Source organism: Hydrogeniiclostridium mannosilyticum, assembly GCF_003268275.1.
GTDB lineage: Bacteria > Bacillota > Clostridia > Oscillospirales > Acutalibacteraceae > Hydrogeniiclostridium > Hydrogeniiclostridium mannosilyticum.
In genome coordinates this window covers 115,343-169,604 of the sequence record NZ_QLYR01000002.1, presented here as the reverse complement: position 1 = coordinate 169,604, position 54,262 = coordinate 115,343, and the positions used below count along the sequence as shown (strand labels likewise).

Below are 54,262 nucleotides of genomic sequence, written 5' to 3'. Positions count from 1 at the left end.
TATCGGCCTGCAGTATGCCTATCAGTACGACGGTAAAAACAAACGGGTGCGGGTGATTCTCCGAGGCGAAGCCCAGGATCTGCTTACGCTTGTCACCCACGCGCTGGAAGCGGCGGAGGAGCCTGCCCACGCCGGCCCTGAGCCCTGAATCCTGTACCCAAACAGTAAAAAACAGCCGGGGAAGCCCCCCGGCTGTTTTAGTCCTATTAAATACGGTACGGTGCAGCTTTATTTTTCGATGCTGTTGAGCAGCCCGCCCTTTTCAATAATGTTCTGAATAAACGGCGGGAACGGCTGCGCCTGGTAGGTTTTCCCTGTGGTATGGTCGCTGATCCTGCCGGTATCAAAATCGACCTCCACCTCGTCGCCGTCCTGAATCTCACGGGCAGCCTCGTCGCACTCCAAAATTGCCAGGCCGATATTGATGGCGTTGCGGTAAAAAATACGCGCAAAGGTGCTGGCGATGACGCAGGAAATTCCACTGGCCTTAATGGCAATGGGCGCATGCTCACGGGAGGAGCCGCAGCCAAAGTTCTTTTCTGCAACCATAATGTCGCCAGGCTGGACCTTGCTCACAAAGCTCTTATCAATATCCTCCATGCAATGCGCCGCAAGCTCCGCATGAGAGGCGGTGTTCAGGTAACGGGCGGGAATAATAACGTCGGTGTCAACGTTGTCGCCGTATTTATGTACTCTTCCATGTGCGTTCATATCATGACCATCCTTTCTCGCTCAAAGCTTCGCCGGGTCGGTGATGTAGCCCGTCACGGCACTGGCTGCCGCCACCGCGGGGCTGGCCAGGTAGACCTCGCTCTCCACATGGCCCATGCGGCCTACAAAGTTGCGGTTCGTGGTCGAAACCGCCCGTTCGCCCTTGCCAAGCACGCCCATGTGACCGCCCAAACAGGGCCCGCAGGTTGGGGTGCTGAAAACCGCGCCCGCTTCAATAAAAATTTCCGCCAGCCCCTCGCGCACTGCCTGTAGGTAAATATCCTGCGTACCCGGAATGATGATGCAGCGCACATTCTGTGCCACCTGGCGGCCCTTGAGGATCTCCGCAGCCGTGCGCAGGTCCTCAATCCGCCCGTTAGTGCAGGAACCGATGACGCTCTGGTCAATTTTAATCTCGCCCACCTCGTCGATAACACGGGTATTCTCCGGCAGATGGGGGAAGGATACCGTCGGGCGCAGCTTATCGAGCTCAATAACCACTTTGCGTTCATACACCGCGTCGGGGTCGGCCTCATAGGCCACGGCCTCGCGCTGGAAGCGGCCCTCTCCATAGGCAAGGGTTACTTCGTCCACCGGGAATATCCCGTTTTTGGCGCCGGCCTCAATCGCCATATTTGCAATGCAGAGGCGGTCATCCATCGACAGGCTCCGCACGCCTTCGCCTGTAAATTCCAGCGACTGGTACAGCGCGCCGTCCACGCCGATTTCGCCAATCAGGTGCAAAATAACGTCCTTACCGCTGACCCAGCGGTTCAGCTTCCCCTTCAGCTCGACTTGAATGGCCGATGGTACCTTAAACCAGGTCTTGCCGGCGATCATGCCAGCCGCCATGTCCGTGGAACCCACACCCGTGGAAAACGCGCCCAGCGCGCCGTAAGTGCAGGTGTGTGAATCCGCGCCGATGATGCAGTCGCCCGGTACCACTATGCCCTTTTCCGGCAGCAGCGCGTGCTCAATGCCCATGCGCCCCACATCAAAAAAATTCTTAATGCCGTATTTTCCGGCGAAGCTGCGGACCTGCCGGCACTGCTCCGCCGCCTTAATGTCCTTATTCGGCGTAAAATGGTCCATCACCAGCGCAATCCGGGTGTTGTCAAACACCGAGGACGCCCCGCACTTTTCAAACTCATTAATTGCCACCGGCGAGGTGATGTCGTTGCCCAGCACAACGTCGAGCTTGGCCTCAATCAGCTGCCCCGGCTCCACCGAATCCAGCCCTGCATGGGCGGCCAAAATCTTTTGGGTCATTGTCATTCCCATAAATAAGGAACCTCCTGTCCAAACATTGTTTCAAAAATTATCCTTCGATGCGCTACAGCCCCCGGCTCCATTCTGAGCCAGGGAAGCTTTTTTATCTTAGCACAGCTCTTGCCCCAAGAATGTATCATATGATACAATAATAAAAACAAAGGGATTCCTATTATATTTTCCCCAGGGCTCATGCAGGGAAAGGAGAGTGGACTATGGAAACACCCTGGCGGATTTTTGAGGAAACACAGCCCATCAAGCTCTATGCCAAAAACCAGATGATCTACCTGCAAGAGGAAACCGCCATCCGGTTTTACTACTTGAAAAAAGGGCGAGTCAAAATCTTTCTCTCTTCGCCCGACGGCCTGGAAAAAACGCTCGCCGTGCTGCAGCCGGGCAGCCTATTTGGCGAAGCCTCTTTTTTTGACGGCAAGCCGCGCGTTTCCTCCGCCAAAACATTGGAAAAAAGCGAAATTCTCTCCATTGATCGGACCGGCCTGGAACACTGTTTCCGCCAGGACCCACAGCTGGCCTTTCACTTGCTGCGCCATCTCTCCGGCACCATCCGCATGCTCTCCGCCCAGGTAGACAGCATGGCCTTTCTGCAGGCGGATGCGCGGCTGGCCCAGCTGCTGCTCTCCCTTGCCGAAGATAACCGCGTACCGCTCACGCATGAGGAGCTCGCAGGCCTTGCGGCTGTATCGCGCATCACCGTCAGCCGTATTCTCAGCCGCTGGGCCCGGCAGGGCTGGATCGCCACCGGCTACCGGGAGGTTCTGCTCTATCATCCGCAAGCCCTGGCACGCATTGTTCCTCATCAGACGCTCTATTGAGCCGGATGGTTCCTAACTTTCCCGTCCCGTATGCCCCGCGGGCCCTTCCGGCCCTGCACCCCGTCGCTTGGCCCCTCTGAAAAAGACAATCAAGAAGGGCACGCACAGCACCGCGGTGAGAATATCCGCCACCGGCTGGACAAGCTGTACGCCCAGCAATCCCAGCATCCCCGGCAGAATCAAGATCAGCGGCAGAAAAAACAGGCCCTGCCTTGCCGACGATAAAACCGATGCCTGCCAGGGCCGCTCCACCGCCTGAAACAGCATGTTTGAGAGCACAATCAGCGGCTGCAGCGGAAACAGCACGCACTGTGCCCGCAGCGCAAAGGATCCGGTTTCTATGACGCCGGCATCATCCGCGCGGAACAGCGTCATCAGCTGCGGGGCAAAGAAAAAGCATACCGCGCCCAGCACGGCCAATAGGACGGTTCCCACTATCAGAGAGAACCAGAAAGCCTTGCGCACACGCCCGTACTGCTTGCCGCCGTAATTATAGCCGATTACCGGCTGAAACCCCTGGCCCAGGCCGATCATCAGCGAGATCACCAGCAGGGAAATGCGCCCTACCACCGACATGGCAGCCACAGCCGCATCGCCGTAAGCCCGCGCGCTGCCGTTGAGAAAGGCCGTGGACACACTGGCAAAGCCCTGGCGGCAAAAAGACGGCATACCCGCCTTGAGAACCGCTCCATATACTTTGCCGCGGCGGAATACCGCCTTTGGGTTGAGGTGCAGCATACTGCTGCGGCGAAAAAAGGGAAACAGAAGCACGGCAAAGCTGGCTGCCTGGCTAACCAGGGTCGCCAGCGCCGCGCCGGAAATACCCATTTTGAAGGTAAAAATAAACAGCGGATCCAGCGCGATATTGACCACACCGCCGAGGCAAAGGCCTACCATGGAAAGCACCGCCTTCCCCCCCGCGCGCAGCAGGCAGCCTAGCACAAAAGAGGCGCACATCAGAGGAGCGCTCCAAAAAATATAAACCGCATACTCCACCGCCAGGGGTAAAATCGTCTCCGTCGCACCCAGCAGCCGCATAATTTCCTCATTAAAAAGCAGCCCGGCAGCCGTGATAACAGCGCCTAAGAGCAAGGAGCTATAAAAGCCGGCTGCCGCAGTATGGCCGGCCTCCTCGCTCTTCTTCTCGCCAAGCAGGCGTGAAATCACACTCGCCGATCCCAGCCCCAGCGTGTAGCCAATGGCCTGAATAATCGCCAGCACCGCATACGCCACGCCAACCGCGCCGGTCGCGCTGGTGCCGAGCTGTGAAACAAAAAATGTATCCGTCAAATTATAGGCCGACGTCACCAGCATACTCAATACCGCCGGCGCCGCCAGACTCGCGACCAATTTAGGGATTGGCATTTCCATCATTTTATGGTATTGTTTCCTTGTCTCCTGCGGCTGCTCCAAAATCTACACGTTCCTTTCAACCCATAATCGTCCATCCTTCAGGGTCTGATTCATAGCGTTTCCGCATCGAAGGCAGGCTATGCGTATGACTCAAATAGTTCTCTGTTTGAGTCGTGGACAAATCACTCCAATGAACATGGGGCGTACGCCGCAGCGATTTCCCGCACTGTATTTTTTAATTTCATTAAGCGTTCACAACGTTGGTACGCGATCTTCCCGGCAGTGTTTTGTTGGGAGGGTATGGAAAAATTAATCGGAAACGCTGCTGATCAAGTTTTTAAATGTTTTTCCTGCCGGGCGCCGTCTTCATTTATAATCATTATTTTTGGGGAGGATTATCAATGAATCCAAGAGAAAACGTCATGGCGCTGTTGCGCCGTGAACCCTATGAATGGGTACCTGTCGACCTTCAGCTCTGCCCGTCGCTGGAAGAGGAATACCGCCGCCGGACGGGGGCCGCCGTCAGCTATCAGGACTATTTCCGGCTGCCCTGGGCCGGCATCGGCGACATTCCCATGTCCAAAAAGGACGAACAATATTTACCCTATCACCCGGGGCTGAAGGCGGGCAGCTATATCGACCTGTGGGGCGTGGCGCACGAACCCGGAAGCGCCGCCGCCAAGCATATGACCTACATGCGCTGCCCGCTCAAGGGTATTGACAGCTTGTCAGAGGTCCGGGCCTACCCCCTGCCCGATTATGCCGCCGGCGACACCGCCGAAAACGCCGCCAGCCAGCGGGCGCAGGCCGCTGCGCTGCATGCCAGAGGTCTGGCGGCCATGGGCTACCTGACCTGCACCATCTGGGAAACCTCCTGGTATATTCGCGGGATGGAGGACCTGATGATGGACATGATGAGCGGGGATCCTATTGCGGCCTACATTCTTGACGCCGTCACCGAACGGGCAGTCACCCGCGCCAGGGCCTATGCGCGCGCGGGAGTGGATATTCTCTACCTGGGCGACGACATCGGCATGCAGAAAGCGCCCATGATGAGCCTGGAGCTCTACTGCAAATGGCTTAAGCCCCGCCTCAAGCAGGTAATTGATGCTGCCCGCGCCGTCAGGCCCGGCATTCTGGTCAAATACCACAGCTGCGGCTATGCAACACCGTTTATTCCCCACCTGATTGAGGCCGGGGTAGATATTCTAAACCCCATTCAGCCTGAAAGCATGAATTTCCAGGAGATCTACCGGGAATTTGGCGGAAAAATCAGCTTTGACGGCACCATCGGCACACAAAGCGTCATGCCCTTCGGCACCCCGCAGCAGGTGCGCGAAACCGTATTCCGCCACCTCGACATTGCCCGGCCCCACGGCGGCCTGCTGCCGGCGCCCACCCATCTGCTGGAGCCCGAGGTTCCCTGGGAGAATATCATCGCCTATGTCGAGGCCTGCCGGGACTACAAGCCGGGAAAATAGCCCCCTGCCACGGCCGCTGTTTCACCAGGGCCCGGTAGCGAAAAAAGCCCTCATCCTTTGAAATAGAGGACGAGGGCTTTTTTCGCTGTAACACGTTTTATTTCACAAATAATACATTCTATTCCGCCAATACTAAATTAATGGTACTTGGGCAAATAATCCCCATGCGCCTCAATCAGCTCGTCAACCATGGCGGCAATATGGTCAATGTCCAGCTCCGCAGCCGTATGCGGTTCCAGCATAGCGGCGTTATAAATCAAATCGCGTTTCTTCGTCACAGCGGCCTCAATGGTCAACAGCTGGGCATTGATGTTGGTCATGTTCATAGCTGCAAGCTGCACCGGCAGGCGGCCCACATGGCAGGGATGCACCCCATCCCCGTCCACCAGGCACGGCACCTCCACGCAGGCATCCGCCGGGAGGTTGTCAATCAGGCCGGTATTCAGCACATTTCCGCCGATTTTATAAGGATCCCCCGTCACGATCGCCTCCAGAATATGCGAGGCATATTCCCTGGAACGCTCATGCGTCAGCTTACCGTCGTTCAGCAGACTGTCGCGTAGTTTATCCCACTCGGCAATCTGGTTCACACAGCGGCGCGGGTATTCATCCAGCGGAATATTATAGCGGTCAATCAGCTCAGGATATTTCTCCTTGATAAAGAAGGGGTTGTATTCGGCGTTGTGCTCGCTCGACTCGGTGCAGTAGTAACCCAAGCGGCGGATATATTCAAACCGTACCATATCGGCATGCTTCTCACCCGCATTTTTCTCCAGCGCACGGCGGCGAATCTCCGGGTAAAGGTCGTTGCCGTTACGGTCGCGGATCTCCAGCAGCCAGCCCATATGGTTGATCCCGGCAATCAGCTCCTTGCGGCCCTCCAGCCGGTCCTCCATTCCCAGCGCGTTCAGCAGCGTCTCTGAGCAGACCTGCACGCTGTGGCAAAGCCCGACGGTTTTCACCCCGGTGTAGCGCTGCATAAAGCCGGAGAGCATCGCCATTGGGTTGGTGTAATTCAGGAACCACGCATCCGGGCAGACCTCCTCCATATCGCGGGCAAAGTCCTCCATCACCGGGATGGTCCGCAGGGCGCGCATGATTCCTCCAATGCCGAGCGTGTCGCCAATGGTCTGGCGCAGGCCGTACTTTTTCGGCACCTCAAAGTCAATGATGGTGCAGGGGTCATAGCCGCCGACCTGAATGGCGTTAATGACAAAATCCGCGCCGCGCAGGGCCTCCTTGCGGTTTTCCACACCCAAATACTCGCGGATAACCGCACGGTTTTCATTGCAGTTGCGGTTAATGGCATTGAGCATCAGGCTGGACTCCTTCAGACGGCCGCCGTTGATATCATAAAGACAGATTTCGCTCTCCTGCAGCGCCGGGGTCAGCATACAGTCGCCCAGCACATTTTTGGCAAACACAGTGCTGCCCGCGCCCATAAAGGTTATTTTCATGTTCAAGCTCCACTCCTTATCCATTCTTTTTGTCCGCAGCCGCCGGTGACGGCGGGCGCGGCTCCTGTAACTCGCTTTAGGGACAGCCCAGCCCCGCACATGCCGGGTACCGGCCGCATTCAGCAGGGCCGTTCATTACCTTAAGCATACCAGCCCTGCTGCTGAAAAAAAATTGCTTAATGTAAGCCAAATATGTTATTATGTAACTATTCCATTGCCTTAACCCTTGTTAGGCGGAAGGGAGGAACTGCCCGTGGTACATGAAAAATCAATTCTCAATCAGGGATTTGGGGATATCAACCCCATCTCCTGCGGGCAGGAGGACTGCGTGCCGGGCCACTCCTACGGCTATGCCGTGCGGGAATATTACCTGCTGCACTGTATTGTCAGAGGCTGCGGCATGTTCGTCCGCGAAGGAGAGCCGCCCCATTTGCTGAAAAGGGGCGACCTGTTCCTGATTCGCCCCGGTGAATCTACGCTTTATGAGGCTGATCACCGGACTCCCTGGAGCTATATCTGGCTCGGCTTTGACGGCCCCGGCTGTGAACGGCACCTGGATACCACGCTGTTCTGCGGCGGAAAGGCTTGTCTTTCCGCGCCCTCTGCTCTTCGTGTTTTTGAGGAGGCCAGCGCCATCCCGGACCGTCAGCCCTCTACGGAGCTCCTTCTCTGTGCCAAGCTGTTCGAGCTGTTCGCGATTTTGCAAAAGGAGGCCCAAGCCTTCCGCTCCGCGCCGGAGGATTATACGATCCGGGCCATGGATTATATCCGTGCCAATTACGCCATGCCCGTCACGGTGGGAGGCATCGCGGAGCTGCTGGGAATAGACCGGCGCTACCTCTCCCGTATTTTTACCGAGCGGGCCGGCGTCACTCCCCGCGAGTTCCTTCAGCATGTGCGGCTCGGGCGGGCCGCAGAGCTGCTGAAAAACAGTAATTGCTCCATCTCGGAGGTCGCGCGCAACGCCGGCTATGAGGATGTTTTCAATTTTTCCAAGCTCTTTAAAAAGAAATACGGGCTTTCTCCCCTTTATTACCGTAAAGCCGCCCTTCACACGGGGAACCGCCGCCCGGAAGACGGCCCCTATGTGTGAGGGGCGCTGCGCCCGCTCCGGGCCGCGTAAAATCCCGCCAACACAGGAACAAGCGCCTGGCGCTTCTGCAATACACAAAATAAAAGCTGAGAGCCCTAAAACGCCCCTTTTGATGACTCGCTGCCAGGAATAGCTGTACACGCAAGGCCAAATTCCGGCGCCCAAAAGGCCGGGCTTCCCGGCCGATCCACATAGAAAGGAAAAGTCCAATGAAAAATCCATTCAATGTTCCCGACTATGCCGTCACCCACGGAGCCAAGTTCCATGCAGACGACGTATTTTCCGGCGCGCTGCTGCGCTATATGAACCCCAATATCCGCATCGATCGCGTTCTTCAGCCGCCGGAGCATTTCGACGGCCTAATCTTCGACATTGGACGCGGCGCCTATGACCACCATCAACAGGACGCCGAGGTCCGTGAAAACGGCGTGCCCTACGCTGCCTTTGGGCTGCTCTGGCGCGCCTACGGCGCCGGGGTGCTCCGCACCGGCTGCCCGGAGGAAAGCGTCAGCCGTGAGGCCGCTCACTTCGACGAAAAATTTGTCCAGCCCCTGGATCTGGACGACAACACCGGCTGCGGCACACCGCTTGCCGATGTGATCGCCTCCTTCAACCCCGCCTGGGATGCCGGGCAATCGCCCGACGCCTGCTACGAGGAGGCGGTGCAGTTCGCCCTCACCATCCTGACCAAAAAATTCTCACAGATTTTTGCCGCCTGCCGTGCGGAAAAACTGGTACGGGCAGCGTTGGCCCAGCAGAAAGACGGCATTGTGGAGCTGCCGGTCTACTGCCCCTGGAAGCTGGTTCTGCAGGATTCCCCCGCCGAGTTCGTGGTGTACCCCTCACAGCGGGGCGGCTACAGCGGGCAGACTGTCCCCTATGGGGACGGGAACCCGCGCAGGGGTGAAAACAAGTGTGACTTTCCGCTGCAATGGGCCGGAAAAGGCGCCGCCGAGCTGCAACGGCTGACCGGCCTTTCTACCCTGCGCTTCTGCCATAACAGCCGTTTTCTCATTGCCGCCGATACCCGGGAGGACGCCCTGGCCGCCTGCCGTTTGGCTCAACAGCTTCAGGATACAGACGGCAACGGCTAAGGCGGCCCGCGCCGCAGCGCGGCGCTTGGCTCCGCCACTAACAAAGAGTAAGGAGGCCCTGCCCGGTTTGCCCGGGCAGGGCTCCTTACTCTTTCATCGGGCAGCATAAAAACGCTGTTCCAGCTGGCGGAATACATGGGGCAGCGAATACCGTCTTAACCGTGCCTAGCGGTTCAGAGCCCGGCCTTTGGCCCGGTCTTGAGGCCGCTTGCCCGCTGCTTCGCAGGCTTACGCGGAAAAGAAAATCCTCTTTTCCCCATTTTCAACCACCTCAAATTTCTTTACCTGAAAAATTTCCTCGATCTTCCCAGACGCACAGCACTCCTCTACCGATCCATAATAACAAACCCGCCGTTCATGCAGTACCGCAACGTAATCTGCATAGCGCAGCGCCTGCGACAGGTTGTGCAGAACCACCATCAAGGTCTTCTTGCGCTTTTCCTTTAGGTCCTGCAATAGGCGAAAAAATCCGGCTTCAACCGCCACATCCATATAGGTCGTCGGTTCATCCAGCACCAAAATACGGGTGTCCTGCGCCAAGATCATGGCGAGGAACGCCTTTTGCCGCTCTCCGCCGGACAGCCTGTTGACCGGACGTCCCCGCATACCGTCCACACCGGCCTGCGCCATTGCCGCTTCCACTGCCTCCCGGTCCGCCTGTGTGAGACGCCGGCTGAAATCCAGATAAGGGTTGCGTCCAAAGGCCGTCAGCTCCTCTACCGTAACGCTCGGGGTTGTCAGCACCTGCGGCAGAATCGCAAGAAGCTTGGCACGCTCGCGCACCGCCATCAGGGCCAAGTTCTGCCCGGAGTAAAGAATTTCCCCGGTATAGGCCAGCTCCTGATTGAGACAGGAAACCAGCGTGGATTTTCCGCTCCCGTTTTTTCCGATAATTGCGGTAATTTTATGCGGAATCAACGGAAAACAAACATCCTCCAAAATTTTGTTTTTGCCATAGGAGGCTGATAAATGTTCAAAGGCCAGCATTGGACGCAGCCCTCCTTTTCATAAGCAGCACGAAGAAAAACGGCGCGCCCACCAGGGCCATCATTACGCCCACGGGCAGCTCCGACGGCGCAAACAGCATCCGCCCCAGCCAGTCCGCCAGCAGCACCAGTATGCTGCCGGCAAACGCAGAGGTAATCAAAAGCCAGCGCGTATTGTTGCCCGCGAGGCGCCGCGCGATATGAGGCACCACCAGGCCGACAAAGCCCAGCAGCCCTGCAAAGCTGACTACCGCGGCTGCACTGGCGCTGGCGCAGACCATACAAAGCAGCCGCAGCCGTTTTACCCGTACGCCAAGGGACACCGCCATGCTGTCCCCCAGGCAAAGCAGGTCGATCTGCCCGGAAAATGCCAGCGACACCAGCAGGCAGCAGCCGATAATCAACGCGGGCAGCATTAATTTATGCATATCCATGCTGGAAAAGCCGCCAACCGAAAAATAATTGTAGGACACCAGCACATCGCTGTCCAGCAGGGAGAGAAAGGATATGCCCGCGTTCAGCATAGCCGTGCAGGCAATCCCCGCCAAAATCACCGTCAGCTTCGCCGTACCCATTTTGCCCGCAATAGAAAGGATCAGCAGGGTCGTTAAAAACGCGCCCAAAAAGGCCGCAACCGGCAGCGCGAAAAATGCGGAGGGAAAAAAGCTGAGCACCAAAATTACCATAAAGCCTGCTCCGGAATTTACCCCAATAATATTGGGGCTTGCCAGGCTGTTCCCCGTTACGCTCTGCAGCAAAACGCCCGAGACCGACAGCCCCACCCCGGCGAGAACCCCTTCCAGCAGTCGGGGCATGCGAAGCACATAAAGAATAATCCGCTCGGTCTCATACCCCTCACGGCACAGCAGGGCCTGCCAGAACGCGTCCCAGCCAAACCCGGAGCTGCCATAGCGCAAAGAGAGCAGCAGCACCCCGCACAGCAGGGCCGCCATCACAAAAACAGAGGCCTTGCTCCTGCACAGGTAGGCCCTTTCACCGCTCCTGTCCGCCCTCATCCGTCAAGCCTCCGGATAGAGCAGGCCGGCCAAATACCGATAAGCCTCCGCCCACCGTGCATTCGGCTTAAACTGAAAAAGCTCTTTGGGCAGATAGGCATAATTCCCGCCTTGAACCGCCGTCAGCCCCTGCCAGGATTCTTCCGCCAGGACGCTGTCCATATAGGCCCTTGCGGCTTCTTCCTTTCCCATGGTGGAAATAAAAATGAAGTCGGGCTGCTCGCTGAGGACTTCCTCAAAACTCAGGCCGTCCAGCAGCGCCGGAGCATTTTCGGCAATATTATAGGTTCCCATCTCCTTGAGCATGGCGCAGGCAAAGTGGTCTTCCGCCGTCTTGGCCTTGGTGGCGCTGGATTTGGATCCGGCCCGAATAAACAGAATCTTTTTTTGGGGCTTGCCCGCCTGCTTTTCCGCCACGTCCGCTAAAATGGACTGAATTTCCGCCTGAACCGCAGTGCCATAGGTCTGGTAAGCCTCCGGGTTCTCACAGATATCCGTGCAGATCTTCAGCATATTCAGGTAATCCTCGAAGCTTTCCACATGGAAGGCGGCACACGGAATGCCGGCCTTATTCAGCAGCTCCGCTGTCTTTACCTGCTCGGACAGGTCCGCTGAACAGATGACAAAATCCGGCTCCTCAGCGACCAGCCGTTCGTTATCAATGGTTTTGCCCGCTCCGCCATCGACAAGCACGGCGCTCTCGTCCGCAAAGCCGCGCTCAACACTCTCACCAACGGTAACCGCTACCTCGCCGCCCGCACATTGCCACACGTCCGCATAAGAGGAAAATAGCACCGCTACTTTTTCGGGCTTTTCCTTCAGTACCACCGTGTTGCCCAAGCCGTCCTCAAATGTGTAATAGGCCGCGGAGTCAGCAGAAACCGTGCCCGGCTCCGTCACGCTCCCAGCAGACAAACCGGCGGACGCGCCGCCACCGGGGCCCGACTGGCAGCCTGCCAGTAAACCAGCCAGCAGCAGGGGCGCCATCAGCCCCGCCGTCAGTCTTTTTAGCAGCTTCATCTTTCTATACATCTTATTCCGCCTTTCATGCCGGATATTCCGCGGATAAACGGTTTTATTGCCGGTATATTCTGTTTTTTTACGCATTTATTGCTTAATTTCATTGAAGGTAGTGGCGCCTTCCAAGACAACCGTGTGCGTGTACCCATAGTAGCGCATTCTGTTCTGCAAAAAGTAGGCCCTTTTCCCACGTACACAGACAATGAGTATTTTTTCATCTTTACCGATGCCGCCGATTTCCCCGTTAACGGCAGTCAGGTTGACAAAGGTTGCGCCTGGAATCCTGGAGGTCGGCGCTACGTCGATAATCCGGTAGCCCTCCGCCTCCCCGGCGGCATATTCGGCAGGCGTCATGCTCGTCATATCGCCGTTCAGCTTGTTGAGCAGTACGTAAACCGCCTGTACAAATGGGTGGATAGCGGTGGAAAAGGGCGGTGCATAGGCAAAATCCGCATTTTCAAAATCCTCCAGCCGCGCGTTCATATTCAGGCCCATAACGGCAATGTCAACCATCTTATCCACAGCGCCCGGCCCCAGCACCTGTACCCCTAAAAGGCGGTGAGTTTGCCTGTCTGCAACGAGCTTGGTAATGAAAAACGCCGACCCGGGGTAATAATGGGCCTTGTCGTCCGTCACCGCCAACGCGGAAATCACCTCATAGCCCGCGGCCCGGGCCTGGGACTCAGTCAAGCCTGTCCGGCCGCCGTTCAGGCCGGGCAGCTTCACCACGCCCGTACCCAACACGCCGGGGTACTCCTTGTCCGCCCCGGCAATAATCTGCGCCAGGGTACGCCCCTCCAGGTTTGCCGAGGAGCCCATCGGCGACCACTGCGGTTCCCCTGTAATGCGGTTATACACCAGCGCGCAGTCCCCCACCGCATAAACGTCCGGCAGGTTCGTCTCCAGCCTTTTGCCGGTTACAATGGCGCCCTTCACCATCTCGATCCCGCTGTCCTGTAAAAATTCCGTATTCGGCCGAATGCCGGCGGATAATACCACCAGGTCCGCCGGCAGTTCGCCCGCAGAGGTTGTCACCGACGTGACGTGCTCCTCCCCGTTCAGCCGCTCTACCCGAGTGCCGGTCAGCACCCGAATCTTCTTTTTCTCCAGGTGGCGCTTCACATAACCGGCAATTTCCGCGTCAAATACGTTCGGCAAAACCTGCCCGGCAAAATCCACTACCGTTACGGCAACCCCCTGCGCCAGTAGGTTTTCCGCAATCTCCAGGCCAATAAAGCCGCCGCCGACAACCACGGCCCGCTGCACATTCCTGTTTTGCAGGTACGCGCGAGCCCGAATGGCATCCTCCGGCTTACGCATTGTAAACACGCCCTCCAGCTCCACACCTTCAACCGGCGGAATAATGGAGGACGCCCCCGTGGCGATTACCAGCTTGTCATAGGGATACTGCTCATTCAGGCCGCTCTGCAAATTTTGCGCCGTGACCACCTTGCCCTTGGGCTCCAGAGCAACTGCCTCACGGCCCACCAGCACTCGCACCCCGGTCAAAGCCTCGTATTGCTGCGGTGTGTTAACAACCAAGTCTGCCCTGTCCTCAATCGCGCCGCCGACGTAATAGGGCAGCCCGCAGCCCGCATAGGAAATCTCCTGGTCCTTCGTAAGAATCGTAACCTCCAGCCCGCGGTCCGCGCGCTTCAGCTTGGCGGCGGTCTTGGTTCCGGCGGCAACGCCGCCGATGATTAAAACCTTCATGGCTTCCACTCCTTGTTCTTTTATCATTTTTCGGCCCATTGGGCCTTATTTTTCTTCCCGGTGGCAGCAGTGCAGCGCGTCTCTGCACTCCGGCCGCGGCGCCCTGCAGACGCTCACATCCCCGCCTGCAATGACAATCCCCTTCCCCTTTACCAGGGCCTCGGCGACCTTCCGGCGGGCATTCTCATACATCCGCGCGACGGTCGCCCGGGAAACCTGCATTCGCTCGGCACACTGCTTTTGGGAAAAGCGCTCGTAATCCATCAGGCGCAGCGTCTCATACTCATCAAAGCCGATGTTTACCGGCTCCGTGCCGCCGGCCCGGCCTCCTCCCATCCGGCTCCCCGCGGGGGCAGGGGCCTCAACCGGCACAAAATGAGTGGTCTTTGGAACGGAACAAATACACCGGCATTTTTGTGGCCTTGCCAATGGATCCCCCTCCTCTTTTGAACCCTGATTTTAGTTTCTACTATAGCATCGTTATGAGCATATGTCAATAATAATGCATATCCTCCTGCTTTATTAAGCCAGCCGTCTATTTTATCCGCGGGACGGTTGTTTTTACCCGGCGGTTTGTGTTATAATGACAACAAACCCCGGCTTATTGCCGGAGGCTTTCCCTTTCGTGCGGCGGGTATTTTCTGTGTCCGCTGGTTTTATATTGCAACTAGATTGGCATAATATAGATATCTTTTGGCGTGGGGGGAATACCCCCGCTATTCATTTACATTCATTGAACTGAAGTCAGGAGGCAGCCTCACAATGGTCACAACGGAACCCCTCAATTTTATTCCCGTCCTGCTGGGAACCGACAGCAATGTTTACGGCATGGCCCGCTCCTTCCACGAGGCATACGGCGTCAAAAGCGTTGCCGTGGGCAAGGCGCGCCTGAGCGCCACCTCGGACAGCAGAATTGTCACTGTTGAGGCCGTGGAGCCCAACCTGGAGGAGGATGCCGTCTTCTGCGACACGCTCATTCGCTTTGCCGCGCGTTATCCCGGCAAGGAGCTGCTGCTGGTGCCCTGCGGGGATAATTATATCAAGCTCCTGGTGCGCAACCAGGAGGCCCTGCGCCCCTACTACCGCTTTGAATGCATAGGGGAGGATCTGCTCATGCGCCTGAGTATGAAGGAAAGCTTTTACCAGGTGTGTACAGAGCACGGCTTCGCATTTCCCAAAACCGCCACCTGCACCAAGGAGAATTACCGGGACATCGCCCTGCCGTTCGATTTTCCGGTCATCGTCAAGCCCAGCAACTCCGTGGCCTACTGGAACTGCCGGTTTCCCCATAAAAAAAAGGTCTTTGTCGCGGAAAACCAGGCCGAGTTCAGCGCCATTCTGACGGCGATTTACGGCTCCTCCTACCAGGATCCTCTAATTATTCAGGAATATATCCCCGGGGATGACAGCAACATGCGGGTAATGAACTGCTATTGCGGAAGCGACCGCAGAGTGCGGCTGATTGCGCTTGGACATGCCCTTCTGGAGGAGCACTCCCCGGAGGGCATCGGCAGCTACGCGGCAATCATCACCGCGCATGACGAGGCGCTCTCTCAGCGCATGAGGGCCTTTCTGGAAGCGGTTGGCTACGTGGGCTTTGCCAATTTTGATATGAAGTTAGACCCGCGCGACGGCCAGTATAAGCTCTTTGAGATGAATCTGCGCCAGGGGCGAAGCAGCTACTATGTGACCGCGGCCGGCTACAACCTGGCTAAATGGCTTGTGGAGGACGTCCTGCTGCACAAGGATGCCCCGCTGACCATCGCTTCCAATGAAGTGCTGTGGAGCATCATCCCCAAGGACATCATCTTCCGTTATGTCCGCGACGGGCAGCTGAAGCAGAAAGCCAGGGAGCTCATTCGCAGCGGCAAATACGTGCAATCCATGCGCTATAAGCCCGATTTCACCTTGAAGCGCAGGCTGCATTTTACCCTGAACCAGATGAATTACCGAAAAAAATACAAGCAATGCTTCGGCAACAAGGGACTGCATTAATTGCCCCATGATTTTATCTTTGGGCAAAGGAGGGCAAGCTAGATGGAGAACAGAGCTCCCATTTTGGGCATTATCGGCGGGCTGGGGCCCATGGCAACCGCTCACTTTTTAGAGCTGACCGTACAAATGACGCTGGCCGGCAGCGACCAGGAGCATTTGGAAGCCATTATTTTCGACAGGCCCTCCACGCCCGACCGCACCGCCTATATTCTGGACCGCCGCCGCCCTTCGCCGCTGCCCCAGCTTCAGCAGTCGGCGCGCCAGCTCGAGGCCCTGGGCGCCACCTGCCTGGCTATTCCGTGCATCACGGCCCATTATTTTTTGCCCAGCCTTACACAGTCCGTGGGTATACCGGTCGTCAACGCGCTGGAGCAGACCGCTCGGCTGCTGCAAAAAAGGGGCGTCCATACCGCCGGCATTCTCGGCACCAGCGGCACCATTCAGTCCGGCCTGCTGCAGGACGTGCTGGGCGCTTCACACATTCGCTGTGTTGTGCCGGACGACGCCCGGCAGCAGGGAATTATGAGCGTCATTTATGACGAGGTTAAGGCCGGCCGGCCGCCCAGCCTGGATAAGGTGGCGGCAGCGGCCGCTTTTCTCCGCAGCCAAGGCGCCGAGTGCAACCTGCTGGCCTGCACGGAGCTTTCCTTGCTCAAAAAGGATTATTCCCTTGGCGCCGGGATTCTGGACATTCTGGAGGTGCTTGCGCAGGCCTGTGTGCTTCATTGCGGCAAGCCGCTGCGGCCTGAATACCAGAACCTAATTACAGGCTGACGCCCTCCTCCGCGGTCCGGGCAGCGCCGGAAAGCTTTTTCCGCAGCAATAAACTGGAACAAATCAAGCGGGCTCCGCTGCCTGCTTTTGGGATTGAAAGGCTTGATTAATTTATGTGTGGATTTGTAGGATTTTTCAGGAACGGCTGGGACGGCGACCGCACCGCGGCCATTCGCGCCATGGCAGACCAGATTCGCCACCGCGGGCCCGACCAGGACGACTACTATGTCGATGATGAAATTGCAATGGGCTTCCGCCGCCTGAGTATTATCGACCTTGAGGGAGGCAGCCAGCCGATTCAAAACGAGGATGGCAGCAAGGTGCTGACCTTTAACGGCGAAATCTATAATTTTCAGGAGCTGCGCGGCGAGCTGCTGGAAAAGGGCCACCGCTTCAAGACAAAAACGGACAGCGAGGTCCTGCTGCACGGCTATGAGGAGTGGGGCGCCGGGCTGCTGCAGCGCCTGCGCGGCATGTATGCCTTTGTCATTTGGGATTCCCAGGCACACAAGCTCTTCGGCGCCCGGGATATTTTCGGCATCAAGCCCTTCTACTACTATCAAAAAAATGGGGATTTCTTCTATGGGTCCGAAATCAAATCCTTCCTGGCACACCCCCATTTTGTCAAGGAGCTGAACGAGGAGCGCCTGCCCGAATACCTCTGCTATGAATACATTCCGGATGAAGAGACCATGTTCCGCAATGTCTATAAATTGCCGGGCGGCCATTATTTTGAATATACCGGCGGTGCGATGCACATTGAGCCCTATTACCAAATTCGCTATCAGATCGACGAAAGCAAGACCCTGGAGCAATGGGAGGACCTCATCACCGAGGAATTTTCAGGCAGCGTGCTGGCGCATAAAATCGCGGACGTAGAGGTCGGCTGCTTTCTCTCCAGCGGCGTTGACTCCAGCTATGTCGCCAAGGAGGTCAGCAAGACGGCGGACGGTATCAAAACCTTCTCCGTCGGCTATGAGGAAGAAAAATACAGCGAGCTGCCCTATGCCCAGGATTTCAGCCGGGCCGCCGGCCTGCCGAATATCAGCAACAAGGTCAGCGCGGACGACTTCTTCGGCGCTGCCGGGCTGGTGCAGTATTACATGGATGAGCCCATGCCCAACCCCTCTGAAATCCCGCTCTATTTCCTCGCAAAAAATGCCGCCCGCTATGTAAAAGTGGTCCTGTCCGGCGAGGGCGCGGACGAGCTCTTCGGCGGCTATCCCATGTACCTGGCCGGCATGCACTTTGACCATTATACCCACCGGACGCCCCGTGCCGTCCGCAAGGCCCTCGGCGCTATAGCCGCCCGGCTTCCCGCCTTTAAAGGCCGTAATTTTCTCATCCGCGGCGCCATGGAGCCTTACCAGCGCTTCATGCGCAGCAATTACGTCTATACGCGCGACAACGTCGGGCAATACCTAAAAAAGGATTACCACCCCAAGGACCCGGTGGAATACGTCAAGCCGCTGTTTGAGCGCGTAAAGGACCTGGACGAGCCCAGCCAGCTGCAATATGTGGACATTTACACCTGGATGCTTTACGATATTCTGCAAAAGGCCGACCGCATGAGCATGGCAAATTCCTTGGAGCTGCGCGTTCCGTTCCTCGACAAGAGAATGCTGGAGCTCGCCATGCAGATCCCCTCCCGTTACCGGGTTCAGGGCGAAACCACCAAGGTAGCTCTGCGCGGCGCGGCGCTGAAACAGCTTCCGGAGCGCACCGCCAACAAGAAAAAGCTCGGTTTTCCGGTGCCGCTCAACGACTGGCTGCGTGAGGATAAATACTACACGATGGTCAAGGAAAAATTTGAGAACAGCCCCGCTGCCTGCTATTTCAACCAGGAAGCCATTCTCAAGCTGCTGGAGCAGCACAAGGCCGGGCAAAACCACATGCAGCCCATTTGGAGCGTCTATTCCTTCCTGCTGTGGTATGATGAGTTTTTTGTAAAGCGCTGATTTCAGCACTGATTTTATCACAGCTTCCAGCCGCGAGGGTTTGACGGTTGTTTCTTTAAAGGGTATTACCGCGCACAGTATTTGCGCTCAATATCTGCAGAACCACTGTAAATATTTTACTGTGGCCTTCCGCTCCATTTCTGAAAGTAAAGCGGCGGCGTTCCTTTCCAGAACGCCGCCGCTTCTGCTTTTATTTTACAAAAAAGCCTATATCCAATATAACGTTTCCCTTTTCGTCGGGCGCTGTAAAACGCGGGCAGCCATACCGCTCAAAAAACCAACAGGCTCCGTCCGCATCCAGAACCCCCTCAAAGCCTTCTTCTCTGAGCTTCTCCCAGCACTGCGCTTCCTTCATGTAAATGTCCGGTTCTTTTCCATAGACCCAGCAAATGCCAAACGCGCTTTTGGGAAAATCAATGTACGCAAAGCCTTCCGGCACGTCTGTGTGGATTGGTACAAACATCCCGATCCAGTATTGAAACGGTTCGCCGGGTTTATCCCGCATTAGGCCGATATAGGCATCACTGTCTTCAAAGGTATCATTCGGGCTGGCGCCGGCCTGCTTTTCAATGGCCTCAAACCACCCGTTCGCCCACCATTCATCCCAGCGAGCCGCAAACATTCCGTCAACACGGTCGCTATCGCCGTACCTTTTACCAATAAACCTCACATCTCCAACACTTTGCCGGTAGGCCTTTATCATTTCAGCCATCATTTCGCCTCCATAACCATCCATGTTCAGCCTCTTAATTTGCAATTTATCTCCGTTGGACATCATTATAATATAGGGCTGTCCTAAAAAGCAATAGCAATTTTCATCCCATAAACCGGCAGTAAGCCTCGTGCCGATTTCCTGGGAAAACCCGCCGGGGCCGCGAGCCTGTACAAGGCTGCTTTACTGTTTTCGGGCCACAGCCACATCTCTCAAAATGGATTGGTCCACCCGGTGCGCAAGCCGCAAATAAGCTTCCTCCTTTTTTACCGCCAGGCCGTTCTCCTCCAAAAGGCGCTCCATTTTATCCCGCGGCAGCACGTTGGCATTCCAGGCCAACGCAAGGACGCCGCCGGGCTTCAGCACGCCAACCCATGCCGGAAGGCAGGTTCGCAGCAGCTCTGTAGGATTTCTCGTCAAAGAGGTCTGTTTTTCCTTTGTGACATTGCCGTGCTGTACACCATAGGGGAGGTCGCCGGCGATCAGGTCGAAATAATTTTTCCTGTAGTACTGGTCCGCATATTTTGCGTTTCCGGCAATCAGCTCGATTGTCCGGGTCTCCTTGCCTTTAAAGGCCTCCTTGGTCTTGGCTGTCACGAAGGTATGCCTTGCCGCCGTAAAGGATTTTCCAGGGCCGGACAGCCGCAATGCGCTATGCTCATATTTATAGCGCGCGGTTTCTAAAAAGCGCTTGACGAAATGATAGGATTCATTCACCACCGTCTCGCTGATTTCAATGCCATAAGCATTGAACCCCTTCATCAGCGCCTCGTACAGCGTGGTACCCTTGCCGGCAATGGGGTCCAGCACCCGGATATTCTCCCGCCTGTCCTGTGTATGATAGGCGATGTTGAGCAGCATGCGCGTAAAAATTTCATTCGTCTTGCCGCTATATTTCAGAATGGCGCTCATACTTTCGTCTACAAAGCTCACGCACTCCCGTGCCAGGGGTCTTAAATAGAGTTCCCCGTTAAAATGCTCCACCTTGAACAGCGCATAGACAAAGGAAAGGCCGGAAATAATCTTTAAATCCTCCGGGCCGAGCTCCCCGCCTGTCTCAAATGTCAAATAATCAATGCCGCGGATCTTCTGCTGCCCTATGCCGCTGCATATTGTCGAAAGCCGCCGGGCCGCAATGCGGAACTCCGATACAGACAGTTGAACCGACGTTTCAAAGTAAACCCGGTTGTGGCCCGGATGGTACAAAATTGCATAAATCATTCTGAATTTCCTTTCAGTAAAGTGCGTCTGCCCTCCGCAGATTCACGGTTATCCATGTACCGCCCGGCGGGGGGAGCCTCTTTTATTTTATTCGTCCCCGCGAAAAAAAACAAGGGCCCTTACCGGCTTATTTTCCTAAAGGCCATGAGCGGCTCCATCGCGTTACATGCTTTGGCAGCTGTAGGCACAGCCTAAACAACGGGCCTCAGCGAACAAAAAAAGACTGCCATGCCCGGGAAAATCCAGGCCGGCAGTCTTTGCGCTTAATCGGGTAAGAGGCTGGTTAGATCAGGTCGATAATCGCCATCTCGGCAGCATCGCCGCGGCGCGGCCCCAGCTTTGTAATGCGGGTGTAGCCGCCGTTGCGGTCCGCATATTTGGGGGCAATTTCGGTAAACAGCTTATTTGCAACCGCTTCCTTGGTTACAAACGCCATTACCAGACGGCGGTTGTGCACACTATCCTCTTTTGCGATTGTTATCATCTTCTCGGTCAAGGCGCGAACTTCCTTGGCACGAGTTACTGTGGTTTCGATTTTGCCATTCTCAAGGAGAAAAGTCACCAGTGCGCGCAGCATTGCGGTTCTGTGGCTGGTTGCTCTCCCGAGCTTTCTGGTTCCTGGCATCGAAAAATCACTCCTTTACCTTAAGGTCGGCAGGGGTTCTGCCGCTACGGGGTCTGTTTATTCGTCATCCTTGCGAAGGTTGAACCCAAGGGAAGCCAGCTTCCAAACAACTTCCTCCAAGGACTTCCGGCCCAGGTTGCGGACCTTCATCATGTCTTCTTCGGACTTGTTAATTAGGTCCTCAACAGTATTGATTCCTGCACGCTTCAGGCAGTTAAAGGAACGGACGGAGAGGTCCAGCTCTTCAATGGTCATTTCCAAAACCTTTTCCTTGCCCTTGTCGTCCTTCTCCACCATAATCTCCGTGCTGCTGCCCTTGTCGGACAGATCCACAAAGAGGTTCAGGTGCTCGGTCAGAACCTTGGCAGCCAGGGAGACAGCCTCCTGTGCGCCGATAATACCATTGGTCCATACGTCCAGAGTCAGCTTATCAAAGTCGATGCTCTGTCCCACACGGGTTGGCTCCACATTATAATTCACCTTGTAAACAGGCGTATAAATGGAGTCTACCGGAAGTTCGCCAATTACACTGTTCATATTCTGCTTATTGCGCTCCGCGGGAACATAGCCGCGGCCTTTATTCAAGGTCAGTTCCATATACAGCTTGGCGCCCTCACCCAAGGTAGCAATGTGCATTTCAGGATTCAGGATCTCGACTTCACTGTCGCATTTAATGGAATCCGCAGTTACTACACAGGGTCCCTCCGCAGAAATCTCCACAGTCTTCGGACCATCGCAATGCAGCTTGGCGGTTAAGCCCTTAATATTAAGGACAATCTCGGTGACATCTTCCTTAACCCCCGGAATGGTGGAAAATTCATGAAGTACACCGTCAATTTTAATGCATGTTACCGCCACACCCGGCAGGGAAGACAGCAGCACACGCCGCAGGCTGTTGCCCAGGGTCGTGCCGAAGCCCCTTTCCAGCGGCTCTACCACAAACTTGCCGTAGGTGCCGTCGTTAGAGAGCTCCTCTGTCTCAATTCTTGGCTTTTCTATCTCGATCATTAGCGAACCTCCTTTGAACATGAGCAAATCATTTTGCCATGATGTTTCCTATAAAAGCTAAGAAACGGCATTACTTGGAGTACAACTCAACGATCAGAGTTTCATTGATATCAAAATCAATGTCGCTTCTCTCGGACAAAGCCACGACCTTGCCCTCCAAAGACTCTCTGTTCAGTTCCAGCCACTTCGGAATCATTGTAGCCGCATTCTTCTCCAGAATCTGCTTAACATGCTCAGAACCACGGCTCTTCTCACGGATGGAGACAACCTCACCCGGAGTAACCTGGTAGGACGGGATGTCGACGCGCTTGCCGTTTACCACAATATGGCCATGGTTGACCATCTGGCGGGCCTCTCTTCTGGTGTTGGCAAAGCCGAGGCGGTAAACAACGTTATCGAGTCTTCTCTCAAGAAGCTGGAGCAGGTTCTCACCGGTTACGCCCTCGGTGTTGCTCGCCACTTCATAATAATGTCTGAACTGCTTTTCCAGCACGCCGTAGATGAACTTTGCCTTCTGCTTCTCGTTCAGCTGGATGGCATATTCGCTCTGCTTTCTTCTTCCCTGCTTCGGGTTCCGCCTGGTTTCTTTGTTGACGCCCATAACGGCAGGGCTGATTCCCAGCGCCTTACATCTTTTCAGAATCGGCTGCATATTTTTCGCCATAGCTCGTTTCCTCCTTTTTCAATTATACACGTCTTCTTTTGGGAGGACGGCATCCATTATGAGGAATCGGGGTAACGTCTTTGATCATGCTGACCTCAAGGCCCGCGCCCTGAAGCGCACGAATCGCAGCCTCACGGCCGGAGCCCGGTCCCTTTACAAAAACTTCAACCGATTTCATCCCGTGGTCAATTGCAATCTTCGCAGCGGTTTCAGCCGCAGTCTGCGCGGCAAAGGGAGTGGACTTTCTGGAGCCTCTGAAGCCAAGCTCACCGGAGCTTGCCCAGGAAATCGCATTACCCTGCGTATCCGTAATGGTAACAATTGTATTGTTAAAGGTAGACTGAATATGTGCGGCGCCACGGTCAACATTTTTGCGCTCGCGGCGGCGGCGGGTAGCTGTAGCCGCTTTTTTAGCGCCCTTTTGTACTGCCATCTTAATAAATCCCTCCCTGCTTATTTCTTCTTATTGGCCACAAGCTTACGGGGGCCCTTGCGCGTGCGGGCGTTCGTCTTAGAACGCTGGCCTCTGACAGGCAGGCCCTTGCGGTGGCGTACGCCACGGTAGCAGCCAATTTCGATGAGCCTCTTAATATCAAAAGCCACATCGCGCCTGAGGTCGCCCTCAACACGGCAGTTATGGTCAATATATTCTCTCAGCTTTGCAGCATCGTCCTCAGACAGGTCTCTTACCCTGACATCCGGGTCTACGCCGGTCGCGGCGCAGATGTCGGTAGCGGTCTTGCGGCCGATGCCGTAAATATAGGTAAGAGCAATTTCAATGCGCTTGTCTCTGGGTAAATCAATACCGGAAATACGCGCCATACTGGTTGCACCTCCAAATCTCGTTATGCGCCTTAGCCTTGGCGCTGCTTGTGTTTCGGGTTCTCACAGATGACCATGACTTTACCCTTGCGCTTAATAATCTTGCATTTCTCACAGATTTTTTTAACAGAAGGTCTTACTTTCATTTGTGCACCCTCCCTTTACGGTTGGTCTACGCACAAAAGGCACCTTCAGCCCTTTGTACGGGTTACTTATTTCGAACGCCATGTAATCCGGCCTCTCGTCAGGTCATAGGGCGAGAGCTCAATCGTCACCTTATCGCCGGGCAGGATGCGAATGAAGTTCATACGCAGCTTGCCGGAAATGTGAGCCAGAATCTGATGGTGGTTTTGAAGCTCAACCACAAACATTGCATTGGGCAAAGCCTCTACTACGGTACCTTCGGTCTCAATTACGTCCTGTTTCGACATTATATAGCCTCCTCTTGTGGAGCGCAGCCTTCCCCGGAAGCATACGCCAGGGCTCTGCGAATTTCACGGTTGGTTGTTAAGGATGCGGGAGCCAAAATCGTGGTTGAAGGAAAGAGATGCTTCCACTTCTTCCTCTTTGGATGTTCCAATCGCCGGTGTCTTCCGTCACAAATCATGGCGTAGTCGCCGTCCACTTCCACTACTGTGAACAGGCCGCCTTTGTCGCGCCCCGCGGCGGAGCGAACGACCAGCCCTTTGACAAACTCCATACAGCCACCTCAATCCGGCAAGGTTAAAATAACCGGCCCGTTCTCTGTAATGGCAACGGAGTGTTCAAAATGTGCAGAAAGCTTTCCGTCGGCCGTTACCGTTGTCCAGCCGTCTTTCAGAACTTTTACTTCCTTTACGCCCGCGTTAATCATAGGCTCAATAGCAATGGTCATGCCTGGCAACAGGCGCACGCCCCTTCCGGGTGTGCCGTAATTAGGTACGCTGGGGTCCTCGTGCATCTTCGCGCCTACTCCGTGGCCGACAAAATCTCGTACCACTGAGTAACCGCGAGCTTCGACATACCTTTGCACCGTGCTGCCGATGTCTCCAATCCGGTTTCCGGGCCTTGCGGCCTGAATCCCCTCAAAGAGCGCCTCACGTGTTGCATCCATAAGGGCCTGGGCCTCTTGAGAGACATCCCCGCATGGAAAGGTCCACGCGTTGTCTCCCACAAACCCCTCATACGTCGCGCCAATGTCAATGCTGACAATGTCGCCCTGCCGGATGACGGCGTCCTTACTTGGTATGCCATGGATAACCACATTATTTACGGAGATACAGGAACTTGCCGGGAACCCGCCATACCCCAAAAAGGTGGGAACGGCGCCTTGCTTTTCAATAAATTCCCGGACAAGCCGGTCGATCTCCCACGTTGAAACACCGGGCTGAACCGCCTCGCCGGCCAGCCTCAGCGCCCTTGATGAAATTTTTCCGGCCTCCCGCATAGCGGAAAGCTCCCGTTTTGTCTTCAGCACTACCATAGGTTCACGCTTCCACGGCAGCCAGGGTCAGCTTTGTGGTGTCCGCCACTTCCTCCTGACCTTCCACAACGAAGAGCTTGCCCTGCTTCTGGTAATAATCCTTCAGGGGCTCTGTCTCCTCGTGGTAAACCTTCAGTCTTGCCAAAACGGTATCCGGGTGGTCATCCTTACGCTGAACAAGGGTGCCGCTGCACTTACCGCAAACGCCCTCCTGCTCCGGCTTTTTATAAAGCAGGTGGTAGGAAGCGCCGCAGCTCTCGCAGACACGGCGTCCGGACATGCGTTGTACGATTTTCTCGTCCGGCACCTCAATGTCGATGACTTTATCAATCACAACGCCCATGCTGTCCAGAGCCTCGGCCTGAGGAATGGTGCGGGGGAAGCCGTCCAAAATAAAGCCGTTTTTGCAGTCATCCTTCGCCAAACGCTCCTGAATGATGCCAATCACAACCTCGTCCGGTACCAGCTTGCCCGCGTCCACAAAGGACTTCGCACGCAATCCCATCTCAGTGCCGCTCTTCAGCGCCTCACGGATTATATTTCCCGTTGAAACGGCAGGGATGTTCAAATGCTCACAGATTATTTCCGCCTGGGTCCCTTTTCCGGCGCCCGGGGCTCCTAGAAGAATAAGATTCATATCTGTTCCTCCATCAGTCCAGGAAGCCCTTGTAATGACGCATCATCATCTGGGATTCCATCTGTTTTACCGTCTCCAGGGCAACGCCCACCAAAATCAGGATGGAGGTGCCGCCGATAGAAAGCCCATGCATGCCGCTCAAGTTACTGAAGATAATCGGCAGCAGCGCGATCACGCCGAGGAAGATTGCGCCGATCAATGTCAGCTTAGACAGGATCTTCGCAATAAAGTCCGAGGTTGGCTTTCCGGGACGGATACCGGGGATGGTGCCGTTATTCTGACGAAGATTATTGGCCATTTCCACCGGATTATACTGAATCGTCACATAGAAATAATCAAAGAGGATAATCAGGACAAAATACAACAGGCAGTAAATCCAGCCCTCTGAGGAGAAGGCATCCAGCAACGCTCTGCCAAAGCCCTCCGTCGGGGCGTTTCTGCCCATGAAAAATTCAATGGTGCTTGGTATGGAGAGAATGGAGCTGGCAAAGATAATCGGCATAACGCCGGACATCGAAACCTTAATTGGAATATGCGTGCTCTGCCCTCCATACATTTTCCGGCCCACCACGCGCTTGGCATATTGGACAGGGATTCTCCGCTCGGAGTCGTTCATGAATACAATGACCCAGATAACCACGAGGAAGATTAGGACAAACAGCGGAACCAGAACAAAGTACTGGCCGTAAGCGCTCGGCATTTCGAAGGCCTGGCCCAGGAAGGTGCCCAGCAGGCCGAATGTAACCGGCAGACGCGCCACAATACCGGCAAACAACAGAATGGAAATACCGTTGCCAATGCCCTTCTGGTTGATCTGCTCGCCCAGCCACATCATCAGCGCCGTTCCTGCCGTGAAGCAGAGGATGATGATAAAAGCTGAGAAAATCTGCGCAAAACCGTCGTTGAACAGGGTGATGCTGGTCGCCTTGCCGTTGACCGTAGCCACCGAGTTTCTCAGGTAGAAATAGTACGCGGCACCTTGGATCAGGCCCAGGATAACCGTTACATAACGGGTGATCGTACTGATCTTCTTGCGGCCCTCTTCCCCTTCCTTGGCCATCCGCTCCAGGGGGGGGATAGCCACGGTCAGCAGCTGCATAATAATGGAGCTGTTGATGTAGGGGGTGATGCCCATTGCGAACAGGGTTGCGTTTGCAAAAGCACCGCCGGAGAGCATGTTGATGTAGCTCAGTGCCGTGCCGCTCGACTCAACCTGTGCCATCAAGGCCCGCAGCGCGTCCACATTCAGGAACGGAACCGGTATGCAGGAGCCAAAACGGAAAATCACAATGATGAGCAGCGTGAATAGAATTTTCCGGCGAAGATCTGGGATCGCCCAGGCGTTCTTAATTGTTTTAAACAATTAGATCACCTCTGCCTTCCCACCCGCGGCTTCGATCTTCTGTTTTGCCGCCTCGGAGAAGGCAGCTACTTGAACGGTCAGCTTCTTGGTCAATGTGCCGTTGCTCAGAACCTTAATGCCATCGCAAGCCTTTTTGACCAAGCCGGCCTCGCAGAGCGCCTTTGCGTCAACCACTGCGCCGTCCTCAAACACGTTCAAGGAGCCTACATTGATCGAAACGATCGTCTTTGCAAAAATATTGTTAAAGCCTCTCTTAGGAACACGCATTTTATACGGCATCTGACCGCCCTCAAAATCAGGGCGCATGCTGTAACCGGAACGGGCCTTTTGGCCCTTGTGGCCCTTGCCGGCGGTCTTACCCTGGCCGGAACCGTGGCCTCTGCCGATTCTCTTTGCAACCCGGGTGGAGCCCGGTACTGCCGTCAAATCATGCAATTTCATTACTTCGCACCTCCTTGCTTTCGTTACGCGTTGCTTACCTCGATGAGGTGGACAATCTTCGCCACCTTGCCCTTTGTCTGAGCGTTATCGGGCTGAACGGAAACATCGCCCACTTTTTTCAGGCCAAGAGCCTGGGCGGTTGCAATCTGGTCTTTCTTGCAGCCGATGAGGCTTTTCACCAGCTTCACCTTCACTTGTGCCATCTTGCTTCCCCCTTACAGAATTTCTTTTACGGACTTTCCGCGCACAGCAGCGACCTGTTCAGCCGTGCGGAGCTTGGAGATGCCGTCTATCGTAGCGCGCACCACATTGCAGGGATTGTTGGAGCGGAGCGCTTTTGTACGGATGTCTTTGATGCCGGCTGCTTCAATAACCGCACGAACCGGGCCGCCGGCAATAACGCCGGTACCGGGGGCGGCGGGCTTCATCAGCACTCTGCCGGCGCCGAACTCGCCAATGATTTCATGCGGGATGGTAGAACCGCGCATGGAAACCTTGATCAGATTTTTCTTTGCGTCGTCAATGCCCTTGCGGATTGCATCCGGAACCTCGCCGGCCTTGCCAATGCCAAAGCCGACTGTTCCCTTGCCGTCGCCAACGACTACGAGCGCGGCGAACTTAAAGATACGGCCGCCTTTTACGGTTTTGGAAACACGGTTGATGGCGACTACGTGCTCTTTGAACTCGTCTTCTTGCTTTCTTGCGTCAAATCTAGCCAAAAGTGTCTTCCTCCTTCATTAGAACTTGAGGCCGCCCTCACGGGCGCCTTCGGCCAGCTCCTTGACGCGGCCGTGGAAAATATAACCGCCGCGGTCAAATACGACCTGGTCAATACCCTTCTCGACGGCACGTTTCGCGACCATCTCGCCAACCTTGCGGGCAGCATCCTTGTTTCCGCCGTTCCCCTCGAACTCTTTGTCCAAAGTGGAAGCCGACACCAGGGTCACGCCCTTGACATCGTCAATAATTTGGGCGTAGATGTTTTTGGCAGAGCGAAAAACGTTCAGGCGCGGGCGCTCCGCGGTGCCCGAGATCTTGCCGCGCACTCTCAAGTGGCGCTTCAGCCTGGCTTTATTATTATCAGCCTTATTCACCATTTACGGTTCACCCTTTCTTTACTTCTTGGCGCCCTTACCGGCCTTGCCTTCCTTACGGCGGACAAACTCGCCCTCGTAACGAATGCCCTTGCCCTTATACGGCTCCGGCGGACGTTTCTCGCGGATTTCCGCTGCAAACTGGCCAACCTTCTGCTTGTCGGTGCCAAGCACGACAATGGAGTTGGCGGACGGGCACTCAATGGTGATGCCCTCAATTTCAGGGACAGTCACCTGGTGGGAATAGCCCAGGTTCATTACCAGGTTCTTCCCCTGCTTCTGCACACGGTAACCAACGCCGTTGACCTCCAGGGTCTTCTTATAGCCCTCTGTAACGCCGACCACCATGTTGTGTACCAGGGTACGGGTCAGCCCGTGCAGGGAACGGTTTTCCTTTTCGTCGTTGGGACGGGTCACGAGGATCTCATTGCCTTCCACCGCAACATTCATATTGGGGTGGATGTTCTGTGTCAGCGTGCCCTTCGGCCCCTTGACGGTAACAACGCCTGCGTCGACGGTGACCGTCACGCCTGCGGGAATATTTATGGGTTTTCTTCCAATTCGCGACATTACTGCACCCCCTTCATTACCATACGAATGCCAGGACTTCTCCGCCCAGGTTCTCACTGCGGGCCTGACGGTCCGTCATGATGCCCTTGCTGGTGGAAATGATAGCCACGCCCAGGCCCTTCATGACTCTGGGCAGCTCCTGTGCATTGGAATAAATGCGCAGGCCCGGCTTACTTACTCTGCGCAAGCCTTTAATAACGGGCATTTTGCCCTCGCTGTATTTCAGTACTACCTTGATGACGCCCTGTTTGCCGTCCTCTACAACGGTGTAGCTCTTTACATATCCCTCGTCCACCAAAATCTGAACAATAGCTTTCTTCATATTGGAAGCGGGAATTTCAACCGAATCATGCTTTGCAGAGCTCGCGTTGCGAATACGGGTAAGCAAATCAGCGATCGTATCCGTAATTTGCATGCCGTTTACCTCCTTTGCTTATGCTTTACCAGCTGGCCTTTTTCACGCCGGGAATCTCGCCCTTATAAGCAAGCTCCCTGAAGCATATGCGGCAAATTCCGAACTTGCGAAGATAGGCATGCGGCCTGCCACAGATCTTGCATCTGTTATATTCACGGGAAGAGTACTTCTGCACTCTCTTCTGTCTGACTTTCATAGAAGTTTTGGCCACAATTCAACCCTCCTTATTTCGCAAACGGGGCGCCCATGAGGCTCAAAAGCTCTCTGGATTCCTCGTCGGTCTTTGCAGTGGTCACGAAACAGATGTCCATTCCGCGAACCTTGTCAATTTTATCATAGTCGATCTCCGGGAAGATCAGCTGCTCTCTGATGCCCATATTATAGTTGCCGCGGCCATCAAAGGAGTTCGGGTTAATTCCGCGGAAGTCTCTGACGCGGGGCAGCGCTACATTAAACAGGCGGTCGAGGAACTCATACATTCTTTCGCCGCGCAGCGTAACCTTAACGCCGATGTTCATTCCCTCACGGAGTTTAAAGTTTGCAACCGACTTCTTCGCCTTGCAAACCTGGGGCTTCTGGCCCGTAATTGCTGACAGGTCGTTCATAATGGCGTCAATCGCCTTTGCGTTGTCTTTTGCCTCGCCGGCGCCGACGTTAATGACGATCTTGTCGAGCTTCGGGATCTGCATCACGCTCTTATAGGAAAACTTCTTCATCAGAGCGGGAGCAACTTCAGCCTTATAGTAATCTTTCATTCTGGCCATGTTTCTTCCTCCCTTACAGCGACTCGCCGCATTTTACGCAAATGCGTTCCTTCGTGCCGTCCTCATAGGTTTTGTGGGCAACACGTGTGGGTTTGCCGCAGCGGGGGCAAACAATTTGAACCTTGCAGGCATACATTGCGCTTTCGGCCTTGACAATACCGCCCTGCTCGCCCATTTTACGGGGCTTCACATGCTTGCTGACCATATTGCGGCCTTCTACAATGACCTTGCCCTCTTTGGGGCTGACAGCCAGTACTTTACCCTGCTTGCCGCGATCCTTACCATTTAAAATGACGACGGTGTCACCGGTTTTAACATGAATTTTGTTGTTCATTAAGTGAGCACCTCCCATTAAAGCACTTCAGGAGCAAGGCTCAGGATTTTCATGTAATCCCTGTCGCGAAGCTCTCTGGCCACTGGCCCAAAGATACGCGTGCCCCTGGGGTTCTTATCCTCTCTAATAATAACGGCCGCATTCTCATCGAAACGAATGTAAGTGCCGTCATCACGGCGGACGCCAGAAGTTGTGCGGACAATAACCGCCTTCACAACGTCGCCCTTTTTCACCTGGCCGCCGGGCGCTGCTTTCTTAACGGAAGCAACTACCACGTCACCAATATTGGCATACCTTCTGCCGGTACCGCCAAGAACGCGGATGCACATAAGCTCTTTCGCGCCGGTGTTATCGGCAACCTTCAGGTAGGTCTGCTGTTGTATCACAGTACGTTCCTCCTAACTAAGCTGAATTGTGAAGGCGGGTTATTTCGCCTTCTCAATAATCTCGACGAGGCGCCATCTCTTTTCCTTGGAAATGGGACGGGTCTCCATCACACGCACGCGGTCACCGATTGTGCATTCATTGTTCTCATCATGTGCCTTCAGCCTGACGGTACGTTTGATAATCTTTTTATAAAGCGGATGCTTTACACTGTCTTCAATCGCGACGACAACCGTCTTGTCCATTTTGTTGCTGACAACTTTGCCGACCGCGGTTTTTCTCATATTTCTATCGCTCACAGCCAATCCTCCTTCCGTTACGCATTCGCGCTATCTTTGATCTCGTTCTCGCGCAGGATTGTCTTAACGCGGGCGATATCCTTTTTGACAGCAGAAATACGCATCGGGTTATCGAGCTGGTTAATCGCGAGCTGGAAACGCAGGTTGAAAAGCTCGGCCTTGAGGTCTTTCAACTTCGATTCAAGCTCTGCGGTCGTTAATTCTCTGACTTCTGAGGCCTTCATTACTGCTCAACCCCCGTTTCTTCCTTAGTGACAAACTTGCAGCGGATCGGCAGCTTGTTAGAAGCGAGGCGCAGGGCCTCTCTTGCGGTTTCCTCCGAAACACCGCCAATTTCAAACATCACTCTGCCGGGCTTGACGACTGCTACCCAATATTCCGGCGAGCCTTTACCGGAACCCATGCGGGTTTCAGCCGGCTTCTCGGTAATGGGCTTGTCAGGGAAAATCTTAATCCATACTTGGCCGAAACGCTTGCAATAACGCGTCATTGCAATACGGGCGGCTTCAATCTGGTTAGAGGTGATCCAGGCGGGCTCCAGGGCCTGGAGGCCGAAATCGCCGTAGTTCACCTTGTTACCGCGGTATGCCTTGCCGGTCAAACGGCCGCGGTGTACTCTGCGGTATTTTACGCGCTTAGGCATCAGCATTATTGTTTGCCTCCTTCCCTACGAGACGGCTTTGCTGCCGCCTGATGGAGAACTTCGCCCTTGTAAATCCAAACCTTCACACCGATGCGGCCATAGGTGGTGGCAGCCTCGGCAAAGCCGTAGTCAATGTCGGCACGCAGCGTCTGCAGCGGAATCGTGCCGTCATGGTACTGCTCGGTCCTGGCGATTTCAGCGCCGCCCAAACGGCCGGACACCTGGGTTTTAATACCCTTGGCGCCGAGCTTCATGGCGCGGCCGATGCTCTGCTTCATGGCGCGGCGGAAAGAAATTCTCTTCTCCAGCTGCTGAGCGATGCTCTCTGCCACGAGCTGAGCGTTAATGTCAGGCGACTTTACTTCAACAATATTGATTGCGACAGGCTTCTTCAAAATGCTCTCGCACTGCAGGCGCAGCTTTTCAATTTCAGCGCCGCCCTTGCCGATGACCATGCCCGGCTTGGCGCAGTGGATGTGAATGCGAACCTTCGAAGCATCCCGTTCAATTTCAATCTTCGGAATACCGGCAGATCCGAGCTGCTTCTTCAGCGTGCGGCGAAGATTATAATCTTCAACGAGCGTGTCGCCGAAATCAGCTTTCTTTGCGAACCAGCGGGAATCCCAATCCTTGATAATACCCACACGGAGACCATGCGGATTAACTTTTTGGCCCATTAGTTTACCTCCTCTTCTGCCTTATTCTTTTTCCTTGAGCACGAGGGTAACGTGCGAGGTTCTCTTATTGATACGAAACGCGCGACCGTGTGCGCTCGGGCGGATACGTTTGAGGATGGGCCCCGGGCTTACGTGGCACTCGGCTACATAAAGCCTGCTAACGTCCATATTGTGGTTATTTTCCGCATTGGCGACCGCCGATTTCAACAACTTCTCAAGGTATTCGCTAGCGGCCTTCGGCGTATGCTTGAGGATAGCCATTGCCACGTCCGCCGGCTTGTTGCGAATTAAATCCAGCACGATGGACACCTTGCGGGGAGAAATACGGGCGTATCTTAAAACAGCCCTTGCTTCCATGCTATACACTCCTTTCGGCCGTTATTTTGTTCCGGTGGTCTTCGCGCCCGCATGGCCCTTAAAGGTCCGCGTGGGGGCAAACTCACCAAGCTTATGGCCAACCATATCCTCGGTGACGTACACCGGGACATGCTTGCGGCCATCATGAACTGCGATGGTATGGCCGACGAAATCGGGGAAAATCATAGAGGCTCTGCTCCAGGTCTTAACGATTTTCTTTTCACCGGCAGCATTCATCTCTTGAATCCTTTTCAGCAGCACAGGCTGTACATAAGGACCCTTTTTTATGCTTCTACTCATAATCTAAACAAGCTCCTTTCCGTACACCTTATTTGCCGTTTCTGCGCTTGACAATAAACTTATCGGAGCGGTTGTGGTGCGCGCGGGTCTTGTAACCAAGAGCCGGCTTGCCCCACGGAGTAACCGGGCCCGGGCGGCCGATCGGCGATTTGCCTTCGCCGCCGCCGTGCGGGTGGTCGTTCGGGTTCATAACAGAACCGCGGACGGTCGGGCGCCAGCCCATGTGGCGCTTACGGCCTGCTTTGCCGATCTTCATGTTCTCATGGTCAATGTTGCTGACCTGGCCAATGGAGGCCATGCAGTTGACACTGACGTTGCGCAGCTCGCCGGAGGGCAGGCGCAGGAGGGCCAGACCGTTCTCCTTCGCCATCAGCTGGGCCATAATACCGGCGGCACGCGCCAGCTGGGCGCCCTTGCCGGGATAGAGCTCAACGTTGTGGATGAAGGTACCGACCGGGATATTGGCCAGCGGCAGAGCGTTGCCCGCCTTGATGTCGGCATCTGCGCCAGAGACAACAACGTCTCCGACCTTCAGGCCGTTCGGGGCAATGATATATCTCTTCTCGCCGTCCTCATATTCAACCAGCGCAATAAAAGCGGAACGGTTCGGGTCGTACTCAATGGTTTTTACAGTTGCGGGGGTATTGACCTTCTGGCGCTTAAAGTCGATGATACGATACTTTCTGCGGTTGCCGCCGCCGCGGTGGCGGACAGTGATCCGGCCGTAGCTGTTGCGTCCGGATTTGTTGTTCAGAGGAGCCAGCAGGCTCTTCTCCGGGTCAACCTTGGAAAGCTTCGTGTAATCGATGACAGACATATTCCGTCTGGCAGCCGTTGTCGGTTTATAAATAATAATAGGCATTCGATTTCACTCTCCTCATGATGGCTTTGCGGGAAACTGCCAAATTCCCCATCCATGCCTTTGGCGGCTGTTCACCGCCAAACTAAGCGTTCGGCCGCCATAGGCGGCGGGCCGTGCATCCAGGCTCGGCCTGGCTTACATCATGCCTTCGAAGAATTCAATGGTCTTGCTGTCTTCCTTCAAGGTCACAATGGCCTTTTTCCAGGAAGGCGTGTAGCCCTGGCTTCTTCCCTGACGGCGAAGGCGTCCGCGCACATGCATGGTGTTGACCTTCTGCACCTGTACGCCGAACAGTTCTTCCACCGCTCTGGCAATATCAATCTTGGTCGCATCTTTCGCAACTTCGAAAGTGTACTTTTTCATCGCGATCCCGCTCATGCTTCTCTCCGTGATAATCGGGCGGATTACAATGTCCTGAGCTGTCATCACGCATACACCTCCTCAATCTGAGCGACGGCATCCTTGACGACGATGAACTTGTCGGCATTGAGGATGTCGTACACATTCAATGTGTTCACAAAAGCCGTCTTAACGCCCGGAATGTTGGCAACGGAGGCCACGATCTTGTCATTCTTTTCAGAGAGGACAATCAACGCCTTCTTCTCGGAGCCAACGGCCTTGAGCATAGCGGCCATGGTCTTGGTCTTGTACTCGTCCAGCGCAATGCTGTCGAGGACGACGAGCTCATTGTCCTGCACCTTGCTGGAAAATGCGGACTTCATTGCCAGCCGGCGAACCTTCTTGTTCACGGTATAGCTGTAATCGCGCGGCTTCGGCGCAAAGACAATGCCGCCGTGCGTCCACTGGGGAGCGCGGGTGGAGCCCTGTCTTGCGCGGCCGGTCCCCTTCTGGCGCCACGGCTTTTTGCCGCCGCCGGAAACCTCTGCGCGTGTCAGCGCGGACTGTGTGCCCTGACGCTGGTTGGCCAGATAGTTCTTGACCATGTGGAGCATAACGCTCTTATTGGGTTCAATCCCAAAAATAGCTTCGGAAAGGTCGATTTTCTCAACTTCCTTGCCGTTCATATCAAGTACTGCTACTGTAGGCATTACAATTCCTCCTTCCCTTACGCCTTGACGCTGTCGCGGATCACGACAATGCCGCCGTTGGGGCCAGGCACTGCGCCCTTGAGAGCGATCAGATTATTTTCCGCGTCTACCTTCACGACTGCAAGGTTCTGGACGGTCACCTTCTCGGCGCCCAGATGGCCGGCCATCTTCAGGCCGGGAAAAACTCTGGACGGGCTGGAGTTTGCGCCGTTGGAACCGCCGTGACGGGCGACAGGGCCGGAACCGTGGGTTTCCTTCAGGCGGTGGAAGTTCCAGCGCTTAATAACGCCGGCGTAGCCCTTGCCCTTGCTGGTGGCGGAAACGTCCACGTGGTCGCCGCCGGCGAAAACGTCCGCCTTTACCAGGTCGCCTACGTTATAGGCCTCTGTGTTCTCGAAACGGAACTCGCGCAGGACCTTCTTCGGGGCGACGTCGCCCTTGGCGAAATGGCCCTTCATGGGCTTGGTCACCTTGTTGGCCTTCAAATCCTTGAAGCCCATCTGCACAGCCGCATAGCCGTCGTTTTCAACGGTTTTCTTCTGCGCAATCACGCAGGGGCCGGCTTCGATGACGGTTACGGGAACCACATTGCCCTTTTCATCGAAAATCTGCGTCATGCCGATTTTCTTGCCGATGATACCTTTTTGCATGTTTTTTCCTCCTAGTTCAGGTTATTGGTTGGCATTGCCAACATGACCTCGGCCGCTGGTAGGTTGAATTAGAGCTTGATCTCCACTTCAACGCCGGCGGGGAGCTCCAGGCCCATCAACGCCTCAACGGTTTTGTTGGACGGGCGCAGGATGTCGATCAGCCTCTTATGGGTTCTCATCTCAAACTGCTCGCGGCTGTCCTTATACTTGTGAACAGCGCGCAGGATGGTCACAACCTGCTTCTCGGTCGGCAGCGGCACGGGCCCGCTCACGCGTGCGCCGGTGCGCTTTGCTGTCTGTACGATTTTCTCAGCGGATTGGTCCACCAGCAGATGATCGTACCCCTTGATTCTGATCCTGATTTTTTCTTTGACTGCCACTAAAATCGCCTCCTTATTGTAGTTGGCGGGCGGCGTTTTTAATTTGCATACACAGCGCCGGGTGTTTCACCATCCGGCATAAAAAAACCGGATTCCCTTTTCAGTTGGAAAATCCGGGTGTAAGCATAAAAACGTCTGGATATAGCCAAGGCACGCAACCCAGTCCTTATACGGCACATCCAAATATTTATCGCCCGGTTTAAAATCGGACATACTCCACGGAAAAACCGGCGTATTTCAGCCGCAACCTCCCGCTTCAACGCATATCTGTCGCAGTCATGCTCTATTATAATACCATACCCTTACAGGGATTGCAAGAATTTTTTTCTCTTTTTTGCAAGAAAATTTCGTTTACTTTTTGTGCACTATATATATTTTTATATTCTCAATAAACAGTCCCCAAGTTAAGCCGGATCCGCGGCAGCCGTCAGCCTTCGCGGCCCGGACGGCTGCCGGTAACCAGGGCGGAGGGGACGAAAAGCCGCCTGTTCTCCGGCAGCGCCCCCGTGCGCCAGTAATCCAGCGCGGCCCGCATGCACAGGTAGCCCTGCCGGTAAGCGTCCTGCTCCACCAAAGCGGCAATGGTTCCATTTTCCAGGTAAGCAGCGTTTTTCTCCGGGTTTTCGTACCCCAGCACCGCCACGCTGGACAGGCGCCGCATCTTCTGCAGCGCCAGGCACACCTGCGGGACATCTCCCTGCGACACATACACCGTGCCGAACGCGCTGCCGAAGCGTTCACTGAGCGTACGCGCCAGCTGTGCCGCCGCCACGGTGGAAGCCAGCAGCCCCATGTCCACGCTGCCCAGCCAGCGGGCCTCCGGCACCAGGCTGCCTAACTCCCGGCGGAAGCTCTCGTCGCGCGTCCGGGCCATCGGCATATCCAGGCCGTGCACATGTACAATGCCGGGCCCCCGCCGGACCGCCCCGGCCCCCGCGCGCGCCAACCGCATGCCATCCTTATAATAATTTGCGCCTACATAGAACAGCTCCGGGAACGCCCCGGTTTCAACAAGGCTGACCACCGGCAGCTTTTCCGTCAACCCGCGCAGGCGCTCCTGGACGGAAAAAAACGGCGGCGGCACGACAATCAGCATATCGGGCCGCAGATCCTCCATATAGTCCATACAGTACAGCGCGTCTCGCTCACTGCTCAGGTCGGAAAAAAGGCTCAGAACCATCCCCACATCCCCGGCCTCCCGGTCCGCGGCCCGCACCCCTCTGATCACTTCTCCCCAGAAATATTTCGGCTTTGCGGGCATCACCACCCCGATGACCGCCTCCGCGCGGCGCAGGCGTTCCTTCCGGGCAGGCTCATATTGCAGCTTGCGGGCCGCCTCCAGCACTGCGTTTTTCACGCCCTGCTCCATAGACCCGCAATTATTCATCGCCTTGGACACCGTTGCCTTGGACACGTTCGCCAACCGGGATACGGCGTCGATTCCCCTTTCCTTCCGCTCTCTGTCCATCCTGCCCTCCACTCCGGCAACCGTTTCCACGCTGAAACCATGCCTTAATAAAGATGATTCTAACATATCAGCCATGGATGCGCCATCTTTTTCAAGGTGATTTTTGACAAAAATTATTTTTTATCTTTAGCGCACCTGCACATTACGGAAAACTGAACCGTGTGGGATAATACCGGTAATGTCGGGCGGCACGGCCCACGAGCCCCAGCTCTTGCTTTTTCCGGCGCGCCCGCTGCTTTCGTTTCCGAGAACGGGAGAGCCTTCTACAGAGGGGGTTTCCGTCTAAAACGCACTACTGAAGAAAAGAGGTTGACAAGATGTCAGAAAAAGTAAAAATTGGCGTATTTGGCGCGGCACGCGGCAAATGCATGATCGATGTTCTCGAATACCACCCCGAGGCGGACCTGGTCGCCGTGTGCGATAAATACCGCCCGCTGCTCGACGAAGTGGCGCAGTCCGCCGAGAAGGCCGGCATCGAGGTCGCGCTCTATGAAGACTTCGAGGACTTCTTCAAGCACGACATGGATGCGGTGGTTCTGGCGAACTACGCAACCCAGCACGCCCCCTACGCCATCCGCTTACTCAAATCCGGTCGCCATGTCCTCAGTGAGGTGCTGCCCTGCCAGACCATGGCCGAGGCCGTCGCGCTCATCGAGGCCGTCGAGGCGTCCGGCAAGGTCTACGCCTACGCCGAGAACTACTGCTACATGGACCAGACCTTCGAGATGTGGCGCCGCTATGAAAACGGCGATATCGGTGAGGTTGTCTATGCAGAGGGCGAATACATTCACGACTGCTCTGCCGGATGGCCTTCCATCACCTATGGCGAGCGCGACCACTGGCGCAACCGATTGTTCTGCACCTTTTACTGTACGCACAGCCTTGGGCCCATCCTTACCATCACCGGACAACGGCCGGTCCAGGTCGTCGGCTTTGAAAGCCGGATGAACCCGCAGTTCCTCAAGCTCGGCCACCCCAGCGGCCACACCACCGGTTTTATGACCGTCACCTTTGACAACGGCGCCATCGTTCGCAGCGCCAATGGGGGTCTCAAGCGGGAGCCCCCCAGCGTCAACTACCAAGTATATGGCGACAAGGGCATGATGGAAACCGAGCGCTTCGATACCACTATGCTGAACGTATATACGGAGGGCGACAAGCTCTGCCAGGGCAATCTGGAAAAATACGCCCCACAGAAGTTTGTCGAGGCCGAACTCGCCACCAACAGCGGCGCTTCCGGCCACAACGGCAGCGACTTCTACGCCACCCATTTCTTTATTCAGAAAATTCTCGGCCGTCCCGAGGGCATGAAATACAGCATCGACGTTTACCAGGCTGTCGACATGGGCATCTGCGGCATCCTCGCCTATCGCTCCATCCTGAACGGCAACGTACCGGTCCAAGTGCCGAACCTGCGCAACAAAGAGGAACGCGACGCCTGGCGCAACGACAACGCCTGTACGGATCCCGCCGTCGCCGGCGACCAGCTGCTGCCGCTTTCTGCCTATGGCGAGCAGGACCTTCCGGACGAAGTTTACGAGAACGTCCGCCAGCTCTGGCTCTCCGGCAAGAATGCAGAATAACGATTTTGACAAAAAAGCGCAGGGATCTTTAGCGCACCTGCACATTACGGAAAACTGAACCGTATGGGATAATATCGGTACTGTCGGGCAGTGCGCCCGGGACTTCATCCCTCATGTTGCCGCACGCACCCGCTGTTTCCGTTTTCCAAGGAGGAAGAACTTTTCGCTAAAACTCACTACCGAAGAAAAGAGGTTGACAAGATGTCAGAAAAAGTAAAAATCGGCGTGTTCGGCGCGGCGCGCGGCAAATGCATGATCGACGTTCTCGAATACCATCCCGAGGCGGACCTGGTCGCCGTGTGCGATAAATACCGCCCGCTGCTCGACGAGGTGGCGCAGTCCGCCGAAAAGGCCGGCATCGAGGTCGCGCTCTATGAAGACTTCGAGGACTTCTTCAAGCACGACATGGACGCGGTCATCCTGGCCAACTATGCCAATGAGCACGCTCCCTTTGCCATCCGCCTGCTCAACTCCGGCCGCCATGTGCTTAGCGAGGTGCTGCCCTGCCAGACTATGGCGGAGGCCGTCGCGCTCATCGAGGCCGTCGAGGCGTCCGGCAAGGTCTACGCCTATGCCGAAAACTACTGCTATATGGACCAGACCTTCGAGATGTGGCGGCGCTATGAAAACGGCGATATCGGCGAGGTTACTTATGCGGAGGGCGAGTACATCCACGACTGCTCCTCCATCTGGCCCTCCATCACCTACGGCGAGCGCGACCATTGGCGCAACCGGGAGTTCTGCACCTTCTACTGCACCCACAGCATCGGGCCCATGCTCACCATTACCGGACGGCGGCCGGTCCAGGTCGTCGGCTTTGAGGGCCGGATGAATCCGCAGTTCCTCAAGCTCGGCCATCATGGCGGCCATGCTGCCGGCTTTATTATGATCACCTTTGACAACGGCGCCATCGCCCGCAGCATCAACGGCGGCCTGAAGCGGGAGCCCGGCAGCATCAACTACCAGGTCTACGGCGACAAGGGCATGATGGAAACCGAGCGCTTCGACCCCTCTCTGCTGAATGTCTACATAGAGGGCGGCAAGCTCTGCCAGGGCAACCTGGAAAAATACGCCCCGCAGAAGTTTGTCGAGGCCGAGCTCGCCGCCAACAGCGGCGCTTCCGGCCATAACGGCAGCGACTTCTACGCCACCCATTTCTTTATTCAGAAAATCCTCGGCCGCCCCGAGGGCATGAAATACAGCATCGACGTTTACCAGGCCGTCGACATGGGCATCTGTGGCATCCTCGCCTACCGCTCTATCCTAAACGGGAACGCACCGGTCCAAGTGCCGAACCTGCGCAACAAAGAGGAGCGCGACGCCTGGCGCAACGACAACGCCTGTACGGACCCAGCCGTCGCCGGCGACCAGCTGCTGCCCATCTCCATCTACGGCGAGCAGAACATCCCGGACGAGGTTTACGAGAACGTCCGTCAGCTCTGGCTCTCCGGCAAAAACGCGGAATAAGCGCGGCCACCGGCTTTCCCAAGGCTGTGCGCCCGTTCGCCCCAGCCAAACCGTGCAGAGCCTTGCGGCTTCCGCACGGTTTTTCTTTGCCCGGCTCCACAGGCTGTCCGCAGACAGTCTGCAGACAGTTACAGCCCGCGCCAAAAATTTTATCCCCGGCCGCGGCAAGCGCGTTCCCCCTTTCTATGAATTTGAAGGATGAATCCGGGTTCTGCCCGTTTACACCCGCCGTCCGGTGTGATAAACTGAAAACATAGATTGAAAATGAGGGAGGAACTCGCGATGAAGACCATCACCCTGGACGGTTCCTGGCGCGGCAAAGGGATTTCACCGGAAGGGAACGCCATCGCCTTTGCAGGCACGGTTCCCGGCTGTGTCCACACCGACCTGCTGCGGAAGGGCAAAATTCCCGACCCCTTTTACCGTTATAACGCGGATGAATGCCAGTGGATTGAAGGCTGGAGCTGGACCTATGAACGCGAATTTGAGCTGGATGAGCTCAGCGAGGACGCCTACCTGTGCTTTGATGGGCTCGACGTCTACTGCGACATCTTTTTGAACGGGCACCGCATCGGGCAGGCGGACGATATGCACATCCCGCATCGCTTTCCGCTCCGCCACGCCGTACTGGGCATAAACACCCTCTGCGTGGCCTTCCGCTCGCCCACCGCCATGACGAGGGGCCTGCCCGCGCGCCCGGGCGCGTTTACCACCGAGCGCCTCTATACCCGCCGCATTCAGTGCACCTATTACTGGGACTGGGTCAACCGTTTTGTCACCTGCGGCATCTGCGGCTCCTGCCGGGTCTGCCTGCCCGGGAAGGCTCAGCTTGACAGCGTCTACCTGTATACGAAAAATGTGGATGAATATTCCGCGCAGATCGGCCTTGAGCTTGCGTTTGAGCTCCATGGCTCCGGCGCCTATGCCCGTTACGCCATTACGGACCCGGCAGGCAGGCTTCTCTATCAAAAAATCCGCCGGATCGTCGAGCCCACCATCGAGGAAACCGTAGATATTCCGCACCCGCAGCTCTGGTACCCCAACGGCTACGGCAGCCAGCCGCTGTACCGGGTGTCCGTCTCGGTTTATGAGGACGAGACGCTGCGCCGTGAGCTCGACAGCCGGACGCTGCACCTCGGCATCCGCACCGTCAAAATTCTACAGCTGCCCGACCCGCCCGGGTCAGAAGCCTACGAAAAATGCCTGAAGCTGAAAAAAGCGCCGCACGTTTCCGGTGAAAACGCTTCCTGGGACCGCAATGAGGAATTTTCCGGCTTCATCGTCCTGGTCAACGGCGTCCGCATTTTCTGCAAAGGCGCCAACTGGGTGCCCTGCGAGCCCTTCCCCTCCGCGGAAACAGCGGAGAAAATCACCGCGTTGCTCACCCTGGCTGCCAGGGGCCACGCAAACATGGTCCGTGTCTGGGGCGGCGGCATCTTCGAGCAGGACAGCTTCTATGATGCCTGCGACCGTCTCGGCCTGCTGGTGACCCAGGACTTTCTCATGGCCTGCGGCGACTACCCGGAGGACGACGCGGCATTTCTGGAGCACCTGCGCCTGGAGGCGGAGCACGCCGCCAAACGGCTGCGCTCCCACGCCTGCCTGGCATGGTGGAGCGGCGACAACGAAAACGCTATGGCCGCCGATGAAAATATGCAGGATTATACCGGGCGCAAGTCCGCGCTGGCCGCCATCGGGCCCGTGCTGCGCATGCTGGACCCCCACCGCGCGTTCCTGCCCTCAAGCCCATACGGCGGGACGCCTTATGGCTCCATCACCCGCGGAACCACGCACAACACCAATTACATCGGCGATTGGTTCGGGTACATTCGCTTTCACGACCTGTTGGATTACCGGGAGTACTTCGACTATTTTCTGGCCCGCTTCTGTGCGGAGGAGCCGGTGATGGGCGCGCCGCAGATCGCCTCCCTGCGCCGTTTCATGACGGAAGAGGACATTTTTGGGGAGGATGACGCCATCTGGCGCTACCACACCAAAAACAACCCCGCGGAGGCCTTCCGGGAATTTGAAATTTTTGATTACCTGCGCGCAATCGCCGCCAAGCTCTTCGGCACGCCCAAAAGCGGCCTTGACAAGGTATTTAAAATGCAATATGTCCAGTATGAATGGGTACGCCTTACCATGGAGCTGTTCCGCCGCAGCAAGTGGTTCTCCTCCGGGCTGATTTATTGGATGCTCAACGACTGCTGGCCGGCCTCCGGCTGGGCGCTCATCGACTACTATGGCACGCCCAAGGCGGGCTATTACGGCTTCAAGCGCGCCTCAAAGCCCCTGATTGCCGCTATTGACCGCAGCGCCGGCCTTTACCGGGCGTTCGCCTGCAGCGACAGCCCCCACCCTGCCGAAGGGCGGGCATGCCTCCTGCTGTACGACCTGCAGCAGGAAAAAACACTTTGGGAGCGCCGCGCAAACTTCGCCGTGGAAGCCAACTGTTCCAGCCCGGTTATCGAGGTTCCCGCCGCTGAAATCGACAGCCTGGGCTCGGACAGCACCCTGCTGCTCTGCACGCTTGAGACGGCAGAGGGGACCGACCGCACCTTCTTCTTCCCCGCACGCCCTCAAGACGTGCGCTTTCCCGCCACCCAGGTGCGCTGCCTTGAGCGCGGCGAGGACTACATCACCGTTCAGGCAGAGCATTACGCACACGCGGTTTCCCTGGACGGCGATTATGTATTTGCGGATAATTTCTTCAGCCTGATGCCCGGCGAGGCCCGCACCATCCGCTTTGAGGAATCCTTCGCCCATCAGAGCGGCCGCATCGACATTCACTGGCTTGGGGAGCTGTGACCCCCGCCGGGCACGCAGCACGCTGTCCCCCGTACCTTCCCCGCTGGCAACGGGCCGCGTTCTGCTGGCCGCCTGCACCGCGGAAGCGAGGGCAGCCCGGCGGCAGGCGCATGCGAAAAAGCGCAGCGGGGCGCCAACCCTTTTCAGATGGGACACGGAAAAATTCCCCTTTAACACACCCTTCGGGCGCAAAAACTGTTCTAACCAGGAGGTACAACGTAATGAAAGAAATCACATTGAAAGAGCTTCAAACGGCTATTGCAGCCATTGACCATAAAAACCATGCGGCAGATCAATATTTTTATAAGCTGGCGGAAGAAGTCGGGGAACTTGCCAAGGCCATCAGAAAAGGCCGGCGTTTGGAAAGCTGCGGCGGTATAAAAGGCACCGTTGAAGAGGAATTATATGATGTTCTCTATTACACCGTATGTCTTGCCAATATACTCGAAATTGATTTAACAGCATGCGCTGCTTTAAAGGAAAAGCTGAATGCTGAAAAGTATGGAAGAAAGTGTATTTTTGATGTGTAGCTGCAATAGCGCCAAAGGCGGGCGCGCCCAAAGCCGCAAAGAAAAAAGGACGGCGTTCCGCCGTCCTTTTCCCTGAGCGCCGTTTACGCCGCTTACTTTGTAAACATGCTCTCCATGTTGCCAATCACGTCGCCCGCGGCATGCATGGCCTTGTTGACGCTCTTTTTCAAGTGCTTGTTGTCCTTCATCATTTTGCTGCCCACGGCGGCTACGGCGATGCCCGCCACAGCGCCCGCGGTAATACCTTTAATGAAGTTGGTTGTGGACTTATACATCTGGCAAAACCTCCAAACTTTTAAAAATAATCGAATCCCCTGGATGGAACATAGTTCCGACATTAGCTTTCCCTCCTGACGGCGCAATATCTCAGCAATTTTTTGGGAATACTGAATTTTGAACGAACAAAGGATGATCAACATGGCTGAACTCAACATCGTCATGGTAGAGCCCGAAATTCCGCAGAACACGGGCAACGTCGCCCGCACCTGCGCGGCAACGGGCGCGCGGCTCCACCTGGTGGGCCCGATGGGCTTTCGCATCGACGATAAAAAATTGAAACGCGCGGGGCTGGATTACTGGCATCTTTTAGATATTACCTTCTATGATAGCCTTTCCGATTTTTTCGCGCGAAATACCGGTAATTTTTTCTATTTTTCAACCAAGGCACGCCAAACGCATACCCAGGCGCAATATCCGGACGGCTGTTACCTGGTGTTCGGAAAGGAGACGGCGGGCCTGCCGGAGGAGCTGCTGCGCGCCAACCGGGAGCACTGCGTGCGCATTCCCATGCGCAACCACCCGGATGCCCGCAGCCTCAACCTTTCCAACTCCGTCGCGGTCGGCGTGTACGAGGTGCTGCGCCAGTGGGATTACCCCGGCATGCTGCGCCAGGGCGAGCTGCACCGCCTATCCTGGTAAGCCCGGCGGTAAAAATGAATGAAAGACGGCGTTTTGGGGCAATAGACATCTGTAGGATTTTTAACAAATTCATCAAACCCGCTTGAAAACGCCCGCTCATCCATGTATAATAGATGCGGTTAAAATTGGAAGTACTGATATAGGAAATATAAAAGGAGTGCTGTACATGAACTACCTGAACAAAAAGACTGTCGAGGATATCGACGTCGCCGGCAAAAGAGTTCTGGTCCGCTGTGACTTCAACGTACCGTTTGACGGGGAAGGCAATATCAGCGACCCCAAGCGGATTAACGAGGCCCTGAAGACCATCAAATACCTGATTGACCATAAGGCCAAGGTCATCCTGTGCTCCCACCTGGGCCGCCCGAAGGGTGAGTTCAACATGAAATACTCCCTGGCGCCCGTCGCCAAATACCTCTCCGGCGCGCTGGGCCAGGAGGTCAAAATGGCAGCCGACGTCGTCGGTGAGAGCGCAAAGGGCATTGCCGCTTCCCTGAAGGACGGCGAAGTGGAGCTGATTGAAAACGTCCGCTTCCACAAGGAAGAGGAAAAGAACGACCCGGCCTTTGCCAAGGAGCTGGCTTCCCTGGCAGACATCTACGTAAACGATGCGTTCGGCACAGCACACCGCGCCCACGCTTCTACCGCCGGCGTCGCGGATTACCTGCCGGCCGTCTGCGGCTACCTCATTCAAAAGGAAATCTCCGTCATGGGCGGCGCGCTCTCCGACCCGAAGCGCCCGTTTGTCGCCATTCTCGGCGGCGCAAAGGTCTCCGACAAAATCGGCGTCATCACCAATTTGCTCGACAAGGTCGACACCCTCATCATCGGCGGCGGCATGGCGTACACCTTTATGAACGCGCTTGGCTATTCCATCGGCACCTCCATCTGTGAAAACGACAAGGTGGAGCTGGCGAAGGACACCATGGCCAAAGCGAAGGAAAAGGGCGTCAAGTTCCTGATTCCGGTCGATAATGTGGTCGGCACCGAGTATAAACCCGACACCGAGTATAAAACGGTTGACTCCGACACCATTCCCGACGGCTGGATGGGCCTGGACATCGGCCCGAAGTCCAGGGAACTGTTTGCCGGCGCCATCAAGGGCGCGGGCACCGTGGTGTGGAACGGCCCGATGGGCGTTTCTGAATGGGAGAACTTTGCCGCCGGCACCATTGCCGTGGCCAAGGCTGTTGCCGAAAGCGGCGCCATTTCCATTATCGGCGGCGGCGACTCCGCCGCTGCGGTTGAAAAGCTCGGCTTTGCCGACAAGATGACGCACATCTCCACGGGCGGCGGCGCTTCCCTGGAGTTTCTCGAGGGCCTTGAGCTGCCGGGCATTGCCTGCTTGAACGAGAAAGAATAAAAGGCTGTTTTCCACCGGAAAGGGGCGGGGGTCCGGCCCCCTCCCTTTTCGTGTTTTAGCGGCCGCCATTTCAATATGCCATGATTGACTCATGAGAAAGAAAGGAAACCGAAACCATGAACAAAGCTCTGAGAAAAGCTGTTATTGCGGGAAACTGGAAGATGAACAAGACGCCCTGCGAGGCCAGGGAACTGCTGGAGGCCATTAAGCCCCTGGTGCAGAACGCGAAATGCGACGTTGTTGCATGCGTGCCGTTTGTAGACCTGCAAACCGCCCTGGACGCCACCGCGGGCAGCAACATCGGCATCGGCGCCGAAAATTGCCATTGGGAGGCCTCCGGCGCCTATACCGGCGAGATCTCCGCGCCCATGCTCAAGGCCATGAGCGTGCCCTATGTCATTATTGGCCACAGCGAGCGCCGCACCTACTTTGGCGAGACGGACGTAACCGTCAACAAGCGTGTGCGCGCCGCGCTGGATAACGGCCTGACCGTCATCCTTTGCGTGGGCGAATACCTTGAGCAGCGCGAGCAGGGCATCACCGGCGAGGTTGTCGCCCTGCAAACAAAAATTGCCCTACAGGGTGTTTCGGCAGACGAGCTCAAGCGTGTCATCATCGCCTATGAGCCGGTCTGGGCCATCGGCACCGGCAAGACCGCAACCGCCGAGCAGGCCAACGAGGTCTGCGCCCTGATCCGTTCGACGGTCGCCGGCCTCTATAGCTGGGCTGCCGCCAACGCGCTCACCATCCAATACGGCGGCTCCATGAACGCTCAGAACGCTGCCGAGCTGCTGGACCAGCCGGATGTGGACGGCGGCCTGATCGGCGGCGCTTCCCTGAAGCCCGCCGACTTTGCCGAAATTGTAAAAGCCGCCTCCCGTTAACGCAGCCTGCCGGCCCTTTCGGGCCTGATGGCGGACCGTTTTACAGCCAGTTGATGCCGTTTGATCCGCCGCACGTGAAATTGATACGCGCGGCGGATTTCTGTTTTAATGTTCCGGCCTTCTTGAGGCCGTTGAAAACGGCTTTCCTGTGAGGAAGCACGATTTGTTGCCCGGCACGGTTTACCGTCCGCCCGGCGAGAAGGAGATTAATTATGGCAAAAAAACCGTTAATTTTAATGATTCTGGACGGCTTTGGCATCGCCCCGAAAGAGGGCAACGCCATTGCCGCGGCAAATAAGCCGAACCTGGACCGCCTGTTCCAAAACTACCCGCTTACTAAAATCGGCGCCTCCGGCATGGATGTGGGCCTTCCCGACGGCCAGATGGGCAACAGCGAGGTCGGCCACACCAACATCGGCGCGGGCCGCATCGTCTACCAGGAGCTGACCCGTATTACCAAGGCCGCCAAGGACGGCGAGCTCGCCAAAAACGAGGCGCTGCTCAACGCTGTAAACAATGCCAAGAAAAACGGCGCCGCGCTGCATTTCATCGGCCTGCTGTCCGACGGCGGTGTGCACAGCCACATCACGCACCTCTATGCCCTGCTTGAGATGGCCAAGGCGCGGGCCTGGAGAAGGTCTATGTCCACGCACTGCTGGACGGCCGCGACGTACCGCCCTCTTCCGGCAAGGACTTTGTTGCCGGATGCGAGGCCAAGATGAGCGAAACCGGCGTGGGCAAAATTGCCACGGTGATGGGCCGTTACTATGCCATGGACCGCGACAACCGCTGGGAGCGTGTGGAAAAGGCTTACGCCGCCATGGTATACGGCGAGGGTGTCCAGGCCGCCAGCGCTGTTCAAGCTGTGGCAGATTCCTACGCTGCCGGGGTCACCGACGAATTTGTTGTACCCACTGTAGTGGACAAGAGCGGCATGATTGGCGCCAACGACTCGGTGGTGTTCTTCAACTTCCGTCCCGACCGCGCGCGGGAGATCACCCGTACCTTCGTGGACCCGGATTTCACCGGCTTTGAGCGCAAGAAGGGCTTTTTCCCGCTGACCTATGTGTGCATGACCCAGTATGATGCCACCATGCCCAACGTGCAGGTGGCCTTCAAGCCGCAGTCGCTGGCTAACACCTTCGGCGAGTATATTTCCGAGCACGGCCTGACTCAGCTGCGGATTGCGGAAACAGAAAAATATGCTCACGTAACCTTCTTTTTCAACGGCGGTGTTGAAAAGCAGTACCCCGACGAGGACCGGATCCTCGTTAAATCTCCCAAGGTCGCGACCTATGACCTCCAGCCCGAGATGAGCGCCTACGAGGTCACCGACAAGCTGCTTGCCGCCATTGCGGAGGATCGTTACGACGTGATTATCCTCAATTACGCCAACTGCGACATGGTCGGCCACACCGGCATCTTTGACGCGGCAAAGGCCGCCGTTGAAGCCGTTGACAAGTGTGTGGGACGGGTCACGGACGCTATTCTGGCCAAGGGCGGCGTCGCCCTGATTACAGCGGACCACGGCAACGCGGACCACATGTTTGACGAGGACGGATCCCCGTTTACGGCCCACACCACCAACCCTGTTCCGTTCTGCGTGGTGGGCTATCCCTGCAAGCTGCGGGAGGGCGGCCGCCTGGCGGACATCGCCCCGACCATGCTCAAGATTCTCGGCCTGCCCCAGCCGCAGGAAATGGACGGCCGGAGCATTATTGAATAAATAGGCAGCCCGGCAAATGGACGGTATGAAGCCCTAAAAAACAGATGCCAAAAGAGGCGGTTGTTCAAATAGAACAACCGCCTCTTTTTTACTGCCCTCCATACGGCTTGCTTTTGCCCCTGGAGACGTTTACAGCTAAAGCTCGCGGCAACCACGGGCGCCCTTTATTTTGCAAGCTGCTCAAAGGAATGAACCCGGCGGCCCATCTGGTAACCGGTGGCAAACTCCTCCAGCCGGCGCAGGCGTGTCACCTCACGGCAGGCCGAAAAATACCGGCCCGCCAGCTTGGCCTGATCCGGCTGCAGGGAATTGACCAGCTGATCCATGGCACGGCTCATGTCCTGAAGCCTCTCACGAAAACCGGAAGACAGCAAATCTGTCAACGGGCATTCACGGTCACCGGCAATTTGGTACAGGCTGCGAATCTGTTCATCGATCATATTTTTATATCCTCCTCATTAACACTGGCTGCGGGAAGCTTCTGAAGATCCCGCTTGATTTTGCTTTTTATTTTTATTCGTCAGTAACAGGTAAAGTCCTATGGGCAACAAAATCAGGCTGATCCACTGTGAAGTAGAAAGCCCCCAGAACCCGCCCCGCTCCGCGTCAAAGCGCAGAAACTCGAGCAGAAAACGCATGACGGCATATGCGGACATGTACAAGCCGATGATCTTTCCCCGCCCGCGCGGCTTCCGCGCGTACAGAAGCAGCACCCCAAAAATGATGAGGTTCAAAAACGCCTCCAGCAGCTGAACAGGGAACAGGGTAACGCCGTGCGGCGCGACCGGCGAGGCATCGAAGGACAAGCCCAGCGGCGCAGGGAATGGCATGCCATAGCAGCAGCCCGCGCAAAAGCACCCCAGCCGCCCAAATGCATGCATCAAAGGCACAGAGGGCACCAGGGCGTCCGTCATCCCCCAAAAATTCAGCTTATACATCCTTGTGTACACCCAAAGCCCGAATATACCGCCAATCAAGCCGCCGTAAAAAACAAAGCCGCCGGAAAGCAGCGCGGCGATACTCTCCGGGTGGTCCAATAAATACGAAAAATTCCGCACGATGCCCGGCAGGATAGTCGCCAGGTACAGCAGCTTTGCACCGATTACCAGGCCAATAATGGCAAAAATCCCGCCAAAAAGCACATCCTGGGCAGTCTGCCCGTTTTTCTTCGCGCGGAGAGCCGCGACAGCCATGCCAAGGCCCACGCCAACGACGATTAGCAGGCCGTACATAGCGACTTTAAAGCCAAATATTTCTACCGCCGGCAGCAAATTGCCACTCCTCTCCTGTTTTAAAAATCCTAAACTTAATGTCCCACAACAATTTTCGGTTGATAGATAAAAAAGGAGCTGAAAACGGCCTCCGCCACTTCAACTCCTTCAGGTTCGTGCTGAGTTTAATTTACAGCCTCTTAATAATAAAAAGCCGGGGCTGACGCAAGGCAGCCGACGCAGGCCACACAGGCAATGAAGGTAATTGCACACAGGGCCAGCGCGATGATGGACAGGACGATGCCCGCCGTAGCCATGCCGCTGGGCTGCTGCTTCTTGGCCATAATACCGAGGATCAGGCCCACAATTGACGCTATGATGCCGATGAAAGCAAAATAACCAAAGAACACAAAGACCAGGCCGACGATGCCGAGCACCATTGAAGCTATTGCTTTTCCATTTTTGTTGTTTTCCATTGACTTACCCTCCAGAACAATAAGAATAATAAGATCAAAACCCTTTCCGATAGAGCAGAGACCCCATCCTTTAAAACCGCAGCAGCGGCCTCTTCCTGCGGAAAGTGAATCTACACAATAGTATAAGGGATGAGCAACCAAAAATCAACTCCCTTTTGCAAAAATAAAGCTTTTACGAGCGCTGCTTTTGATGTATTTTTGTATGCTTGTTGCATAAATCGTTAATTTCCTTTTTTTCCGTGATAACCTCGTAAAATTCGCTCAGAGGAGCCAGCTTGCAGAGGTAATCCTTGTTTAATTTGGATGTATCGCACATTAAAATCGCATTTTTACTGTTTTGCAAAAACTGCCGCTTCACATAATACTCATCCTCACTGGCCTCGGAAACGCCGTTTTCCACGCTGAAGCCCCTGCAGGACATAAAGGCCAGGTCCGCGTTGTAACGGCTGACATACTCCTTGGCGGAAAGCCCGACCAGGGATTTGGAGTTTTCCCGCAGCAGCCCGCCGGTGCACATAACCGTCATGTTTTTGTACTCGCTCAGCAGCAGGGCGGCCTTGAGGCCGTTGGTAATAACCTTGAGGTTGCTGAACTTATCCAGCGTCTTTCCCAGGAAATACACCGTGGTGCTGGAGTCAAAAAACAGGGTCATGCCGTCACGGATATGCCGCTTGGCCTGCTCCGCAATAATTTGCTTCTTCATGGAATTTTGATTTTCTCGGAAGGCCAGCGGGTCCTCGCTGGTGGTGCCCTCCACCAAGATCGCTCCGCCGTGTGTGCGGCGGATCAGCTGGCTCTCCTCCAGCTCCTTCAGGTCGCGGCGAATCGTCGCGCCGCTGGCATAGATGCTCTTACAAAGCTGGTCCACGGTAACCACGCGGTTGCCGCTGCGCATAATTTCTAAAATCTGCTGTTTTCTTTCATAGGCTAGCATGTTGTACATCCCTTCCGGATTCAAAACAATCAACGGCCCCGCCAACTTTTATGCCCCGGAGCCCGGTTTATTCCTAGATGCCGAAAGGCGCAGGCGCGCCCCCGGGCTAAAGGGCATAACGGCAGAGGCCGGGGCCCGTTTCCCCGGCTCCCCATGAGCCGCAAAAGCCCTCTCTATAGTTTATTGTTCGCTGCCGCCCAATATGACAGGCTTTTACCTTGTGAGCTTATTTTATCATATCCTATCATTTTTGACTATACATTCTGTCAAAAATCAATTATAATAGATAAATCATCATAACCGCTTGGCGCGGCGGACTGCCAGGGCGCCCGGCTTGATTTTCCCTCTTAAGAATCGGAGATTATACCTATGAATGAACAAAGCCTATTCCCTGTGGTTTATTTAATACATGTCCTCTCCCGCGACGGGCTGCTGCTGCCCGATGCGCCGCTTTGCCGCCTGCGCAGGGAGTTCCTGACGGGCGGCAGGCCTGTTAAAGGCAAGCTGCAGGGCGCCGAAAACGGCGTTCCGGTAAAGGTCTGGTACCGCCTGTCCAAGCGCAGCTTTGAGTGGCTGAAAAAAAGCGGAAAACGGGTAATGCAGGAAGCATGTAGCGAGGACTATGGCTGGAGCCTGACAACCTATGCCGAAAACGGCGCGCCGCTGAGCCGGGCGCGTTTCGGCTACGGCCACCAATGGTTGCAAACAGCCTATTACGGCTGCCCCGCTGATTCGTCCTCGGACATCTCCTATGCCAAGCCCACGCTCTACCTGCTTCCCGCCGGGAGCGGCGTCAGCTGTCTGGAGCTGGACCCCGCCACGCAGGAATACCGCCGCTCGGCGCTGGTGTTCTTCCCGGTTCCCGAGCCCGCACAGAACGCCCTGCTCAACGGTATGTTCGGCGAACCGGATCTGGTCGCGGAAACCTCCGCGGGCCGCTTTTACCTCTGCACCCCGGAAGACTCCGCGCGCCGGAGCGCCTTTTTAGCCGTCCAGGGAAATTCAGAGGAATTATTTCTCATGCCTGAAGAGCCCGACGAGCTGGATCGCTTTGTCCTAATCGACAATACCCAGCCTGATGCCCCTGCCACACAAGCCGTTCCGGAGAAGCATGAACCCGGCCCGGCCGCCGGGGCGGCCCTGCTTTCCGCAGCGCCGCTGGAATATGCCGCCAACCATGAACTTTCCCTCTTCAATGATCCGGAGCTCCCGGCATCTGAAGAGGCAGGCCGGGCTGGGCCGGCGGATACCGGGCCCAACGGAACGCCGCCGCAAAAATACAGCGTGGCGGCCTGCGGGCTGGCTGGCGTCGTCAACGCCCCCGGCCTGACAGGTGAAAAGGCCCCGGGCAAGCCGTCTGAGACACACGGCGCAGCCCCGGCAGGCCAACTGCAAGCCGAAGGCGGCGAGGAGGCCCCCCGGCCGCTGAAGGCGGAAAAAGCGGAGGATCCGGCGGAGAATCCGGCGCCAAACACGCCCGCCCCCGCTTCCGGCGAACCTCAGCCGAAGGAAAGCAAGGCCGCCGAACCCGGCCCAGCCGGCATGGAGGGCCCTCTGGCGCCGGACGCCATTACCGCGGCCAAGCGCATCGTCGTCAGCGCCCGGGAGAGCTACCTCTATTTCGGCGGCATCGCCCAGGGGCTGCGCGAAGGCCGCGGGCGCACACAGATGTCCAACGGCTGTACGGCCTACGAGGGCGGCTACCGCCAGGATAAACGGGACGGCTTTGGGGCCTATTATTACAAGAGCGGAAAGCCTTGCTACATCGGCAACTGGCGGCAGAACAAGCGCCAGGGCCTGGGCGTTGCCTTCAGCGCCCGGGATGGTTCCCTCTTCGTGGGCAACTGGGAAAACAACATCCCCACCGGCCGCGGCACCGCCTTTGACGAAAATGGACAGGTGATCTACTCCGGGGAATGGAAGGACGGCAAGCGCCATGGACAGGGAACCGAGTATGCGGACGGCAAGGCCGTCTACTGCGGAGAATGGCGTGAGGACCAACGGGTAGAGGGCTACTGCCTGTTTAAGGCAGAGCAAACGGAGGACTGCGATGAAAAGCGTTGACCTGCACAATGTCGAGTACGGTGAATGCGTTGTTCTCAACGGCCACAACGGCGGCATTCTCATGGTGGACTGCGGCAGCAGCAACCAGAAAATCCGTGAACGGGATGTTCCCTTCACCGCCTATGTCAACCCCACGCTGCTGGAGCTTTACGGCAATTGCCCGGAGCGCTCCTTTTTGCTGACACATTTCCACCGGGACCACCTGTGCGGCTTGAGGCAGATTTTGTCCGCCAGGCCCGGCTGGTTCCAGCGCATTTTTTTGCCCGCCCAGCCCTGCGACCGCTATGGAAGCCCGCTGCTGCTGGAGTTTGCCCTGTTCGTCTACAGCTTTCTCGGCCGCCAGA

The 54,262-nt window shown here is 56.1% G+C and carries 66 protein-coding genes and 1 pseudogene (2 of these 67 cut by a window edge); 18 read left to right on the top strand and 49 right to left on the bottom strand.

Annotated features, from left to right (window positions below):
* A protein-coding gene (locus tag DPQ25_RS05640; protein WP_112332207.1) for a helix-turn-helix domain-containing protein crosses the window boundary here: on the top strand, positions 1–148 show its end. The gene continues 332 nt to the left of window position 1, outside the view; only the last 148 of its 480 coding nucleotides appear in the window; the start codon falls outside the window, past its left edge; its stop codon occupies positions 146–148.
* 80 nt (positions 149–228) lie between these two features.
* On the opposite strand, the gene leuD is transcribed toward DPQ25_RS05640, so the two are convergent.
* Together leuD and leuC are read right to left on the bottom strand one after the other, a co-directional pair.
* Positions 229–711 (bottom strand): 3-isopropylmalate dehydratase small subunit, encoded by a 483-nt coding sequence (leuD, locus tag DPQ25_RS05635; RefSeq protein ID WP_112332206.1) that lies wholly within the window; start codon positions 709–711, stop codon positions 229–231.
* A 21-nt stretch (positions 712–732) separates the two neighbouring features.
* Positions 733–1,992: a 3-isopropylmalate dehydratase large subunit gene (gene leuC, locus DPQ25_RS05630; protein WP_112332205.1), complete on the bottom strand. Its 1,260-nt coding sequence runs from the start codon at positions 1,990–1,992 to the stop codon at positions 733–735.
* Positions 1,993–2,195: 203 nt separating this feature from the next.
* Between leuC and DPQ25_RS05625 the strand changes: the two genes are divergently transcribed.
* The gene (locus tag DPQ25_RS05625) at positions 2,196–2,813 is read left to right on the top strand and encodes a Crp/Fnr family transcriptional regulator (RefSeq protein ID WP_112332204.1); all 618 of its coding nucleotides are present in this window, start codon (positions 2,196–2,198) and stop codon (positions 2,811–2,813) included.
* A 12-nt stretch (positions 2,814–2,825) separates the two neighbouring features.
* Here the strand turns inward: DPQ25_RS05625 and DPQ25_RS05620 are convergent, their stop codons facing one another.
* The gene (locus DPQ25_RS05620; RefSeq protein ID WP_242978238.1) at positions 2,826–4,226 is read right to left on the bottom strand and encodes an MATE family efflux transporter; all 1,401 of its coding nucleotides are present in this window, start codon (positions 4,224–4,226) and stop codon (positions 2,826–2,828) included.
* A gap of 341 nt (positions 4,227–4,567) precedes the next feature.
* Here DPQ25_RS05620 and DPQ25_RS05615 point away from each other — a divergent pair, with 341 nt between their 5' ends.
* Positions 4,568–5,647 carry a uroporphyrinogen decarboxylase family protein gene (locus tag DPQ25_RS05615; protein WP_112332203.1) on the top strand — a complete coding sequence of 360 codons (1,080 nt, stop codon included), beginning with the start codon at positions 4,568–4,570 and terminating at the stop codon, positions 5,645–5,647.
* Between the two features lie 137 nt (positions 5,648–5,784).
* Here the strand turns inward: DPQ25_RS05615 and melA are convergent, their stop codons facing one another.
* Positions 5,785–7,104: an alpha-glucosidase/alpha-galactosidase gene (gene melA, locus DPQ25_RS05610; protein ID WP_112332202.1), complete on the bottom strand. Its 1,320-nt coding sequence runs from the start codon at positions 7,102–7,104 to the stop codon at positions 5,785–5,787.
* A 253-nt stretch (positions 7,105–7,357) separates the two neighbouring features.
* Between melA and DPQ25_RS05605 the strand changes: the two genes are divergently transcribed.
* Both DPQ25_RS05605 and DPQ25_RS05600 read left to right on the top strand, forming a co-directional pair.
* Positions 7,358–8,197, top strand: coding sequence for an AraC family transcriptional regulator (locus tag DPQ25_RS05605; RefSeq protein WP_177576861.1), 840 nt, complete (start codon positions 7,358–7,360; stop codon positions 8,195–8,197).
* Between the two features lie 209 nt (positions 8,198–8,406).
* Positions 8,407–9,291 (top strand): MYG1 family protein, encoded by an 885-nt coding sequence (locus DPQ25_RS05600; protein ID WP_112332200.1) that lies wholly within the window; start codon positions 8,407–8,409, stop codon positions 9,289–9,291.
* A 228-nt stretch (positions 9,292–9,519) separates the two neighbouring features.
* Here DPQ25_RS05600 and DPQ25_RS05595 read toward each other — a convergent pair whose 3' ends face one another.
* From DPQ25_RS05595 to DPQ25_RS05575, 5 genes are all read right to left on the bottom strand, one after another.
* On the bottom strand, positions 9,520–10,278 hold the full coding sequence (locus tag DPQ25_RS05595; protein ID WP_112332199.1) for an ABC transporter ATP-binding protein: 759 nt from the start codon (positions 10,276–10,278) through the stop codon (positions 9,520–9,522).
* The gene (locus DPQ25_RS05590; protein ID WP_112332198.1) at positions 10,265–11,293 is read right to left on the bottom strand and encodes a FecCD family ABC transporter permease; all 1,029 of its coding nucleotides are present in this window, start codon (positions 11,291–11,293) and stop codon (positions 10,265–10,267) included. The genes DPQ25_RS05595 and DPQ25_RS05590 overlap by 14 nt, the downstream gene beginning before the upstream one ends.
* Positions 11,294–11,296: 3 nt before the next feature.
* Positions 11,297–12,325: an ABC transporter substrate-binding protein gene (locus DPQ25_RS05585; protein WP_177576860.1), complete on the bottom strand. Its 1,029-nt coding sequence runs from the start codon at positions 12,323–12,325 to the stop codon at positions 11,297–11,299.
* Between the two features lie 75 nt (positions 12,326–12,400).
* Positions 12,401–14,026 (bottom strand): FAD-dependent oxidoreductase, encoded by a 1,626-nt coding sequence (locus DPQ25_RS05580; protein ID WP_112332196.1) that lies wholly within the window; start codon positions 14,024–14,026, stop codon positions 12,401–12,403.
* A gap of 45 nt (positions 14,027–14,071) precedes the next feature.
* Positions 14,072–14,455: a DUF134 domain-containing protein gene (locus tag DPQ25_RS05575; protein ID WP_112332195.1), complete on the bottom strand. Its 384-nt coding sequence runs from the start codon at positions 14,453–14,455 to the stop codon at positions 14,072–14,074.
* 333 nt (positions 14,456–14,788) lie between these two features.
* Here DPQ25_RS05575 and DPQ25_RS05570 point away from each other — a divergent pair, with 333 nt between their 5' ends.
* The 3 genes from DPQ25_RS05570 to asnB all read left to right on the top strand — a co-directional run bounded on the left by DPQ25_RS05570 (position 14,789) and on the right by asnB (position 18,753).
* Entirely contained in the window at positions 14,789–16,021 is a 1,233-nt protein-coding gene (locus tag DPQ25_RS05570) for a carboxylate--amine ligase (protein WP_112332194.1), read from the top strand.
* Between the two features lie 42 nt (positions 16,022–16,063).
* The gene (gene cuyB, locus DPQ25_RS05565) at positions 16,064–16,795 is read left to right on the top strand and encodes a cysteate racemase (protein ID WP_112332193.1); all 732 of its coding nucleotides are present in this window, start codon (positions 16,064–16,066) and stop codon (positions 16,793–16,795) included.
* Between the two features lie 113 nt (positions 16,796–16,908).
* The gene (asnB, locus tag DPQ25_RS05560; protein WP_112332192.1) at positions 16,909–18,753 is read left to right on the top strand and encodes an asparagine synthase (glutamine-hydrolyzing); all 1,845 of its coding nucleotides are present in this window, start codon (positions 16,909–16,911) and stop codon (positions 18,751–18,753) included.
* Between the two features lie 190 nt (positions 18,754–18,943).
* Here the strand turns inward: asnB and DPQ25_RS05555 are convergent, their stop codons facing one another.
* The 35 genes from DPQ25_RS05555 to DPQ25_RS05385 form a co-directional block, all read right to left on the bottom strand.
* Positions 18,944–19,489, bottom strand: a complete 546-nt coding sequence (locus DPQ25_RS05555; RefSeq protein WP_207657293.1) for a hypothetical protein — start codon at positions 19,487–19,489, stop codon at positions 18,944–18,946.
* A gap of 159 nt (positions 19,490–19,648) precedes the next feature.
* Positions 19,649–20,686, bottom strand: a complete 1,038-nt coding sequence (locus tag DPQ25_RS05550; RefSeq protein ID WP_112332191.1) for a TRM11 family SAM-dependent methyltransferase — start codon at positions 20,684–20,686, stop codon at positions 19,649–19,651.
* A 283-nt stretch (positions 20,687–20,969) separates the two neighbouring features.
* A complete protein-coding gene (gene rplQ, locus DPQ25_RS05545; protein WP_112332190.1) occupies positions 20,970–21,311 on the bottom strand; it encodes a 50S ribosomal protein L17 in 342 nt (113 codons plus the stop codon).
* A 57-nt stretch (positions 21,312–21,368) separates the two neighbouring features.
* Positions 21,369–22,319: a DNA-directed RNA polymerase subunit alpha gene (locus tag DPQ25_RS05540; protein WP_112332189.1), complete on the bottom strand. Its 951-nt coding sequence runs from the start codon at positions 22,317–22,319 to the stop codon at positions 21,369–21,371.
* Positions 22,320–22,389: 70 nt separating this feature from the next.
* Positions 22,390–22,983, bottom strand: a complete 594-nt coding sequence (rpsD, locus tag DPQ25_RS05535) for a 30S ribosomal protein S4 (RefSeq protein WP_112332188.1) — start codon at positions 22,981–22,983, stop codon at positions 22,390–22,392.
* 22 nt (positions 22,984–23,005) lie between these two features.
* Positions 23,006–23,416, bottom strand: a complete 411-nt coding sequence (gene rpsK / locus DPQ25_RS05530; protein WP_112332187.1) for a 30S ribosomal protein S11 — start codon at positions 23,414–23,416, stop codon at positions 23,006–23,008.
* Between the two features lie 20 nt (positions 23,417–23,436).
* Positions 23,437–23,805, bottom strand: coding sequence for a 30S ribosomal protein S13 (gene rpsM / locus DPQ25_RS05525; RefSeq protein WP_112332186.1), 369 nt, complete (start codon positions 23,803–23,805; stop codon positions 23,437–23,439).
* 32 nt (positions 23,806–23,837) lie between these two features.
* Positions 23,838–23,951 (bottom strand): 50S ribosomal protein L36, encoded by a 114-nt coding sequence (gene rpmJ / locus DPQ25_RS05520; protein WP_022174947.1) that lies wholly within the window; start codon positions 23,949–23,951, stop codon positions 23,838–23,840.
* A gap of 66 nt (positions 23,952–24,017) precedes the next feature.
* Entirely contained in the window at positions 24,018–24,236 is a 219-nt protein-coding gene (gene infA / locus DPQ25_RS05515; RefSeq protein WP_112332185.1) for a translation initiation factor IF-1, read from the bottom strand.
* Complete coding sequence (locus DPQ25_RS05510; RefSeq protein WP_112332184.1) at positions 24,236–24,505, bottom strand: KOW domain-containing RNA-binding protein; 270 nt, start codon at positions 24,503–24,505, stop codon at positions 24,236–24,238. Before DPQ25_RS05510 ends, infA begins: the two co-directional genes overlap by 1 nt.
* Positions 24,506–24,514: 9 nt before the next feature.
* Positions 24,515–25,267, bottom strand: a complete 753-nt coding sequence (map, locus tag DPQ25_RS05505) for a type I methionyl aminopeptidase (protein ID WP_112332183.1) — start codon at positions 25,265–25,267, stop codon at positions 24,515–24,517.
* A 4-nt stretch (positions 25,268–25,271) separates the two neighbouring features.
* Positions 25,272–25,904 carry an adenylate kinase gene (locus DPQ25_RS05500; RefSeq protein ID WP_112332182.1) on the bottom strand — a complete coding sequence of 211 codons (633 nt, stop codon included), beginning with the start codon at positions 25,902–25,904 and terminating at the stop codon, positions 25,272–25,274.
* A 13-nt stretch (positions 25,905–25,917) separates the two neighbouring features.
* On the bottom strand, positions 25,918–27,267 hold the full coding sequence (gene secY / locus DPQ25_RS05495) for a preprotein translocase subunit SecY (protein WP_112332181.1): 1,350 nt from the start codon (positions 27,265–27,267) through the stop codon (positions 25,918–25,920).
* Positions 27,268–27,708 carry a 50S ribosomal protein L15 gene (gene rplO / locus DPQ25_RS05490; RefSeq protein WP_112332180.1) on the bottom strand — a complete coding sequence of 147 codons (441 nt, stop codon included), beginning with the start codon at positions 27,706–27,708 and terminating at the stop codon, positions 27,268–27,270. It abuts the gene before it with no gap.
* Positions 27,709–27,731: 23 nt separating this feature from the next.
* Positions 27,732–27,911 (bottom strand): 50S ribosomal protein L30, encoded by a 180-nt coding sequence (gene rpmD / locus DPQ25_RS05485; RefSeq protein WP_112332179.1) that lies wholly within the window; start codon positions 27,909–27,911, stop codon positions 27,732–27,734.
* Between the two features lie 12 nt (positions 27,912–27,923).
* Complete coding sequence (gene rpsE, locus DPQ25_RS05480) at positions 27,924–28,427, bottom strand: 30S ribosomal protein S5 (protein WP_112332178.1); 504 nt, start codon at positions 28,425–28,427, stop codon at positions 27,924–27,926.
* 18 nt (positions 28,428–28,445) lie between these two features.
* Positions 28,446–28,805: a 50S ribosomal protein L18 gene (gene rplR / locus DPQ25_RS05475; RefSeq protein ID WP_112332177.1), complete on the bottom strand. Its 360-nt coding sequence runs from the start codon at positions 28,803–28,805 to the stop codon at positions 28,446–28,448.
* Positions 28,806–28,823: 18 nt separating this feature from the next.
* Positions 28,824–29,372: a 50S ribosomal protein L6 gene (gene rplF / locus DPQ25_RS05470; RefSeq protein WP_112332176.1), complete on the bottom strand. Its 549-nt coding sequence runs from the start codon at positions 29,370–29,372 to the stop codon at positions 28,824–28,826.
* 16 nt (positions 29,373–29,388) lie between these two features.
* A complete protein-coding gene (gene rpsH, locus DPQ25_RS05465; protein WP_112332175.1) occupies positions 29,389–29,787 on the bottom strand; it encodes a 30S ribosomal protein S8 in 399 nt (132 codons plus the stop codon).
* A gap of 25 nt (positions 29,788–29,812) precedes the next feature.
* The gene (locus DPQ25_RS05460; RefSeq protein WP_112332174.1) at positions 29,813–29,998 is read right to left on the bottom strand and encodes a type Z 30S ribosomal protein S14; all 186 of its coding nucleotides are present in this window, start codon (positions 29,996–29,998) and stop codon (positions 29,813–29,815) included.
* Between the two features lie 13 nt (positions 29,999–30,011).
* Complete coding sequence (gene rplE, locus DPQ25_RS05455; RefSeq protein WP_112332173.1) at positions 30,012–30,551, bottom strand: 50S ribosomal protein L5; 540 nt, start codon at positions 30,549–30,551, stop codon at positions 30,012–30,014.
* Positions 30,552–30,564: 13 nt separating this feature from the next.
* Positions 30,565–30,885: a 50S ribosomal protein L24 gene (gene rplX / locus DPQ25_RS05450; protein WP_112332172.1), complete on the bottom strand. Its 321-nt coding sequence runs from the start codon at positions 30,883–30,885 to the stop codon at positions 30,565–30,567.
* 17 nt (positions 30,886–30,902) lie between these two features.
* Complete coding sequence (rplN, locus tag DPQ25_RS05445) at positions 30,903–31,271, bottom strand: 50S ribosomal protein L14 (RefSeq protein WP_112332171.1); 369 nt, start codon at positions 31,269–31,271, stop codon at positions 30,903–30,905.
* 39 nt (positions 31,272–31,310) lie between these two features.
* Complete coding sequence (gene rpsQ / locus DPQ25_RS05440) at positions 31,311–31,568, bottom strand: 30S ribosomal protein S17 (protein ID WP_177576859.1); 258 nt, start codon at positions 31,566–31,568, stop codon at positions 31,311–31,313.
* Between the two features lie 17 nt (positions 31,569–31,585).
* Positions 31,586–31,792, bottom strand: coding sequence for a 50S ribosomal protein L29 (rpmC, locus tag DPQ25_RS05435; RefSeq protein WP_112332170.1), 207 nt, complete (start codon positions 31,790–31,792; stop codon positions 31,586–31,588).
* Positions 31,792–32,217: a 50S ribosomal protein L16 gene (rplP, locus tag DPQ25_RS05430; RefSeq protein WP_112332169.1), complete on the bottom strand. Its 426-nt coding sequence runs from the start codon at positions 32,215–32,217 to the stop codon at positions 31,792–31,794. The genes rpmC and rplP overlap by 1 nt, the downstream gene beginning before the upstream one ends.
* Positions 32,217–32,888 (bottom strand): 30S ribosomal protein S3, encoded by a 672-nt coding sequence (rpsC, locus tag DPQ25_RS05425; protein WP_112332168.1) that lies wholly within the window; start codon positions 32,886–32,888, stop codon positions 32,217–32,219. The genes rplP and rpsC overlap by 1 nt, the downstream gene beginning before the upstream one ends.
* 21 nt (positions 32,889–32,909) lie before the next feature.
* Entirely contained in the window at positions 32,910–33,245 is a 336-nt protein-coding gene (rplV, locus tag DPQ25_RS05420) for a 50S ribosomal protein L22 (RefSeq protein WP_112332167.1), read from the bottom strand.
* A 21-nt stretch (positions 33,246–33,266) separates the two neighbouring features.
* Entirely contained in the window at positions 33,267–33,545 is a 279-nt protein-coding gene (gene rpsS / locus DPQ25_RS05415) for a 30S ribosomal protein S19 (protein ID WP_112332166.1), read from the bottom strand.
* 28 nt (positions 33,546–33,573) lie between these two features.
* A complete protein-coding gene (gene rplB / locus DPQ25_RS05410) occupies positions 33,574–34,407 on the bottom strand; it encodes a 50S ribosomal protein L2 (RefSeq protein ID WP_112332165.1) in 834 nt (277 codons plus the stop codon).
* Between the two features lie 135 nt (positions 34,408–34,542).
* Complete coding sequence (rplW, locus tag DPQ25_RS05405) at positions 34,543–34,833, bottom strand: 50S ribosomal protein L23 (protein WP_112332164.1); 291 nt, start codon at positions 34,831–34,833, stop codon at positions 34,543–34,545.
* Entirely contained in the window at positions 34,833–35,456 is a 624-nt protein-coding gene (gene rplD, locus DPQ25_RS05400; protein ID WP_112332163.1) for a 50S ribosomal protein L4, read from the bottom strand. Before rplD ends, rplW begins: the two co-directional genes overlap by 1 nt.
* 17 nt (positions 35,457–35,473) lie before the next feature.
* Positions 35,474–36,106, bottom strand: coding sequence for a 50S ribosomal protein L3 (rplC, locus tag DPQ25_RS05395; RefSeq protein WP_112332162.1), 633 nt, complete (start codon positions 36,104–36,106; stop codon positions 35,474–35,476).
* A 68-nt stretch (positions 36,107–36,174) separates the two neighbouring features.
* Positions 36,175–36,486, bottom strand: a complete 312-nt coding sequence (gene rpsJ, locus DPQ25_RS05390) for a 30S ribosomal protein S10 (protein ID WP_112332161.1) — start codon at positions 36,484–36,486, stop codon at positions 36,175–36,177.
* 427 nt (positions 36,487–36,913) lie between these two features.
* Positions 36,914–37,954, bottom strand: coding sequence for a substrate-binding domain-containing protein (locus DPQ25_RS05385; protein WP_177576858.1), 1,041 nt, complete (start codon positions 37,952–37,954; stop codon positions 36,914–36,916).
* Between the two features lie 317 nt (positions 37,955–38,271).
* On the opposite strand from DPQ25_RS05385, the gene DPQ25_RS05380 reads away from it, so the two are divergent.
* The 4 genes from DPQ25_RS05380 (at position 38,272) to DPQ25_RS05365 (ending at position 44,342) form a co-directional block, all read left to right on the top strand.
* Positions 38,272–39,537, top strand: a complete 1,266-nt coding sequence (locus tag DPQ25_RS05380) for a Gfo/Idh/MocA family protein (RefSeq protein WP_112332159.1) — start codon at positions 38,272–38,274, stop codon at positions 39,535–39,537.
* A 201-nt stretch (positions 39,538–39,738) separates the two neighbouring features.
* Positions 39,739–41,004 (top strand): Gfo/Idh/MocA family protein, encoded by a 1,266-nt coding sequence (locus tag DPQ25_RS05375; RefSeq protein WP_112332158.1) that lies wholly within the window; start codon positions 39,739–39,741, stop codon positions 41,002–41,004.
* Between the two features lie 282 nt (positions 41,005–41,286).
* Complete coding sequence (locus DPQ25_RS05370; RefSeq protein ID WP_177576857.1) at positions 41,287–43,812, top strand: glycoside hydrolase family 2 protein; 2,526 nt, start codon at positions 41,287–41,289, stop codon at positions 43,810–43,812.
* Between the two features lie 221 nt (positions 43,813–44,033).
* Entirely contained in the window at positions 44,034–44,342 is a 309-nt protein-coding gene (locus DPQ25_RS05365; protein WP_112332156.1) for a MazG nucleotide pyrophosphohydrolase domain-containing protein, read from the top strand.
* A gap of 92 nt (positions 44,343–44,434) precedes the next feature.
* Here the strand turns inward: DPQ25_RS05365 and DPQ25_RS05360 are convergent, their stop codons facing one another.
* Entirely contained in the window at positions 44,435–44,680 is a 246-nt protein-coding gene (locus DPQ25_RS05360) for a hypothetical protein (protein ID WP_242978237.1), read from the bottom strand.
* A 79-nt stretch (positions 44,681–44,759) separates the two neighbouring features.
* Here DPQ25_RS05360 and DPQ25_RS05355 point away from each other — a divergent pair, with 79 nt between their 5' ends.
* From DPQ25_RS05355 to gpmI, 4 genes and pseudogenes are all read left to right on the top strand, one after another.
* Complete coding sequence (locus DPQ25_RS05355) at positions 44,760–45,260, top strand: tRNA (cytidine(34)-2'-O)-methyltransferase (RefSeq protein ID WP_112332154.1); 501 nt, start codon at positions 44,760–44,762, stop codon at positions 45,258–45,260.
* A gap of 166 nt (positions 45,261–45,426) precedes the next feature.
* Positions 45,427–46,623, top strand: a complete 1,197-nt coding sequence (locus DPQ25_RS05350) for a phosphoglycerate kinase (protein WP_112332153.1) — start codon at positions 45,427–45,429, stop codon at positions 46,621–46,623.
* A 116-nt stretch (positions 46,624–46,739) separates the two neighbouring features.
* Positions 46,740–47,507 (top strand): triose-phosphate isomerase, encoded by a 768-nt coding sequence (gene tpiA, locus DPQ25_RS05345; RefSeq protein ID WP_112332152.1) that lies wholly within the window; start codon positions 46,740–46,742, stop codon positions 47,505–47,507.
* Between the two features lie 212 nt (positions 47,508–47,719).
* Positions 47,720–49,233: pseudogene (gene gpmI, locus DPQ25_RS05340) on the top strand (2,3-bisphosphoglycerate-independent phosphoglycerate mutase).
* Between the two features lie 164 nt (positions 49,234–49,397).
* On the opposite strand, the gene DPQ25_RS05335 reads toward gpmI, so the two are convergent.
* The 4 genes from DPQ25_RS05335 to DPQ25_RS05320 form a co-directional block, all read right to left on the bottom strand.
* Positions 49,398–49,673: a DUF6809 family protein gene (locus DPQ25_RS05335; protein WP_112332151.1), complete on the bottom strand. Its 276-nt coding sequence runs from the start codon at positions 49,671–49,673 to the stop codon at positions 49,398–49,400.
* An 18-nt stretch (positions 49,674–49,691) separates the two neighbouring features.
* Positions 49,692–50,504, bottom strand: a complete 813-nt coding sequence (gene lgt / locus DPQ25_RS05330; protein ID WP_112332150.1) for a prolipoprotein diacylglyceryl transferase — start codon at positions 50,502–50,504, stop codon at positions 49,692–49,694.
* 140 nt (positions 50,505–50,644) lie between these two features.
* Positions 50,645–50,920, bottom strand: a complete 276-nt coding sequence (locus DPQ25_RS05325) for a DUF4190 domain-containing protein (protein ID WP_112332149.1) — start codon at positions 50,918–50,920, stop codon at positions 50,645–50,647.
* Positions 50,921–51,092: 172 nt separating this feature from the next.
* The gene (locus DPQ25_RS05320) at positions 51,093–51,854 is read right to left on the bottom strand and encodes a DeoR/GlpR family DNA-binding transcription regulator (RefSeq protein WP_177576856.1); all 762 of its coding nucleotides are present in this window, start codon (positions 51,852–51,854) and stop codon (positions 51,093–51,095) included.
* Positions 51,855–52,223: 369 nt separating this feature from the next.
* On the opposite strand from DPQ25_RS05320, the gene DPQ25_RS05315 reads away from it, so the two are divergent.
* On the top strand, positions 52,224–53,918 hold the full coding sequence (locus tag DPQ25_RS05315) for an MORN repeat-containing protein (RefSeq protein ID WP_112332147.1): 1,695 nt from the start codon (positions 52,224–52,226) through the stop codon (positions 53,916–53,918).
* Positions 53,905–54,262 carry the start of an MBL fold metallo-hydrolase gene (locus tag DPQ25_RS05310; protein ID WP_112332146.1) on the top strand. The gene runs 941 nt beyond the window's last position, so the window shows 358 of its 1,299 coding nt (coding positions 1–358); its start codon is at positions 53,905–53,907; its stop codon lies off the right edge, out of view. The genes DPQ25_RS05315 and DPQ25_RS05310 overlap by 14 nt, the downstream gene beginning before the upstream one ends.

Excerpts from the sequence above, each read along its gene's own strand:
- rplV (WP_112332167.1), bottom strand. The coding sequence starts at position 33,245 with ATGGAAGCAAGGGCTGTTTTAAGATACGCCCGTATTTCTCCCCGCAAG.
- DPQ25_RS05625 (WP_112332204.1), top strand. The coding sequence starts at position 2,196 with ATGGAAACACCCTGGCGGATTTTTGAGGAAACACAGCCCATCAAGCTC.
- rplQ (WP_112332190.1), bottom strand. The coding sequence starts at position 21,311 with ATGCCAGGAACCAGAAAGCTCGGGAGAGCAACCAGCCACAGAACCGCA.
- DPQ25_RS05350 (WP_112332153.1), top strand. The coding sequence starts at position 45,427 with ATGAACTACCTGAACAAAAAGACTGTCGAGGATATCGACGTCGCCGGC.
- DPQ25_RS05355 (WP_112332154.1), top strand. The coding sequence starts at position 44,760 with ATGGCTGAACTCAACATCGTCATGGTAGAGCCCGAAATTCCGCAGAAC.
- rplF (WP_112332176.1), bottom strand. The coding sequence starts at position 29,372 with ATGTCGCGAATTGGAAGAAAACCCATAAATATTCCCGCAGGCGTGACG.
- asnB (WP_112332192.1), top strand. The coding sequence starts at position 16,909 with ATGTGTGGATTTGTAGGATTTTTCAGGAACGGCTGGGACGGCGACCGC.
- DPQ25_RS05380 (WP_112332159.1), top strand. The coding sequence starts at position 38,272 with ATGTCAGAAAAAGTAAAAATTGGCGTATTTGGCGCGGCACGCGGCAAA.
- rpsH (WP_112332175.1), bottom strand. The coding sequence starts at position 29,787 with ATGCAAATTACGGATACGATCGCTGATTTGCTTACCCGTATTCGCAAC.
- rpsK (WP_112332187.1), bottom strand. The coding sequence starts at position 23,416 with ATGGCAGTACAAAAGGGCGCTAAAAAAGCGGCTACAGCTACCCGCCGC.
- rpsC (WP_112332168.1), bottom strand. The coding sequence starts at position 32,888 with ATGGGCCAAAAAGTTAATCCGCATGGTCTCCGTGTGGGTATTATCAAG.
- map (WP_112332183.1), bottom strand. The coding sequence starts at position 25,267 with ATGGTAGTGCTGAAGACAAAACGGGAGCTTTCCGCTATGCGGGAGGCC.
- DPQ25_RS05590 (WP_112332198.1), bottom strand. The coding sequence starts at position 11,293 with ATGAGGGCGGACAGGAGCGGTGAAAGGGCCTACCTGTGCAGGAGCAAG.
- cuyB (WP_112332193.1), top strand. The coding sequence starts at position 16,064 with ATGGAGAACAGAGCTCCCATTTTGGGCATTATCGGCGGGCTGGGGCCC.
- DPQ25_RS05550 (WP_112332191.1), bottom strand. The coding sequence starts at position 20,686 with ATGATTTATGCAATTTTGTACCATCCGGGCCACAACCGGGTTTACTTT.
- rplX (WP_112332172.1), bottom strand. The coding sequence starts at position 30,885 with ATGAACAACAAAATTCATGTTAAAACCGGTGACACCGTCGTCATTTTA.
- DPQ25_RS05580 (WP_112332196.1), bottom strand. The coding sequence starts at position 14,026 with ATGAAGGTTTTAATCATCGGCGGCGTTGCCGCCGGAACCAAGACCGCC.
- DPQ25_RS05335 (WP_112332151.1), bottom strand. The coding sequence starts at position 49,673 with ATGATCGATGAACAGATTCGCAGCCTGTACCAAATTGCCGGTGACCGT.
- DPQ25_RS05500 (WP_112332182.1), bottom strand. The coding sequence starts at position 25,904 with ATGAATCTTATTCTTCTAGGAGCCCCGGGCGCCGGAAAAGGGACCCAG.
- DPQ25_RS05595 (WP_112332199.1), bottom strand. The coding sequence starts at position 10,278 with ATGCTGGCCTTTGAACATTTATCAGCCTCCTATGGCAAAAACAAAATT.
- rpsM (WP_112332186.1), bottom strand. The coding sequence starts at position 23,805 with ATGGCGCGTATTTCCGGTATTGATTTACCCAGAGACAAGCGCATTGAA.
- DPQ25_RS05315 (WP_112332147.1), top strand. The coding sequence starts at position 52,224 with ATGAATGAACAAAGCCTATTCCCTGTGGTTTATTTAATACATGTCCTC.
- rplW (WP_112332164.1), bottom strand. The coding sequence starts at position 34,833 with ATGACAGCTCAGGACATTGTAATCCGCCCGATTATCACGGAGAGAAGC.
- DPQ25_RS05585 (WP_177576860.1), bottom strand. The coding sequence starts at position 12,325 with ATGTATAGAAAGATGAAGCTGCTAAAAAGACTGACGGCGGGGCTGATG.
- rpsD (WP_112332188.1), bottom strand. The coding sequence starts at position 22,983 with ATGGCGAAAAATATGCAGCCGATTCTGAAAAGATGTAAGGCGCTGGGA.
- DPQ25_RS05325 (WP_112332149.1), bottom strand. The coding sequence starts at position 50,920 with ATGGAAAACAACAAAAATGGAAAAGCAATAGCTTCAATGGTGCTCGGC.
- DPQ25_RS05365 (WP_112332156.1), top strand. The coding sequence starts at position 44,034 with ATGAAAGAAATCACATTGAAAGAGCTTCAAACGGCTATTGCAGCCATT.
- rpmC (WP_112332170.1), bottom strand. The coding sequence starts at position 31,792 with ATGAAGGCCTCAGAAGTCAGAGAATTAACGACCGCAGAGCTTGAATCG.
- DPQ25_RS05370 (WP_177576857.1), top strand. The coding sequence starts at position 41,287 with ATGAAGACCATCACCCTGGACGGTTCCTGGCGCGGCAAAGGGATTTCA.
- leuC (WP_112332205.1), bottom strand. The coding sequence starts at position 1,992 with ATGGGAATGACAATGACCCAAAAGATTTTGGCCGCCCATGCAGGGCTG.
- rplB (WP_112332165.1), bottom strand. The coding sequence starts at position 34,407 with ATGCCTATTATTATTTATAAACCGACAACGGCTGCCAGACGGAATATG.
- DPQ25_RS05360 (WP_242978237.1), bottom strand. The coding sequence starts at position 44,680 with ATGTCGGAACTATGTTCCATCCAGGGGATTCGATTATTTTTAAAAGTT.
- rplE (WP_112332173.1), bottom strand. The coding sequence starts at position 30,551 with ATGGCCAGAATGAAAGATTACTATAAGGCTGAAGTTGCTCCCGCTCTG.
- rplD (WP_112332163.1), bottom strand. The coding sequence starts at position 35,456 with ATGCCTACAGTAGCAGTACTTGATATGAACGGCAAGGAAGTTGAGAAA.
- DPQ25_RS05510 (WP_112332184.1), bottom strand. The coding sequence starts at position 24,505 with ATGGAGTTTGTCAAAGGGCTGGTCGTTCGCTCCGCCGCGGGGCGCGAC.
- leuD (WP_112332206.1), bottom strand. The coding sequence starts at position 711 with ATGAACGCACATGGAAGAGTACATAAATACGGCGACAACGTTGACACC.
- rplP (WP_112332169.1), bottom strand. The coding sequence starts at position 32,217 with ATGCTGATGCCTAAGCGCGTAAAATACCGCAGAGTACACCGCGGCCGT.
- DPQ25_RS05375 (WP_112332158.1), top strand. The coding sequence starts at position 39,739 with ATGTCAGAAAAAGTAAAAATCGGCGTGTTCGGCGCGGCGCGCGGCAAA.
- DPQ25_RS05555 (WP_207657293.1), bottom strand. The coding sequence starts at position 19,489 with ATGGATGGTTATGGAGGCGAAATGATGGCTGAAATGATAAAGGCCTAC.
- DPQ25_RS05320 (WP_177576856.1), bottom strand. The coding sequence starts at position 51,854 with ATGCTAGCCTATGAAAGAAAACAGCAGATTTTAGAAATTATGCGCAGC.
- rpmD (WP_112332179.1), bottom strand. The coding sequence starts at position 27,911 with ATGGCACAAGTGAAGGTGAAGCTGGTGAAAAGCCTCATCGGCTGCAAG.
- infA (WP_112332185.1), bottom strand. The coding sequence starts at position 24,236 with ATGTCGAAACAGGACGTAATTGAGACCGAAGGTACCGTAGTAGAGGCT.
- DPQ25_RS05615 (WP_112332203.1), top strand. The coding sequence starts at position 4,568 with ATGAATCCAAGAGAAAACGTCATGGCGCTGTTGCGCCGTGAACCCTAT.
- tpiA (WP_112332152.1), top strand. The coding sequence starts at position 46,740 with ATGAACAAAGCTCTGAGAAAAGCTGTTATTGCGGGAAACTGGAAGATG.
- melA (WP_112332202.1), bottom strand. The coding sequence starts at position 7,104 with ATGAAAATAACCTTTATGGGCGCGGGCAGCACTGTGTTTGCCAAAAAT.
- rpmJ (WP_022174947.1), bottom strand. The coding sequence starts at position 23,951 with ATGAAAGTAAGACCTTCTGTTAAAAAAATCTGTGAGAAATGCAAGATT.
- DPQ25_RS05570 (WP_112332194.1), top strand. The coding sequence starts at position 14,789 with ATGGTCACAACGGAACCCCTCAATTTTATTCCCGTCCTGCTGGGAACC.
- DPQ25_RS05540 (WP_112332189.1), bottom strand. The coding sequence starts at position 22,319 with ATGATCGAGATAGAAAAGCCAAGAATTGAGACAGAGGAGCTCTCTAAC.
- rpsS (WP_112332166.1), bottom strand. The coding sequence starts at position 33,545 with ATGAGTAGAAGCATAAAAAAGGGTCCTTATGTACAGCCTGTGCTGCTG.
- DPQ25_RS05600 (WP_112332200.1), top strand. The coding sequence starts at position 8,407 with ATGAAAAATCCATTCAATGTTCCCGACTATGCCGTCACCCACGGAGCC.
- DPQ25_RS05385 (WP_177576858.1), bottom strand. The coding sequence starts at position 37,954 with ATGGACAGAGAGCGGAAGGAAAGGGGAATCGACGCCGTATCCCGGTTG.
- rplR (WP_112332177.1), bottom strand. The coding sequence starts at position 28,805 with ATGGTGAATAAGGCTGATAATAATAAAGCCAGGCTGAAGCGCCACTTG.
- rplO (WP_112332180.1), bottom strand. The coding sequence starts at position 27,708 with ATGAAATTGCATGATTTGACGGCAGTACCGGGCTCCACCCGGGTTGCA.
- rplC (WP_112332162.1), bottom strand. The coding sequence starts at position 36,106 with ATGCAAAAAGGTATCATCGGCAAGAAAATCGGCATGACGCAGATTTTC.